At 40.5% G+C, this 46712-nt stretch carries 51 protein-coding genes; 19 read left to right on the plus strand and 32 right to left on the minus strand.

The window, feature by feature from the left end:
• Positions 1–192: 192 nt before the first annotated feature.
• The 3 genes from JWR23_RS01075 (at position 193) to JWR23_RS01085 (ending at position 3755) form a co-directional block, all read left to right on the plus strand.
• Positions 193–612, plus strand: a complete 420-nt coding sequence (locus JWR23_RS01075; RefSeq protein ID WP_299511837.1) for an IPExxxVDY family protein — start codon at positions 193–195, stop codon at positions 610–612.
• Between the two features lie 65 nt (positions 613–677).
• Positions 678–2114, plus strand: a complete 1437-nt coding sequence (pyk, locus tag JWR23_RS01080; RefSeq protein ID WP_299511839.1) for a pyruvate kinase — start codon at positions 678–680, stop codon at positions 2112–2114.
• A gap of 363 nt (positions 2115–2477) precedes the next feature.
• Positions 2478–3755, plus strand: coding sequence for a BamA/TamA family outer membrane protein (locus JWR23_RS01085; RefSeq protein ID WP_299511841.1), 1278 nt, complete (start codon positions 2478–2480; stop codon positions 3753–3755).
• Positions 3756–3838: 83 nt separating this feature from the next.
• On the opposite strand, the gene JWR23_RS01090 is transcribed toward JWR23_RS01085, so the two are convergent.
• The 5 genes from JWR23_RS01090 to JWR23_RS01110 form a co-directional block, all read right to left on the minus strand.
• Complete coding sequence (locus JWR23_RS01090; RefSeq protein WP_299511843.1) at positions 3839–4273, minus strand: hypothetical protein; 435 nt, start codon at positions 4271–4273, stop codon at positions 3839–3841.
• Positions 4274–4381: 108 nt separating this feature from the next.
• Entirely contained in the window at positions 4382–4771 is a 390-nt protein-coding gene (locus tag JWR23_RS01095; protein WP_299511845.1) for a hypothetical protein, read from the minus strand.
• Between the two features lie 132 nt (positions 4772–4903).
• Positions 4904–6901, minus strand: a complete 1998-nt coding sequence (locus tag JWR23_RS01100; RefSeq protein ID WP_299511847.1) for a M56 family metallopeptidase — start codon at positions 6899–6901, stop codon at positions 4904–4906.
• A gap of 4 nt (positions 6902–6905) precedes the next feature.
• A complete protein-coding gene (locus JWR23_RS01105) occupies positions 6906–7277 on the minus strand; it encodes a BlaI/MecI/CopY family transcriptional regulator (protein ID WP_299511849.1) in 372 nt (123 codons plus the stop codon).
• A gap of 158 nt (positions 7278–7435) precedes the next feature.
• Positions 7436–7807 carry a BlaI/MecI/CopY family transcriptional regulator gene (locus JWR23_RS01110; protein WP_299511851.1) on the minus strand — a complete coding sequence of 124 codons (372 nt, stop codon included), beginning with the start codon at positions 7805–7807 and terminating at the stop codon, positions 7436–7438.
• A 151-nt stretch (positions 7808–7958) separates the two neighbouring features.
• Between JWR23_RS01110 and JWR23_RS01115 the strand changes: the two genes are divergently transcribed.
• Positions 7959–9362, plus strand: a complete 1404-nt coding sequence (locus JWR23_RS01115) for an MBL fold metallo-hydrolase RNA specificity domain-containing protein (protein WP_299511853.1) — start codon at positions 7959–7961, stop codon at positions 9360–9362.
• Positions 9363–9689: 327 nt separating this feature from the next.
• Here the strand turns inward: JWR23_RS01115 and JWR23_RS01120 are convergent, their stop codons facing one another.
• From JWR23_RS01120 to JWR23_RS01145, 6 genes are all read right to left on the minus strand, one after another.
• On the minus strand, positions 9690–10811 hold the full coding sequence (locus tag JWR23_RS01120) for a mannonate dehydratase (RefSeq protein WP_299511855.1): 1122 nt from the start codon (positions 10809–10811) through the stop codon (positions 9690–9692).
• A 43-nt stretch (positions 10812–10854) separates the two neighbouring features.
• Entirely contained in the window at positions 10855–11784 is a 930-nt protein-coding gene (locus tag JWR23_RS01125) for an RraA family protein (protein ID WP_299511857.1), read from the minus strand.
• Positions 11774–12706, minus strand: a complete 933-nt coding sequence (locus JWR23_RS01130; RefSeq protein WP_299511859.1) for an RraA family protein — start codon at positions 12704–12706, stop codon at positions 11774–11776. Before JWR23_RS01130 ends, JWR23_RS01125 begins: the two co-directional genes overlap by 11 nt.
• Before the next feature lie 10 nt (positions 12707–12716).
• Entirely contained in the window at positions 12717–13913 is a 1197-nt protein-coding gene (locus JWR23_RS01135; protein ID WP_299511861.1) for a mannonate dehydratase, read from the minus strand.
• A 4-nt stretch (positions 13914–13917) separates the two neighbouring features.
• Complete coding sequence (locus JWR23_RS01140) at positions 13918–15135, minus strand: mannonate dehydratase (protein WP_299511863.1); 1218 nt, start codon at positions 15133–15135, stop codon at positions 13918–13920.
• A gap of 130 nt (positions 15136–15265) precedes the next feature.
• The gene (locus JWR23_RS01145; protein ID WP_299511864.1) at positions 15266–16807 is read right to left on the minus strand and encodes a M20/M25/M40 family metallo-hydrolase; all 1542 of its coding nucleotides are present in this window, start codon (positions 16805–16807) and stop codon (positions 15266–15268) included.
• A 138-nt stretch (positions 16808–16945) separates the two neighbouring features.
• On the opposite strand from JWR23_RS01145, the gene JWR23_RS01150 reads away from it, so the two are divergent.
• A complete protein-coding gene (locus JWR23_RS01150; protein WP_299511866.1) occupies positions 16946–17152 on the plus strand; it encodes a hypothetical protein in 207 nt (68 codons plus the stop codon).
• A 29-nt stretch (positions 17153–17181) separates the two neighbouring features.
• On the opposite strand, the gene JWR23_RS01155 is transcribed toward JWR23_RS01150, so the two are convergent.
• The 3 genes from JWR23_RS01155 to JWR23_RS01165 all read right to left on the minus strand — a co-directional run bounded on the left by JWR23_RS01155 (position 17182) and on the right by JWR23_RS01165 (position 20415).
• Complete coding sequence (locus JWR23_RS01155) at positions 17182–17874, minus strand: response regulator transcription factor (RefSeq protein WP_299511868.1); 693 nt, start codon at positions 17872–17874, stop codon at positions 17182–17184.
• A 60-nt stretch (positions 17875–17934) separates the two neighbouring features.
• The gene (locus JWR23_RS01160; protein ID WP_299511870.1) at positions 17935–19704 is read right to left on the minus strand and encodes a sensor histidine kinase KdpD; all 1770 of its coding nucleotides are present in this window, start codon (positions 19702–19704) and stop codon (positions 17935–17937) included.
• Positions 19705–20052: 348 nt separating this feature from the next.
• The gene (locus JWR23_RS01165) at positions 20053–20415 is read right to left on the minus strand and encodes a DUF3127 domain-containing protein (RefSeq protein ID WP_299511872.1); all 363 of its coding nucleotides are present in this window, start codon (positions 20413–20415) and stop codon (positions 20053–20055) included.
• Positions 20416–20474: 59 nt separating this feature from the next.
• On the opposite strand from JWR23_RS01165, the gene JWR23_RS01170 reads away from it, so the two are divergent.
• The 6 genes from JWR23_RS01170 (at position 20475) to JWR23_RS01195 (ending at position 25898) form a co-directional block, all read left to right on the plus strand.
• Complete coding sequence (locus JWR23_RS01170; RefSeq protein ID WP_299511874.1) at positions 20475–21644, plus strand: class I SAM-dependent RNA methyltransferase; 1170 nt, start codon at positions 20475–20477, stop codon at positions 21642–21644.
• Positions 21645–21726: 82 nt separating this feature from the next.
• Entirely contained in the window at positions 21727–22224 is a 498-nt protein-coding gene (locus JWR23_RS01175) for a hypothetical protein (protein ID WP_299511876.1), read from the plus strand.
• Between the two features lie 439 nt (positions 22225–22663).
• Positions 22664–22933 carry a helix-turn-helix domain-containing protein gene (locus tag JWR23_RS01180; protein ID WP_299511878.1) on the plus strand — a complete coding sequence of 90 codons (270 nt, stop codon included), beginning with the start codon at positions 22664–22666 and terminating at the stop codon, positions 22931–22933.
• A 33-nt stretch (positions 22934–22966) separates the two neighbouring features.
• Positions 22967–23611: an HD domain-containing protein gene (locus JWR23_RS01185; RefSeq protein ID WP_299511880.1), complete on the plus strand. Its 645-nt coding sequence runs from the start codon at positions 22967–22969 to the stop codon at positions 23609–23611.
• A 329-nt stretch (positions 23612–23940) separates the two neighbouring features.
• Positions 23941–25254 carry a carbohydrate porin gene (locus tag JWR23_RS01190; protein WP_299511882.1) on the plus strand — a complete coding sequence of 438 codons (1314 nt, stop codon included), beginning with the start codon at positions 23941–23943 and terminating at the stop codon, positions 25252–25254.
• Positions 25255–25364: 110 nt separating this feature from the next.
• On the plus strand, positions 25365–25898 hold the full coding sequence (locus JWR23_RS01195) for a YceI family protein (RefSeq protein WP_299511884.1): 534 nt from the start codon (positions 25365–25367) through the stop codon (positions 25896–25898).
• A gap of 56 nt (positions 25899–25954) precedes the next feature.
• On the opposite strand, the gene JWR23_RS01200 is transcribed toward JWR23_RS01195, so the two are convergent.
• Complete coding sequence (locus JWR23_RS01200) at positions 25955–26152, minus strand: hypothetical protein (RefSeq protein WP_299511885.1); 198 nt, start codon at positions 26150–26152, stop codon at positions 25955–25957.
• Positions 26153–26568: 416 nt separating this feature from the next.
• Here JWR23_RS01200 and JWR23_RS01205 point away from each other — a divergent pair, with 416 nt between their 5' ends.
• Genes JWR23_RS01205 through JWR23_RS01225 form a run of 5 tightly spaced genes read left to right on the plus strand, consistent with a single transcriptional unit; the run spans position 26569 to position 30333 of the window.
• Positions 26569–27633, plus strand: coding sequence for an ATP-binding protein (locus JWR23_RS01205; RefSeq protein WP_299511887.1), 1065 nt, complete (start codon positions 26569–26571; stop codon positions 27631–27633).
• Positions 27634–27682: 49 nt separating this feature from the next.
• Complete coding sequence (locus JWR23_RS01210; RefSeq protein ID WP_299511889.1) at positions 27683–28333, plus strand: DUF47 domain-containing protein; 651 nt, start codon at positions 27683–27685, stop codon at positions 28331–28333.
• A gap of 14 nt (positions 28334–28347) precedes the next feature.
• The gene (locus JWR23_RS01215; protein WP_299511891.1) at positions 28348–29361 is read left to right on the plus strand and encodes an inorganic phosphate transporter; all 1014 of its coding nucleotides are present in this window, start codon (positions 28348–28350) and stop codon (positions 29359–29361) included.
• A gap of 27 nt (positions 29362–29388) precedes the next feature.
• Positions 29389–30084 carry a DUF4197 domain-containing protein gene (locus JWR23_RS01220; protein WP_299511893.1) on the plus strand — a complete coding sequence of 232 codons (696 nt, stop codon included), beginning with the start codon at positions 29389–29391 and terminating at the stop codon, positions 30082–30084.
• A gap of 60 nt (positions 30085–30144) precedes the next feature.
• The gene (locus tag JWR23_RS01225) at positions 30145–30333 is read left to right on the plus strand and encodes a cold-shock protein (RefSeq protein WP_299497496.1); all 189 of its coding nucleotides are present in this window, start codon (positions 30145–30147) and stop codon (positions 30331–30333) included.
• A 79-nt stretch (positions 30334–30412) separates the two neighbouring features.
• Here JWR23_RS01225 and JWR23_RS01230 read toward each other — a convergent pair whose 3' ends face one another.
• The 17 genes from JWR23_RS01230 to JWR23_RS01310 all read right to left on the minus strand — a co-directional run bounded on the left by JWR23_RS01230 (position 30413) and on the right by JWR23_RS01310 (position 45339).
• Complete coding sequence (locus JWR23_RS01230) at positions 30413–31144, minus strand: ferritin-like domain-containing protein (RefSeq protein WP_299511895.1); 732 nt, start codon at positions 31142–31144, stop codon at positions 30413–30415.
• Positions 31145–31176: 32 nt separating this feature from the next.
• Positions 31177–32526 carry a cell envelope integrity protein CreD gene (gene creD, locus JWR23_RS01235; RefSeq protein ID WP_299511897.1) on the minus strand — a complete coding sequence of 450 codons (1350 nt, stop codon included), beginning with the start codon at positions 32524–32526 and terminating at the stop codon, positions 31177–31179.
• 55 nt (positions 32527–32581) lie between these two features.
• Positions 32582–32884, minus strand: a complete 303-nt coding sequence (locus JWR23_RS01240; protein ID WP_299511899.1) for a transcriptional regulator — start codon at positions 32882–32884, stop codon at positions 32582–32584.
• Complete coding sequence (locus JWR23_RS01245) at positions 32881–33495, minus strand: hypothetical protein (protein WP_299511901.1); 615 nt, start codon at positions 33493–33495, stop codon at positions 32881–32883. The genes JWR23_RS01240 and JWR23_RS01245 overlap by 4 nt, the downstream gene beginning before the upstream one ends.
• A gap of 265 nt (positions 33496–33760) precedes the next feature.
• Entirely contained in the window at positions 33761–35017 is a 1257-nt protein-coding gene (locus JWR23_RS01250; protein ID WP_299511903.1) for an aminotransferase class I/II-fold pyridoxal phosphate-dependent enzyme, read from the minus strand.
• 110 nt (positions 35018–35127) lie between these two features.
• Positions 35128–35865, minus strand: coding sequence for an acyl-CoA desaturase (locus JWR23_RS01255; RefSeq protein ID WP_299511905.1), 738 nt, complete (start codon positions 35863–35865; stop codon positions 35128–35130).
• Positions 35866–35996: 131 nt separating this feature from the next.
• Positions 35997–36401, minus strand: coding sequence for a type II toxin-antitoxin system VapC family toxin (locus tag JWR23_RS01260; protein ID WP_299511907.1), 405 nt, complete (start codon positions 36399–36401; stop codon positions 35997–35999).
• Positions 36380–36595: a hypothetical protein gene (locus tag JWR23_RS01265; RefSeq protein ID WP_299511909.1), complete on the minus strand. Its 216-nt coding sequence runs from the start codon at positions 36593–36595 to the stop codon at positions 36380–36382. Before JWR23_RS01265 ends, JWR23_RS01260 begins: the two co-directional genes overlap by 22 nt.
• Positions 36596–36711: 116 nt before the next feature.
• A complete protein-coding gene (locus JWR23_RS01270) occupies positions 36712–37722 on the minus strand; it encodes an LLM class flavin-dependent oxidoreductase (protein WP_299511910.1) in 1011 nt (336 codons plus the stop codon).
• Positions 37723–37792: 70 nt separating this feature from the next.
• On the minus strand, positions 37793–38254 hold the full coding sequence (locus JWR23_RS01275; protein WP_299511912.1) for a MaoC family dehydratase: 462 nt from the start codon (positions 38252–38254) through the stop codon (positions 37793–37795).
• An 85-nt stretch (positions 38255–38339) separates the two neighbouring features.
• On the minus strand, positions 38340–39083 hold the full coding sequence (locus JWR23_RS01280; RefSeq protein WP_299511914.1) for an SDR family oxidoreductase: 744 nt from the start codon (positions 39081–39083) through the stop codon (positions 38340–38342).
• Positions 39084–39156: 73 nt separating this feature from the next.
• Positions 39157–39729 carry a Crp/Fnr family transcriptional regulator gene (locus tag JWR23_RS01285; protein ID WP_299511916.1) on the minus strand — a complete coding sequence of 191 codons (573 nt, stop codon included), beginning with the start codon at positions 39727–39729 and terminating at the stop codon, positions 39157–39159.
• Between the two features lie 103 nt (positions 39730–39832).
• Complete coding sequence (locus JWR23_RS01290; RefSeq protein ID WP_299511918.1) at positions 39833–42103, minus strand: Tex family protein; 2271 nt, start codon at positions 42101–42103, stop codon at positions 39833–39835.
• Between the two features lie 158 nt (positions 42104–42261).
• Positions 42262–42627, minus strand: a complete 366-nt coding sequence (locus JWR23_RS01295; protein ID WP_299511920.1) for a DUF1801 domain-containing protein — start codon at positions 42625–42627, stop codon at positions 42262–42264.
• A 142-nt stretch (positions 42628–42769) separates the two neighbouring features.
• Complete coding sequence (locus JWR23_RS01300) at positions 42770–44647, minus strand: M1 family metallopeptidase (RefSeq protein WP_299511922.1); 1878 nt, start codon at positions 44645–44647, stop codon at positions 42770–42772.
• A gap of 210 nt (positions 44648–44857) precedes the next feature.
• Entirely contained in the window at positions 44858–45169 is a 312-nt protein-coding gene (locus JWR23_RS01305) for a type II toxin-antitoxin system RelE/ParE family toxin (RefSeq protein ID WP_299511924.1), read from the minus strand.
• Positions 45157–45339, minus strand: coding sequence for a hypothetical protein (locus JWR23_RS01310; RefSeq protein ID WP_299511926.1), 183 nt, complete (start codon positions 45337–45339; stop codon positions 45157–45159). The genes JWR23_RS01305 and JWR23_RS01310 overlap by 13 nt, the downstream gene beginning before the upstream one ends.
• Positions 45340–45663: 324 nt before the next feature.
• Between JWR23_RS01310 and rplM the strand changes: the two genes are divergently transcribed.
• The 3 genes from rplM to JWR23_RS01325 all read left to right on the plus strand — a co-directional run.
• Positions 45664–46101, plus strand: a complete 438-nt coding sequence (rplM, locus tag JWR23_RS01315; RefSeq protein ID WP_299511929.1) for a 50S ribosomal protein L13 — start codon at positions 45664–45666, stop codon at positions 46099–46101.
• Between the two features lie 19 nt (positions 46102–46120).
• The gene (gene rpsI, locus JWR23_RS01320) at positions 46121–46510 is read left to right on the plus strand and encodes a 30S ribosomal protein S9 (protein ID WP_158994387.1); all 390 of its coding nucleotides are present in this window, start codon (positions 46121–46123) and stop codon (positions 46508–46510) included.
• Between the two features lie 21 nt (positions 46511–46531).
• On the plus strand, positions 46532–46712 hold a 181-nt coding region (locus JWR23_RS01325; protein ID WP_299511934.1), incomplete at its 3' end, for a 30S ribosomal protein S2.

Here is a 46712-nt window from a genome sequence, read left to right on the forward strand (position 1 = left end):
TTCTACGATTATAGCTTTTACTCTTGAAGCGATATCAGACATAGTATTATAGTTTAATGATTAATAATTTCAGTGCAAAGAAAAATAAAATCTATCAAATATCAAATCTAAAACTTTTTAGTTTAGAGGCTAACAAAATTTTAGATAAAAAGGTTTCAATTTGTATTTTTACCGGCGCAAATGTAATGATAATTGAACAGGAAATTTTTAAAGTTTGAGATAGATCTTGATTTTGTTCTGATTGCAGTAACAACTTCGCTTAAAGACTACCGTGTTTGTTATCTTATTAACAAATATTTAAATTTTAATTTTGTGCGTGCTGATGATTTAGCCGTTGATATTTATCAGGGTGCTGCGCCTGTGCTTTTCTCTTTGTTCATGTATAATTGGGAGGCCAGTGAGACCGATTTTTATTTTATAGCTAATAAAGGGTCTGACGGGTACCTGATTCCCGAAATGAAAAAGGCAGATTATTTTTTAATGATTAAAAATTATATTGACGATAATGACCTTGATAACCTTGTTTCGGCATTAAATCGTATACCAGAAATTGTTGCGGCTGTAAAGATTGATCCTAAAAAAATAAAATCACGCGAAAATCTGCTATTTTAGCGCAAAATTTAGAAGATGTTATACCCGTTAATGTAAACGTATAACATATATGCAAACTGATAACTATGAATATACCGTATAACCGCACCAAAATTGTTGCCACCATGGGGCCGGCTTCATCCCCCAAAGAAACATTATTAGCCATGATTAAAGCAGGCGTAAATGTTTGCCGATTAAACTTCTCTCATGGAAAACCTGAAGATCATAAAAAAATTGTTGATACCATAAGGGAGATAAACGAACAACATAAAACCAATGTAGCTATACTGGCCGATTTACAGGGACCTAAAATCCGCATTGGCCTGGTAAAAGATGGCGGCATTCACCTGGTTAACGGTACACATATTAATATTACTACCCATGAATGTATTGGCGATGACAATCAGATATATATAACATATGATACTTTTCCGCAGGATGTACAGGCCAATGAAATTATTTTATTGGACGATGGAAAAATACAGATGCGGGTTATTGAAACTAACAAAATTGATAAAGTAGTTTGCGAAGTAATGCACGGCGGTATTTTAACCTCGCGCAAAGGGGTTAATTTGCCTAATACCAAAGTATCTATCCCCAGCTTAACAGAAGAAGACCTTGAAAATCTGAAATATGCTTTAGAGTGGGATGTGGATTGGGTTGGCCTTTCGTTTGTACGTAACGCCGATGATATTATTGAGCTTAAACAAATTATTGCCCGCAGCGGTAAAGCTGCTAAAGTAATAGCTAAGATTGAAAAACCTGAAGCTATTGATAATATTGATGCTATAATAGAGGCTACAGACGGTGTAATGGTTGCGCGTGGCGACCTTGGTGTTGAAATGCCTTTAGAAGAAGTTCCATTACTGCAAAAAATGATTGCCCGTAAATGCCGTGCCGCATCAAAACCGGTTATTGTTGCTACGCAGATGTTAGAATCAATGATAACCACACCGCGCCCAACACGCGCCGAAGTTAATGACGTTGCCAACTCTGTATTGGATGGCGCGGATGCAGTTATGCTTAGCGGCGAAACATCAGTAGGCGAGTTTCCACTGATAGTTATTGAAACTATGGCCAAAATTGTACGTAACGTTGAAGAATTGGGCTACCCATATAATTCAGATAAAGAATCAGTATCAGACGTTAATTCTCCGGGCTATTTAAGTGATGCAGTATGCGAATCGGCAGTTTACCTGGCAGAGCATACGAATGCAGTAGGGATAGTATCCATGACTATTTCGGGTTATACTGCCTTTCAAATTTCAAGCTATAGGCCCAAAGCGCGTACTTTTATCTTTACTTCAAATAAACACCTGTTAAATGCATTGAGCTTACTGTGGGGTGTACGTACCTTTTATTATGATAAAGTAGAAAGTACCGACCAAACCATAAGTGACGTAAATAATTTGCTTAAAGCTGAAAACCTGGTACAAGAAGGCGATGTGGTTATTAATACCGCTGCTATACCAATTGTTAAGCATGGTAAAACTAATATGCTTAAAGTAACGGTTATTGAATAGAGGGTACTACCAATGTTATATACCAAGGGATGAAACAATTATCTGTTTCATCCCTTTTTTTTGTTTAAATTTAATATATTTCTCCAAGGCAAACCTTGAAAAATACCACATCAGGATTACCAAAGAAATAATCCCAGTATATTCTTAATATATCCATGGCATTTAATTATTTATGTATTGTTTTTGACTATTAAATTTACTTAAGGTTTAAAATAACTTAATAAGGTTTAAATAACTCAAGCAAAAACCGCCCCCTTTTTTCATTCAAACTGTGTATTTAGTTGGTTGTATCTTTATTGTTACGATAATTTTTATTTTTATGACACTTTAATTATATTGCAGCCTTTAACCCTAATTAAAAAATTGACTAAACACGTGTGGAAGCATGCCCTTACGGCTTGCATGGTACTTAGTACCGGGATATTATTTGCGCAGGACAAAGAGGATTCGCCTGAAGTATTAAGGCGGCAAACCGATGCAAAAGAAATAATAAGCTCAATATTTAGTGGTAAACACTATATCGATACAACAAAACAAACTCACTCTAATTTCTCTACGCTGCCATCAGCCGGTTATAACCCAAGCGTTGGATTTGCTATTGGGGTAACATCAACGGGTGGTAAAGTATTTGGTAACCCTAAAACAACTACTTTTTCGGTAGTTAACGCAAATGCATACCTGTCTACCAACGGCCTGGCATCTTTTGAAGCCAAGAATAATATATTTACTAACAATGATATATTTAATATACAAGGCGGCGTGCAAGTTGGACGAACCGTTGCACTTGATTATGGTGTAGGTACGGGGCATAAAGTGCAGGGCGATGGTACGTTTTCAATTGCCGATTTGCCGCTTTCTAATAACGCAGATGTTTTCCCTATAAAATATACTTATATAAAATTATCAGAAAGGGTATACCGCAAAATATTTAATCATGTATATGCGGGTGCCGGGGTTATATTTAATATATATAATAATATAGATGATGAACGAAAAACGGGGCCAAATATTAATACACATAATTTTAGGTACAGTATGCTTAATAATTTTCCAACTCTTGGATATGAGGCCAATGGATTGTTATTTAATATAGAATATAATTCAAGGGACCAGGTTAACAGGCAATACAAAGGGATATATGCCGACATAGTTTTAAGAATGAATCAGTCCTGGTTAGGTAGTGATCATGAAGCAATGCAGTTAAAAACCGAGTTAAGAAAATACTGGAGCCTGTCAAAAGTTAATCCGGAGCATATATTGGCATTTTGGTATTGGGGCTGTTACCTGCTTAATGGCTCCATACCTTATTTAGAGCTACCAGGTACAGGCAGCGATGCATCCAATAGAATTGGCAGGGCCTACACTATTGGACGTTTTAAAGGCACCTCTTTTGCATACAGCGAAGCTGAGTATCGTTTCCCTATAACAAAAAATAAATTACTTAGTGGCGTGCTTTTTACTAACATTGAATCGGCAAGCAACAAGCACAGCATAAATTTAATGGAATTTGTTGAGCCCGGGGTAGGTGCGGGCTTGCGCTTACTATTTAATAAATATACCCGCTCCAATCTTTGTATTGATTACGGGGTAGGTAATTATGGCTCAAAAGGAATATTTTTAGGATTGAACGAAGTTTTTTAACCCCTATATAATACTCCGCTTACAACAAAAAAGCGGGTCAATTTTTCATTGATCCGCTTTTTTGTTATTTATGCTGATGTTTTTTAGTAATTGTTTAATCTGCCTTCACTTGCATCGGTAGATGTTATTCCGGCTTCAGGAAGTGCACGGTGCGGTTTAGTTAAAAATGGTGACCCATCTGCAAAAACGCCCATTATAATCAGTACCAATCCCAGGAAAAAATGCGGAGCCCATACTTGCGATGAGAAACTGTATGTCCAGGGTAATGCCAGTAAAAAAGAACCGGTAAGTACATCAAGGCAATTATGCATTTGCATAGGGAACACATCAAGAAAGCCCAGAGGGTTTTTACTAAATATGGCCATAATTAATTGAAACCATCCTATAATAATAGGTAAAAATAGGGCCGCGCCCCCAAATTGAGCAAAATGGAATAACCATGGAGATGCAATTAATAACAGGGCCACCGCGTAATTTATAACGCCGTAAAATGTTTTTGAGATAAAAGGTTTCATCATTTATTAATTATGTGCTTATCAATTGCCAAAATTAATAATTTATACAGAACATATTTTGTTTTAATTAAAAAAGTTAGTGAATGTTTTACAAATAGAAAAATCTTGCCCTCACTGTGCTTTCTTAGTTAAAATTTTTGAAGCCACTAACGAAAAGAGTCCCAATATAACACCAAACATTACACCAAATATAGGTCCGTAAACAAGCATCATACGGCGGGGGTGGGTACCTGTATACATCGCAGCCATATCCGGGTGATGCATGGTATAGCTATCGTAAAAGAAATAATGTACCACGGTTATCCATACGCAATTAACTATACTCACTAAAAATCCGTGTAAAAAATATTTACTGTGGCAGGTTTTAACAATTACATAAGTGCAAAAAACAAATATTACCAGCCAAAAAAAAGGTTCAATTTTTTCGGGTATAAGGGATACAGTACCAAAGGCCATAATTAGCCCGAAAAGCGATAGTTGAAATATTATTTTCCAGTTCATGATTTGGTTATTTTATATAAATGTAAATAATAATTAATATAAGCAAATGATATTCAATGAAATGCAACTAAAAAAACCTTACTAAGCTTGTAGCTTAGTAAGGTTTCCCTGAATTAAAAAGCAATTTTTTTCTTAATGATTGATAGTACGTATAAAAACTATCCCGTTTGATGAGTCTATGCCAGGTTTTATAGTTGCTCCCTTGTTTACTATTAGAATATTTTCAATCTTACTTACATCCATGTTATCAAAAGCCGACCTGTCTTTTTTTACATCATCAACAAAAAATAAAGGGTTATCAAGTCCCCGGCTTTTCATCGCATCTTTTACAGTTGTAAGATCTTTTATATCTATAAAAGCAACTGAGCCGCTGGTCACTCCTTTGGGTGAAGTTACCGTACCTGCAAATTTGCGTGATCCGGTATCAGCTATTGCTCCGTGCATTTGCGGGTTTGATTTTTCTAAAGTAAAGTTTACCGGCACTGTGTAAGCAACTCTTACGGCCTTGCCATTTTGATAGCCTGGTGCCCATTTAGGTGATAAAATCAGTACTCTAACCGCTTCTTCGCCCGAACCAAATCCCGGATCTTTCAATACCTGGATGTTAGAAAGAGAGCCGTCTTCTTCTACAATAAACTGCACAATTACTTTTCCCTGTACGTTTGCCTGGCGCATGGCATAAGGATACCTTATATTATGGGTTAAAAACTCACTGAATTTTTCAGGCCCACCCGGAAACTCGGGCTGTTTTTCGGCAACTGTAAAAACCTTATTTGCATCGGGCGCTGTATTTCGCGAAGTGCTTAACGTGAAATTTATGGGTACCGAGTACATTACTTTTATGGGCTTGCCATTTTGATAAGCCGGTGCCCATTTTGGCGATAGCGCCATTACTCTTTCGGCTTCTTCGCCCGATCCGTAACCCGGGTCTTCAATTGCTTTAATGCCCTTTATCGAGCCATCGGTTTCTACAATAAACTGTACAATTACCTTTCCCTGTATATTTGCCTGGCGCATGGCGGCAGGGTACTTAATGTTACTGCGCAAAAAATCTGCAAGTAAGCCCGGAAATTTTGGGGCGCTTTCTACCGAAGTGTAAGCTTCGTTAGCAGAAAGTTGGGCGGTATCAATCCTTAGTTCCTTGCTTTTATTATACATTTCTACATACGGATCGGTTTTCGGTACTGTGCCGGCCGGTATTTCGGCATGGTCTGTAATGCTTGCAGCAAGTTCATCTGTTGAAGACGAAAAAACATTTTCGGCTTTTTGATCGATGACTTTAACAGCCTTGCTATTATTTATGGTTGCTGATGAAAGTACCATCATCATCATAAATAACGGGGCAGATAAGCCATATTTAGCCAGCGCTATACGATGCGACTTGCTTTTTTGAAGCATTTTAATACGCTGTTTTAACAGGCTATGATTATAAAATGGGTTTACCAATGTATGGGTGGGTACATTAAAAGTTTGACTAAGTAACAGCAAAGCATAATCGGCCTTATCTGTTCCGGCTTTTACTACCTGCCTGTCGGCAATAAATTCATGTATATATTTTATGGCAAAACGGTACAAATAAACTACCGGATTAAACCAGTTAATTATCATTACTGTTTCAATTATCATTACATCAACCGAGTGCCATTGGCCCGCGTGTACCTGCTCATGAGCGGCTATAACATCCGGGCTTTCCAGGTTATTGCCCAGGCTTATTTTTTTAAAAAACGAATAAGCTGCAGATGGAGAAGGTTTTTCTATAGCTTTTTTTAATATTACCAGCTGCCATATTAGCCTTAATGTTAAGAACAAGGTAACGGCTATATATATACCGTTAACTATTTCGCCTAATGTTAATGAGTTTTGAGCCGGTGTAAAGCTGCTGCCATAAATCATGACAGGGTTGTTAAGTATAGGGCTGTTAAAAATAGTGTGTTGAACCTCTTTGGTAATAAACAGGTTCTTTACCCAGTTAGATTGTATAAGCGGAATAAAAAATGAAAGAAGAGAGGCGGCAACTAAATATATCCGGTTAAGCTGGAAAAATGTTTCCCTGCGCAATAACAAAGCGTAAAAGCCAAAAAATAATACCAGGTAAAAATTTACCAGTAATAAATAATGCCACCAGCTCATAGCCTTACTTGTTTTTTAGTTTTTCAATCAGTTTCATGATCTCATCGGCCTCTTTCAAATCAATCTTTTCCTTTTTAACAAAGTACGAGAACATGTGTTGTACAGAATTATCAAAGTAGCCATGCATTAATTTATCGGTAGCAAAACTTTGATACGCCTCTTTACTTATCAACGGAAAATACTCATGACTTTTACCATGCGCCATATAGCTTACAAAACCCTTTGCTTCCAGTATCCTGATAATGGTAGATACGGTATTGTACGCAGGAAGCGGTTCTGGCAGTTCGGCCATCACATCTTTTACAAAGCCTTTTTTTAACTGCCATAATATCTGCATTAATTGTTCTTCGGCACGGGTCAGTTCTTTAATTTCCATTGTGTTGGGGTATTTTATTAGTTGTAAAATATTAAACTCTAATATAAGATATTAAATTCAATTTTTTAAATCAGCTTTTTTTAACGTGAAGCTTATAGGCACCGTATAGGCAACTCTTACCGGTTTGCCTTTTTGTTTTAATTACTGTTATAAAATGCCTATTTGTTTTTTAGTTTTTTAATCAGTTTTAAAATCTCATCAGCTTCCTTCAAATCAATCTTTTCTTTTTTTACAAAGTACGAGAACATGTGTTGTACAGAGTTATCAAAGTAGCCGCTCATTAATTTATCAGTAGCAAAATTTTGATACGTTTCTTTACTTATCAGCGGAAAATACTCATGGCTTTTACCATAAGAAATGTAGCTTACAAAACCCTTTGCCTCAAGTATCCGGATAATGGTTGATACCGTATTATAGGCAGGTAATGGCTCCGACAATTGGGCCATCACATCTTTTACAAAGCCTTTTTTTAATTGCCATAGTATTTGCATTAATTGTTCTTCGGCACGGGTCAGTTCTTTAATTTCCATGGTATTAATAATTTGAGATCAGGTGAGGGGTAACATAATTCTAAACGAATATATTAGTTAGAAACTAAACATGCAACTAATATTTTAGTTTTATTTTAATTAAACTTTTTTTTATCACTTTCGTTGTTCTTGTTTCAACCTGAATTATATAATGGATATAACTTTTCATGGAGCTGCCCGCAACGTTACCGGCAGCAAACATTTACTACGTTTACAGGATGGTACCGGCATTTTATTGGATTGCGGTATGTTTCAGGGCCTGGGCGAGAATACCGGTAATATGAATGGACATTTTGGCTTTAACCCCCAAAAGCTTAATTATATGATACTATCGCATGCCCATATTGATCATTGCGGCTTGATACCGCGCTTAGTTGCCGAAGGATTTAACGGGCCAATATTTTGTACATCGGCCACTATGGATCTAACCCGGATACTTTTGCTGGATTCGGCCAGGATACAAATGAACGATGTAGAATATAGTAATAAGCATCGTGCAAAAAACGGTTTGCCATTATTAGAGCCTTTGTATAATGAGGATCAGGCTATGGAAGCACTGCGTTTATTTAAGATTGTTGAATATCATGAGGAGTACGCTATAACACCAAATGTAAAATTTCATTTTAGCGATGCGGGCCACCTATTGGGCAGCTGCGCGGTGCACCTGGTTGTACAGGAAAACGGCAAGGAAACCCGTATAACTTTTAGTGGTGATGTGGGCCAATATGGCGACCTGCTTTTAAAAAACCCGCAACGCTTCCCGCAGGTTGATTACATTTTGCTGGAATCGACCTATGGCGATTCGCTGCATAAGGAGCTTGAACCTATTGAGGATGCTTTGCTGGAGGTAATTAAACAAACATGCCTCATTAAAAAAGGCAAGGTTATTATTCCGGCGTTTAGTGTTGGCCGCACACAGGAATTGTTATATGCGCTAAATTCGCTGGAGTTAAAAGGTGTATTGCCCGAATTACCGTATTATGTTGACAGCCCTTTATCAGACAAAGCTACGCAGATATTAAAAGATCACCCCGAAGTTTATAACCGGGATGTGAAAGCAGTTTTAGCAATTGATGCTGATCCGTTCGCTTTTAAAGGGTTGCGGTTTATACAATCAACAGAAGAGTCTATCGCTTTAAATGATGACCCACGCCCTTGCGTAATCATTTCATCATCAGGCATGGCAGAGGCGGGTAGGGTAAAACATCATATTAAAAACAATATTAATAATGAAAAAACCACTATTTTAATTGTTGGTTATTGCGAACCAAATTCGCTTGGCGGGCGTTTGTTGCACGGCGATGATGAAGTATGGATATTTGGCGAAAAGTACGAGGTTAAGGCCGAGGTGCGGTCCATTAAATCAATGAGCGCCCATGGCGATTATGAGGACCTGCTGCATTTTTTAAACTGCCAGGACCCTAAAAAAGTTAAAAAGATATTCCTGGTTCACGGCGAGTATGAGGTGCAGCAGCATTTTGCCAACACGTTGAACCAGCATGGCTTCGCTAATGTGGAGATACCTTTTCAACATCAGAAGATAGTATTGGAGTAATTTTTGTCACTTCGGGCAACAGGTATAATGGTGGTATTAATTGTTGGTGATCTTGTTTCAAAAACTTGTTTCACCACTGCTAAAATTGACAATTTGTAATCGTTTGATTATCAACTATCAATACTAATACTATACTTAAAAAAACTGACGAATAAGTTGTTACATTTTGTTACATCACTTTTACACAATCGACTTATAAACAGTGTTTTAAGTATAAATCTTGTTTCACTTGTTACATTTTGTTTCACCACAAGTGAAACAAGCTTAAACAAAAAAGGCCAATTGAAAACGCTTTCAATTGGTCTTTTTTGTTATGTGCTAAACGGTTTATACTTCTGCGTTTACCCGGTTAAGCAGCGCTTTCATATAGCCAATGGTATAAGCGGTGCCCACGTTTGGCCCGCCTGCCATTTTGGGGATATGATCTGGAATAATAACGCCGTCAAAATCCACACGCTTTAAGGCTTGCATAATGGTATACATATCGGTATAACCATCGTCAACAAACGACTCTACAAAATGCGGCAACGGCGCGTAAATATTACGGAAATGTATTTTGTACAACCTTTTTTTCTTTCCGAAATAATCTATCATCCCTACCGAATCTTTACCCAGCTTATCGCCGCCTTCCATCCATGAGCCAACGCAAAGGCATAAGCCTACGCTTGGGCTGTTATTAGCCAGGTCCAAAGCGTGTTTATATCCTTCAAAGCTGGTAAACAAACGCGGCACACCCGCTAACTCAGGTATCGGCGGATCGTCAGGGTGGATACCGATATGCACATTGTTTTCCTCGGCCGTTCTAACAACTGCCTGAATAAAATATTTAAAGTTGGCCCAGATTTCGTCGCGTGTATATTGCCTGCTATGGCTTAACGGGGCGTGGTACCTGTTGGCATCCCATCTGCCATGATTTGGCGCATCTACATTAAAATCTCTTGCGTCGGCACCACCACGGGCAAGGCCGCGTACATCCGAATCCCATATACCATTACCCATGTGCGCATAAGTGGTATATCCAATACCGGCTTTGCCCAAACTACGCAAGTGGGCCTTGTATTCCTCTATCTTTTCGTCACGACCGGGCAGGTTAAGTACCAGCTTGTCCTGGTTATGTACGTCGTTGTTTCCAAAGCCATACACGTTTATTCCATGATCTGCAAAAAGTCTTTTACGGCTCCCATAATATTCGCCGCTTGATTTTTTTGCATTGGTCCATAACACAGCCTGGTTAATGCCCATCTGGTTGTAAAAAGCAAAGGTATCATCATCTGGCTCGGGTGTGATCTGTCCGGCGATCTTGATCTGTGAGGGTTTTGCTGAATTTTCTAATTTTTCAGTCTCTTTCGCTATTAGCGGGGCAGCCTCTGCCATACCACCGCCGCCCACAGACAGTGCAGCTGCCAGCGCTGCTGTTTTTTTAATAAAGTCTCTGCGATTATCACTCATCTTCTTATGGTTTATTAGTTAATTGGTTTAATAGTGAATTTGGTTACCACGTCCTTTTCTCCAGTATCTTATCTATTGTAGCGCGGCTCATTTTTATTTTACCCGGATGCTCATCAACCCATTTATAAAAAGCCTGCCTTACTTCGGGCGTCCATTCGCTGTCTATTTGCCCGGTTTTAAATTTGCCGGCTTTTACCATTTCAAACCCAAAATCGTCTTTAAGCGAAACAAACTCGGCAGTAGCAACTACTTGCTCGGCCAATTGAGCAGGTACAAAAAGCACGCCTTCTCTTTTAGCAATTACCAAATCGCCGGGTAATACCATTGCGCCACCTATGCGAATAGGCGTATTTAAACCCATCAACACCTCATTCTCTAAAAACGACGGATGAAAATCGCGCACAAAGGCGTTAAATCCTTTAATTTCTGACAACCCTTCCACATCCCTCGCCGAAGCATCAAACACAACCCCATTGCCCGATTTACTGAAGATAGAGTTACCAAGCGTGCTTCCCATTAAAGTACCTGCGGCAATCTTTCCAAAGCCATCGGCTACATATACATCGCCCTTAACTAAAACGTCAATGGGCCATGAATTGGTATTGCCCGCGCGGCCCTGTTTTGCACCCCTGGCCTTTATATTCTTTTCCACGTCGGGGCGGCTTGGCATAAACATAGCGGTAACGGCGCGGCCGGTCACTGCTTCATCATTAACGGTTTTCCAGCCACCTTCAAATTGGTTAACATAGCCTAAGTTTTTAAGCGCGGTCCAGGCATCATCAAGGCCTATGTTTTTGGCCCGTGTTAACAGATCATCAGAAATTTTTGGCCGGCCATCGGCAAAGCGTTCGCCTTTCCATTCTGAGGTTAAGAATGTTAATTCTTCTTTAGAGATGGTTTGTGCCGATGCCATTCGCCCCAGGCAAAAGCTAAAAGCAAGCAATACCCCGATAATATTTTTATTAATAGCCATGTGCTTTCAAATATTCGTCTAACTCTTTTTTAGGCATTGGTAATTTGCCCGGATAGTGGTTTAGCCAGTTCAAAAAATCTTTTTTTATTTCATCGCTCCATGCGCCATGTATCTGACCCGATAAATATTTGCCCTCCAGCAGCCTGGTCCGTTCAAACTGGTCATGAACGCCCTGAAATTCTGAGTCAAGCACCAAATCAGCAACCAAATGTGCTGGGATAAATACAGTTCCATACTGGTTTGCCAGTACTACATCGCCGGGCAAAACGGTGACGCGGCCAATGCGTATTGGCTGATTAATGCTGGTTAATTGTACCTGGCTGATAGCTGACGGATCTGTACCCTTTACCCAGGCATTAAAGCCTTTAATTTCGGACACCTCTGCTACATCCCTTATCGCTCCGTTAAATATTACACCACGTTTGGCCCTGCCCCATACAGAACTGCTCAGGCTTGATCCCATCAGGGTGCCATCAGCTATTTTTCCGTAAGCATCTGCAACATACACGTCGCCATTAGTTAATATATCAATGGGCCATAAGTTTTGACCGCCATGCTGAGAACGGCCCTCAGCCTTTCCTGTAGTAGTTACTACTGCATTAAGATCCGGCCGGGCAGGCATGTATTGTGCCGTTACCACCCGCCCAGTCATAACACTATCCGGGTGGAGTATTTTCCAGTCGCTTTCATATTGACTCAGATATCCTTTGGCTTTTAATTTTTCCCATGCTTCATCAACAGTTACTTTTTTTAACCGTTCAAGCAATTGATCTGATACACGCGGGCGCCCGTCGGCAGAGCGTTCGCCCTTCCATTCGGGAGTAAGATCCTTTATCTGTTCGGGTGATGAACCCAAACGTTGTTGTGCATTGGCAAACAGCCCACCTAATACCAATGCTGTAATTAATATTATTCTTCTCATAAATTTAGGTTTATCCTTTGTATCCTTGTTCAATTGTAAGGCATGCCTGCAACATTGCGCGGGCATAAGCCTGGTTATAAATATAACCTATAAAATCGCCGCCGCGTTCCTTGTCGATTATATTGCCCGGCGGATGCTCGGCAAATATGCCGTATTTATACTTTGCACGCACCAGTTCCTGCATTACGGCAAACATATTGACCTGACCCGCATCGGGGTAGGTTTCTGTATATTTAATTCTCGGTGTTTCTACCACCACGTTACGAAAGTGCATGTGGTTGATGCGGTTGCGTGCAGCCATATAGTGCAAAACGTCGATGGCATTTTCGCCTATTTCAGTGGATACTCCGCAATCAAAGGTCATGCCGTTTGCCGGACTGTCAACTATCGCCAATAATTTTTTCCAGCCGGCAAAACTTCCCATCGGCTGCGCCGAACCACGGCTAAGCGGCGGCGGCGGATCGTTAGGGTGAAGCGCCATTTTTACACCTGATTGTTCGGCTACAGGAATAATGGCTTTTAAAAAATAAGTGATATTTGCCCAAAACTGCTCTTCGGATGTAGCGGGCTCGGCGGCAGTAGCTTTTAATTCGCTTGCCGCGAATGCCATTTCATCGGCTTTGCGGTCACGCGGCTCATTCCAGTTATTATCTGCCGGATTTGGCATTTTGCGGTTATAATCAAAACTTAAATAGCGAGCGTTGCCACGGCCTACGCTGTTATAATAACCCTCACGTAAACGGTGCGAATAAAAATTATATTCAATAACCGGGATACCCACCTTACCTGTTATTCGTATAGCGTCCTGTACCTTCTTTATATCCTCATCACGCCCTTCCATATTATGGAGTATACTGGGCGGCAAAACTATTCTATGGTTAATGATGGAAAGCCCTTCTGACTTAAAACGATCGACAATGCCTTGTATCTTTTCTACTGTCCATGGCAAAGCAGGCGCATCCATGTGCACATAATCGGCCCCGAATTGTTTGATGGCCTTTACTTTGGATGACATGTCGTTATAGCCTACGTTCATGGTCATTTTAGGCGTATCAACACCTTCAACTACGGGCCATGCAACTTTTTTTGAAGCCGTGGCACGGTTATCGGTTGTAACAGGTGATGCTGACGCACCAACTGCACCTGACGATAATGCTGCTGCCAGCGAAGTACCCTTTTTTAAAAATCCTCTACGATTATCTTTCATAAAGTTAGGCTTTCCAACCCGCCTGAAGTGCTAAGCAAGTCTGCATCATAGCACGGGCATATGATTGGTTATACAGGTAAGATACAAAGCCATTGCTTTGATGTGTTTTGTCAAATTCATTATCACGCGGATGCTCTGCCCAAATACCATATTTGTATTTACCTTTTACCAGTTCATACATCACGGCCATCATGTCTACGTTCCCGTTATCTATCATCACTTCCACATATTTTATTCTTGGTGTATCTACAATAACATTTCGGTAATGTACATGGTTGATGCGGTTACGCGATAGCATGTATTTGGCTACTTCTACAGCATTTTCACCTATTTCAGTCGAAACGCCACAGTCAAACGTCATGCCGTTTGAAGGGCTTTCTACTAAATCAAAAAGATGTTTCCAGTCTTTAAAGGTCGACATGATCTGCTCCGAACCACGGCTCATTGGCGGCGGCGGATCATTAGGATGCAAAGCCATGCGTACACCAGCCTTTTCGGCTACCGGAATAACCGCTTTTAAAAAGTATTCAATATTTTCCCAGGCTTTGGCGGCGGTTTGCGCAGGCTCCTTTTCTGTGGGGCCTAACTCAACCATTGCAAGATTCTCCTCATCCGGCTGCCGGCGGGCAGTTTTATAGTTCCATTTATTATCTGCCTGGTTAGGCTGCCCTTTCCGGTAATAATCATAACCCAGGTATTGTACACCGCCGCGGCCAACCACATCATAATAACCCTCTACCGCGCGGTGCGAGTAAAAATTATATTCAACCACTGGGAGGCCAACCTTGCCTGCCGCAATTAAAGAATCCTGTACTAATTTGATCTCTGCATCTTTGCCGTCAGTGCCATGAATAATAGCACCCGAGAAATTGATCATCATATTAATAACGGTAAGGCCCTCTGCCTTAAAGCGGTCTATTATTGTTTTTAACCCTTCTTCTGTCCATGGCATGCGCGGTCCGCCCATGTGCACATAGTCGCAGCCGAATTGTTTTATCCATTTCATGTTTGATACGGTGGCATTTGCGCCCACACTCATGGTCATTTTTGGGGTATCCGGCCCTTCTACCAGGCTAGACCATAGCGGATTTTTTTTTGCTGCCGCTGATTCTGATTGGTTATCAATTTTGGGGGTAGCTACAGACGCGCCTACAACACCTAATGACAATGCAGCTGCCAGTGAAGTGCCTTTTTTGAGAAAGTCTCTGCGATTATCTTTCATAATAATTAGTATAAATTGGTTGAGTTAAATATACAAAGAAGCACCATCCACTGGTTAAGGTCAGCAGATTGTTACAAACTCAACAAAGCAGGCTTTCAAAAAGAAAGCCCCGCATATACAGGGCTTCTTTTTAATTTATTGGAACTACAGGCAACTCTTTGCGTGGTATCATATCATCACGCTGAGAAGTATTGTAAACAAACGATGCAGCGATAACGGCGGCCTGTTTAAGGTCGTTTTCACTCAATTTATCATAAGTGTCCTGGTTACTGTGATGGGTACGGGTGCCATAGTCCATATTATCCTGTATAAACTGAAAACCCGGTATGCCAACCGCGTCAAACGAAAGGTGATCTGTGCCACCTGTATTGCTGATGGTTACGGTATTTGCACCCAGGTCCTTAAAAGGAGCCAGCCATTCTTTAAATATTGGGCCTACGGCCTGGTTACCTTGTAAATAAACACCGCGTATTTTACCGGTACCATTGTCTAAATTATAATAGGCAGAAACTTTTGCCGCCTCGGGTTTTAATATCATTGTTTTGGGGTCGCCAAAGTGGTTAAGCACATAGAAGCGCGAACCCCATAACCCTTGCTCTTCCGAACTCCATAAAACTATGCGAATGGTACGGCGCGGTTTAAAGCCAACACGTTTTAAAATACGCATAACTTCCAGCATAACCGCGCTGCCCGCGGCATTATCAGTAGCGCCGGTAGCACCGTGCCATGAATCAAGGTGACCGCCAATTATTACCAGTTGGTCCTTTAGCTTAGGATCCGTTCCCGGTATTTCGCCTACAACATCGTAGCCTTGCAGATCTTTATCAAAAAATTCCGTTTTAATATCGGCTTCCAGCTGCACTTTAATTCCAGCTTTGGTTAAACGTAAAATATGCTGAAAATCTTCGCCGCTGGTTTCCAGCTCAGGAGCTACGGCTTTTGCAGTATCTGCATATGATGCGCCGTTGGTAGTAAATACGGTTCCATCGGTACCCCGGCCCTGGCTCAATACCAGCGCAACACCTTCGTCGATATAAAATTTACTTAATGCTACGCGGAATGCAAGTATTGCCGCGAATGGAGAAGCTCCGGCCCTGCGGGGGCCACCAGCAACAGTGGGGGCTGCTTTAGCCATTTCATCCAGCTGTGCGTCGGTAAAACGTGTGCCATCAGGTATATAGGTTCTTTCAACTCCAGGCTTGGTATCAGCCATTACAATTTTACCTTTCAGAGTGCCTTTATATTTAGCCAGGTCACCAATGCTATCCACTTTAATAATAACCACATCGCCTTTAATCAGGCCGGGCGTTCCGGGTGTCCATGCTTTTGGTATAGCTATTATGGCATGGTAATAAGGTGCGGTTATAGCGGCATAGTTTTTTTGCACTTCCCAGCCTTTTCCAAATTTGCCCCAGGGCTCGCGTTTGGCATTTTCTATACCCCAGGTTTTAAGGGTGTTTACGGCCCAATCCTGTGCGCGTTTTAAGCCCGGCGAACCTGCTAAGCGTGGCCCGGAAACATCGGTCAGATAAAAAGCAGTTTCCATCACCCTGGATTTGTTCATACCTTGATCCCTGATGTTATTGAGCATTGCCTCGTCTGTAGTTTGGGCAAATGCCGAACCAATTGTACCCGCAGAAAGCAGGAAAGCATAAAGTAGTTTTCGTTTCATGATAATTAATGAGTCAGTTAAAACAAACTTATTTAATAATTGGTTCAAAACAAACAGGTGGTTTAAAAAAGTTTGCGTTGAAAGATTTACGAAGTTTCTGAAACTTCGTAAATCTGGACAGAGTAATTATATTTGAATATGAGTTCATACAGGTTAGATAAAACTGCTTTTAAAGCGCAAACTGTTGATGGGGCTGTTGCCAGCCAGGCAGCTTACTATAGAAGCCTAATATGGCAGGAGCGTTTGCACATAGCTAACTATCTAAACAGTGTTGCCTACAATTATCCGGAAAATGAACCGCCAAGAATGGACAAAACTGTTTTTAGCATGCGGGCGCGAAAATAATGGGGAATATTTTTAACGAAGATTTTAGATTAATTTACCAGTAACTTATATCCCCGACCGTGTACGTTAATGATCTCTACCGATGGGTCATCCTTCAAGTACTTGCGTATTTTGCTTAAAAACACATCCATACTGCGGCCATTAAAATAATTGTCATCATGCCATATGTGCAGCAAGGCCTCTTCACGGGTAAGCACTTCGTTCTTTTTAATACAAAGCAGGCGCAGCAACTCGGCCTCTTTGGTTGATAATTTTTGCTGTGTACCGTTTATAGAAATTATTTGCGTGGTATAATCAAATGTGTAATTGCCAACAGTAAATTGAGTTGGTTGCTGCTCTTCTTTCTTTTCGGCGTTTTCGGTTCTTTTAAGCAGGGCGTTAATGCGCAGCAATAATTCTTCTATGCGGAAAGGTTTGGTAATATAATCGTCGCCGCCCAGGGTATAGGCTTGGGTTTTATCTTCTATCATGCCCTTGGCAGTGGCAAAAATTATGGGTATATGGCTATTTATTTTACGGACATCCTTACCTAAAGTAAAGCCATCTTTTTTAGGCATCATTACATCCAGTATTAACAAGTCATAATTACCTTTTGTAAAGGCATGTAAGCCCTCTTCGCCATCAGTACATAAAACAACTTCAAACTTTCCCTTTAATTGCAGGTAATCCTGGAGCAGCATACCCAGGTTAGGATCATCCTCAACCAGTAATATTTTTTTCATAAGAGACAGGTTTAACGTATTATAGTTAATGATAGTATTGATGTTGTAACCGGTATTGTATTAAGCACCCTGAAATTTCAACTCAAATTCTGATCCCTTATCTTTTTCAGACCGCACATTTATAGTGCCATTCAGCCTTTTTACTATGGTATTAACGTAGCTTAATCCCAATCCAAAACCTTTAACGTTATGTATGTTGCCGGTAGGGATGCGATAAAATTGTTCGAATATTTTTGCTTGCTGATCGCGACTCATACCTATGCCTTTGTCGGCTACTTTAATAACCACTTGTCCGTTCTTGTTTTGGCTGCTGATAGTTATTTGCGGCGCATCTTCGCTATACTTTATGGCGTTATCAATTAAATTGTATAATACGTTAGAGAAGTGCAGCTCATCGGCGTTAATAATTGCGTTTTCGGCCTGCAGGTCCAGACTCACATCTGCATTACATTTTTGCAGTTTAAGTTCCATGCTGTCTATCACCACGCTTATCATCTCATTTACATCAAGCGGTTTTTTGTCAAGTTTAAAGTCATTTTTGTCAATGCGGGCAATATTTAATACCCTTTCAATATGGCTGCCCAGGCGTTCATTTTCTTCATAAATAATATTAGCCAGCCTTGAAATTCGATTTTTATCTGCAGCAATTTCATTATCCCTCAGGGCTTCGCTTGCTATCATGATAGTTGATACCGGGGTTTTAAACTCATGCGTCATGTTATTAATGAAATCGGTTTTCATTTCGGATATTTTTTTCTGCCTGATAATGGAGAAAAGCGTATATCCAAAACAAAACACCAATATAAATAACAAGCCGCCGGTGGTCGCCATGGTGGTTGTCATCTTGCTTAATATTAAAGAGTTTTTTTTGGGGAATGATAGTTTTATCATACCAGGGTCGTTTATAACCTCTTCTTTAAATATTTGTGTATGGTAGGTATCGGCAGGTATAAAAACCGGCTTTGCACCGGTTTTATCCATTGCGGTTGAAAATATTACCGAATCATTTTTAGTTGTTGATACCTCATAGCTAAAAGGCAAATCAATGCCCTGGTTATGTAGCTCCATGCGTAATAGGGTATCTACCCAATAAGGGTTATTGATGCGCTTCTTTAAAGGCTCGCCAGATCGTTGGTATTCCTCGTACACATTTTGTATTACGTTTGGTTTATTTGCCTGTAAATTTTGCAATGAATCTGTTGCCAGCATTTTCTTTACACGATCAAGCTGATTTTGCTTTTGGATACGTTCCTGCTCCTGCAGCCATAATGGATTTATTACTTTTTGAGTTATTAGCTGTTCGCCAAATTGCGGATCGGTATAAGTAAGATGCAATATGGTATACTTTTCTAATTTTTGATTCGCTTTTGTTGTGCGTGGAGCAGGATTCTTTAAAATAGGCGTTAAACGGCCATGCATTATTCCAAACTCATCAGTATACCCTTCAATGCGTACCTGCAGGTCGCTTTCTAACTCATCCAATCTTTGTCGCATTAACATGTGTTTTAAACTGTCGCGCAAAAGGTTGAGCTTACGTTGGCGATGGGCCTGTTTTCGTATAGAATCCTTATTTATAAAGGCTTTAGTGGTATGTGTATTTCTTTTATCTGATATTTCAATGATTTGGTTCTCTGTTTCAGTCTTAGGCAGGGTAGTGTGCGGCTGTGCTTTATTCATTAAGAAATTATACGCGTCCTGCCTGCTCAATTTAGCCACTACATTACTTAGCGCTTCATTAACAGAACGGTCAAAAAGCTTCGACTGTATATTATAAGATTGGATTAAAAAGTACAATTGCATAGCAACTACACCTATTAGTGCAAAACTCATTAACCCTATAATTATGCCAATGCTTCTTTTTTTCAACGTATAAATTGTTTTACGATAAGTATTATTCTATCGCCAAAAACAAAAATATTTTAAATAAGCCTATTATACCGGCTTTTAACAATTTTTAACATATATGATATATGCGGCAGCTGCAGGTGTACTGTACCACGAACACATTGATACACCCTGGTACAATATTTATTAAGGTATTTAAAATACAGTAGTATAGATTTTTGTAATGCTGTCAGGCTAATAACTAAACTAAAAAATTCAACCTAAACAGTAAAACCCCGCCAAAGCGGGGTTTTACTGTTAGTACAGACTTGTAACAGGTCTTTTTATAAGTTATTAAAACGGCAAATCGTCATCCTCCGGTGCCGAGCTGATGTCGGCAGGGGCGGCGTATTCAGGAGCCGGGCTGCTGCCCGCGCCGCTTAATACGTTTATCTTCCATAATTGCATAGAGTTAAAATAACTCTTTTTGCCTGTCTTATCAGTCCAGGGGCGACCTCTTAAGTTAAAGAAAACTTCAACATCGTCACCAACTTTTACATTGTCTAATAAATTGCAACGATCTTGAATAGCTTCAAATTTCAAGTATTCCGGGTATTGCGGATTCTCTACATATTCTACTATTACTTCTCTTTTTTTCAGTGATTCTGTAACCTGTGCGGTTGGGAACACTTCATGTATTTTACCCTTAATTTCCATAGTTCAAAATTAAAAATGTAAAGTTAATAGATAAAGAAGTGTAAATTCGCACAATAATCATGCAAGTTTTCCACACTGAAAGTAAAATAATCATAACCTGTAACAAAAGGCTGTCGCCTTATTTGCAGCAGGAAGTTGAAGAATTGGGGTTTACCCCAACACGCGTATTCCAAACCGGCGTCGAGCTGTTGGGCACCGTTACCGATACCATAGCTTTAAATTTAAACCTGCGCTGTGCAAGCCAGGTACTTTATTTAATAAAAGGCTTCACCGCTGCCGATCCGCAGGAATTATATGACGGACTGGTACAAATAGAATGGGAGAACCTTATTGATTTTACCGGCTATTTTTCGGTAACCTCAAATGTTAATAACGAGCATATTTTAACGCCGCTGTTTGCAAACGTAAAGGTTAAAGACGCTATTGTTGACCGTATTAAATCAATAAAAGGCATCCGCCCAAATTCGGGCGCCGATGGTAATAAAACCGTTGTGCACCTGTACTGGCAGGATGACCAGGCCGAAATATTTTTAGATACATCCGGCGAAACATTGGCTAAACACAGCTACCGTAAAATTCCGGGCAAAGCGCCTATGTTGGAGGCTTTGGCAACATCAACCATTATGGCTACCCATTGGGACAGGAACAGTACCTTTATTAACCCAATGTGCGGTTCGGGCACGCTGGCCATTGAGGCAGCTTTGTTAGCTACAGATAAACATCCGGGCCTTTTCCGCATGAATTATGGGTTTATGCATATTATGGGGTATGATGAACAAGTGTTTTTTGTTGAACGCAGGGGGCTTAAAGATAAATCGAAAAAAGATATCGGCTTTAAAATAATTGCTACGGATATATCGCAGGACGCGGTAGACATCTCCCAAAAAAATGCAAAAACTGCCGGTGTAGACCATTTAATAGAATTTAGTGTTTGTGATTTTGAAGAAACCGATGTGCCCGAAGAACCCGGTATTGTAATGTTTAACCCCGAGTATGGCGAACGCCTGGGCGTACACAGCAAGCTGGAAGCAACCTATAAGCGCATAGGCGATTTTATGAAGAAAAAATGCGGTGGATATAAGGGATATATTTTTACAGGAAACCCTGATCTTGCTAAAAAAATAGGCCTGCGCGCTACACGAAAAATTGAATTTTACAATGGGAAGCTTGATTGCCGTTTATTAGAATATGAGCTATATGAAGGCAGCAAGCGCGAACCAAAAGAATAGTTTTTGGTTGATAGGGTTAGATTAGGTTGATAAGTTAACATCAACCCATCACTCAATCAACTATTCACTTAATTAACATTCAATGAAAAAAATATTATTTGCAGCAATAGCATTATTCTTGTGCGGTAAATGCATGGCGCAAGAGCAATTGGCCTTTCCGTTTCAGGGAGGTAAAGAGGTAATGACCCGGTTTTTTAAGGATAGCCTGGTAGTATCGCCGGCAATTGTGCAAAGAAAAGCTGCCGGGTTAGCTATTTTTAAATTTACTGCCGATGAGAAAGGCTCCATCAGGAAAATTATTATTTATTATGCTGATGACCTGCTGTTAACACAGCCGATTATTGAGGCGCTAAAAAAATCAAACAATAAATGGATAATTCCTGATCACGAAAAATTTCATGATTTTATATTGCCCTTTACTATTGGTTTTAATCCGCCGGCTGTTGGTAATACTGCTTTACAAAAAGCCATATATAATTTTTATACGCACCGTAAACCGGTACTCACTTACAACCAGGTGCCGCTTGATATGGCGACTTTATTGCCTACGGTAGTAATAAATTACGACCTGGTTCCATAATAGCCTTACCCCAACCGTCTTGGCAACAGTTTGCCTGTAACGTACCCTGCCCGGATAGTAACGGTTATTACGTTAAAAAAGGCGATGTAGGTGTTTCACAATTTAGTGAAACACATGAAACACCCTTTTAGGTTAACCTATTGATATATAGTTATTTAACAAAATGAGTGAAACACTTTGAAACAGTACAAAAGCTTTAGGTAAAATAGTATAAATATCTTATAATAAGCATTTTATGCTGTTTTGTCGATTTTTGCAAAAATAGGGTGAAACACCTGATGTGAAACACTTTTTTTCTCAAACAATATGCGGAAGCCCGGGCCGTATACTGCCTGTTAATGGGCTATTACCCTTTGGAGAGGGTGAGGTGAAGCCAATTAAATTTAATAAAATCCGACTGCTCAGAAGTTTCGTAGGTAGATAACAACACTACTAAAGCATGAGCAACAAACTAAGTTTTAAGCTAAAAGCCATAGCGGCTGGTATCCGTAAAAAGAGGGAATTTAAGAACTATACGCAAGAACATATGGCGTATAAGCTAAATATTTCGCAAAATGCCTATAGCAAAATTGAGCTTGGTTATACAAAAATAACACTCGAAAGGCTTTTTCAAATTGCCGGGGCGCTGGATATAAATGTGAGCGAGCTGCTTGATCCTGATCAGGATGATTTAAGTGAGCCCGGCCTTTTACATAACGGTACCGATTGACAGAATTCTATATTTGCAGGATAATTTGTAAATATGGAGCACAATACAATCATTCATCAAACAAAAACTTTTGTACAGGATACCCTAAGGAATGCCGAAGGCGGGCATGACTGGTGGCATATATACCGGGTTTGGAACAACGCCAAACTAATAGCCCAAACCGAATCTGCAGATTTGCTAACTGTAGAACTTGCGGCCCTGCTGCATGATATTGCCGACAGCAAATTCCATAACGGCGATGAAGAAATTGGCCCCTTTACCGCCGGTAGTTATTTACAAAGCATAGGCATTGATAAAGAAACTATCCTGCATGTGCAGAATATTATCAGGTACATGTCTTTTAAATCAAGCTTTGATAAACATGCGTTTTACTCAAACGAATTAGCTATAGTACAGGATGCCGACAGGCTGGATGCCATAGGCGCTATTGGCATTGCACGTGCTTTTAATTACGGTGGTTTTAAAGGCAGGGAGATATATAACCCCGAAATTGCCCCCGACCTTAATATGAGCAAAGAGGCTTATAAAAATTCAACCGCGCCTACCATTAACCATTTTTACGAAAAGCTGTTATTGCTAAAGGATAAAATGAATACCGATACCGGCAAACAACTTGCCCAACAACGGCATAATTTCATGGAAAGTTATTTAGAGCAATTTTATACAGAATGTAATTAACAGGGAAATCGCTTTTAAAAATTGACTTACCAAACAGGTCGTCATTTACCCATAATGGCGATTTTTGGGCTAAAGCCGGTGCCAATTCTTTTACGGGACCGTCACATAAATGTGACGGCAATGATAGCAAAATAGTTTTTTCATTGCCGTTTGGCTTCAGCCAACGGGCTAAGATTATAATTATAGGTGGGCTTTAGCCAAAACCGGTACTTATATTTGGGAGCTATGCGTGCCTGCAATTTTAAAAGCGATTGCCCTGGTGTAATTAATAATATTTAGGCATGTCTAAAAATATTGTTAGCTTTGTCTAATATTATACTCTCGTGATCATGAAAAAACACATACCCCTGTTTATATTTTTAATAAGTACTGTAAATTTTGCCTTTTCGCAAGATACTATAAAGCAGGACCGTTTTAGCTTCCACTTTCAGCAAACTATAATTACGCAGCATAAACCTGCGTTTAGCGCAAAATATAGCGGCGATAATAGCTTACTTACGGGTACCGAAACACAAAGCTCTATAACTTCAACTCTTTTTGGCGCGGCGCGGTTATGGAAGGGTGCCGAAGTGTTTTTTAACCCCGAAATATCAGGCGGGGCAGGTTTAAGCAAAACATTAGGAGTGGCTGGCTTCCCTAATGGAGAAACCTTTAGGGTAGGTAGCGCGTCGCCTGCCATTTATATTGCGCGGCTATATTTTAAACAGCGCTTTGAATGGGGCAAGGATATGGATACGGTTGAAGCTGATGTCAATAAATTAGGCGGGTTAAAAAGCAAGCGATATTTTTCAATAGTGGCAGGTAAATTTGGCATGGCCGATTTTTTTGACGGAAATGAGTTTAGTCATGATCCACGCTCGCAATTTATGAACTGGGCCCTGATGGATAATGCCGCCTGGGATTATCCGGCAAATACCCGGGGATATGCTTTAGGTATTAATGCAGAGTTAGGTCAGCCCGATTGGACGCTTCGGTTTGCCTTCACCATGTCTACCACAGAAGCAAACGGTTCTGTCTGGGATCAAAAAATAGGCAAAGCCAATACCCAAACGCTTGAGTTTGAAAAGCGCTATACCATCAACGGACTAAAAGGAACCGTGCGCCTGTTAGGGTTTAGAAATAATGGTAAAATGGGTAATTATAACCAGGCTTTAGCATTGAGTCCGGGTGCACCAAATGTAGATACTACGCAAGCCTACGGCCGCCACAAATATGGTTTTGGCATTAATGCCGATCAATATTTAAGTAAAGACTTTGGCATATTTGCCAAAGCAAGTTATAATGATGGCCGTACCCAAACCTGGTATTTTACAGAGATAGACCGCTCTATAAGTTTTGGCGCACAACTTAGCGGCAATGTGTTATGGAACCGTAAAGACGACCAATTGGGCCTGGCATTTATTGGCAACGGCCTTTCGGCACCTCACCGCAATTATTTGGCAGCCGGTGGTTACGGGTTTTTAATTGGCGATGGCAAACTAAACTACAGCACCGAAATGATAGCTGAGCTATATTATAAGCTAAATGCCTATCAGAATAAATTTTTTTTAACACCCGATTACCAGTTTATTATTAACCCTGCTTATAATAAAGACCGCGGCCCGGTTAATGTGTTTTCTATAAGGGCGCATGTGGAGTTTTAGATTATCCGGAAACTTGCGAAGTTTTAGAAACTTCTAAGTTTGGTCTTTCAGCTAATGTAAAAAATCCAACACACAATACGATAACAGTATAAACATCGTTAATTCGCAGTATGAAACATATTGTTACCCTAATTATCCCCCTGCTAATTTTAGTAACTGCTGCATCCGCCCAAAAGACGGCCATAAACAAAGCCACAATTAAATTTCAATTAAAAAACCTGGGTATCAATACCGGCGGTACCATTAATGGTTTGCAGGCCACTATACAGTTTGCACCTGATAAATTAGATAGCAGCACCATTGAGGCCTTGCTTGACGTAAGCTCTATTAATACCGAAAACGACCTGCGCGATAAACACCTGCGCAGCGATGAATTTTTTGATGTAGAGAAATTCCCCAAGATCACCATGAAGTCCATGTCCTTTAAACATAAAAGCGGCGATAATTATACCGGGCAGTTCAGCCTTACTATTAAAGATAAAACCAAAGTATTTGAAGTGCCGTTTATTTATACCGCTACAGATAATACCGCCACGTTTAAAGGCGGCATTAAACTAAACCGCCTTGATTTTGGTATAGGCAGTAAGAGTTTAGTTATGAGTAATGATGTGTCTGTAAGTATAGAGGTGGATGCGGCTAAGTAATAGTTTTCTTTCTACATGTTTGTGGGTAAGTAATCAAATCTTCAAGTAGCTTCGCATTATCGCTTGGTGATGCTCTTGGCCGCTAAGGCCCATTCCATTACTTTTTGCTTGATCAAAAAGTAACAAAAACTGAGCGCAGCGACCTCATGAATACCTATAAAACAAACAATAGATGAATAAATCAAGTCAGCAAAGAGGCTTCTTTGCCGCACAAGGCCTTTGCGCTGCAAATCAGGAAAAACCTCGGGCTGCATAATTTTGTTCCATATCTCGCAAGGGCCATTGCCCGGGCAAAAAGACGCTATGCCCCTCCCTATGCGCATTGGCCACCAGTTTTTCCTGCTTTCGCCCGAAGCTTATTTGCTGACGCTTTGTTCAACAGGACCTGCATTTTTCATATTAATGAACAATCAAAAGAAGCGTTGGGCTGTCAGGGCGCGCGGCCGGGAGTCTGGCCTGTGTAGTGGCAGCGATCGTCCTGACTTGATCTTTTGGTTACTTTTGTATCAAGACAAAAGTAACAGCCTTAGCGGCAATTGAGCGCTACGACGCTGACAGATAACACGCACAGTGTCGCTACGCTAACCATAACAATTAATTAACCTAAATCTAACTCAATCAACTTATTCAACTCAATCAATCATCCACTAATTTTATAACTTTACCCATTATGAAATTACGTGTATTGGTTTTTATAAACGCGCTGGCCGTAGCTATTACGCTGTCTGTGGTAAACTATTATTTCAGGCATAGCTTTTATGATATGGCTATCACCTTTATGGCTACCATCATTACCAGTTTTGTTGTTTTTTATTATTTGATAGAGAAATATGTTTACTCAAAAATAAAGCTCATCTACAAACTTATTCATAGCCTGAAACTGGGCCGCGATCTGCGCGATGCCCTGGGCGAACACATGAGTTCCGATCCTATAAACGATGTAGAACACGAAGTAAAAGAATGGGCCCGCGAAAAGAAAACCGAAATTGAGGGGCTGCGCACACAGGAACGGTTCAGGCGCGATTTTTTGTCGAACATATCGCACGAGTTTAAGACACCGTTATTTGCCATACAAGGATATATTGAGGCGCTTCAAGATGATGATTTTGATGACCGCGATATGGCCCGCCAGTTTTTAGAAAAAGCATCACGTAATGTTGACCGCTTGAGCTACCTGATAAAAGACCTCGATGAGATCTCTAAATTAGAGTCGGGCGAGTTGCCTATTAACTACACCAAGTTTAAAATTAACGATCTGATAAAAGAGGTTTTGGAGTCGTCTGAAATGAAGGCGAACCAGCATAACATTAAATTAATATTCAAACAAAAATATGATGAGCCTATACAGGTAAGTGCCGATAGGGAAAAGATTACCCAGGTACTGGTTAACTTAATTGACAACTCATTTAAGTACGGAAAAGAAAATGGAAATACGTGGATAACGTTGTTTGATTTGCACGAACAGGTGTTAATTGAGGTTACCGATGATGGTATGGGAATTGAAGAGAAGTATCTTCCACGGCTGTTTGAGCGGTTTTTCAGGACAGATACCAGCCGGTCGCGGCAGATAGGAGGGTCGGGCCTGGGGCTTGCCATTGTTAAGCATATTGTTGAGGCGCACCAGCAAACTATTAATGTGCGTAGTACAGAAGGGTTGGGGTCTACCTTCGGCTTTACTTTGCAAAAGGTAAAGCCGGGTTTACAATTCCCTAACATACCTATTCTTAAAAATTAACATTAACTTAACATTGTAAAATTACCTTTGCCGCAAATACCAATAAAATATGTCATTAAATAGCATCTTTCAATATTTCGTTCCTAAGGATAAAAAGATATTTTTTCCTTTGTTTGAACAGGCGTCAAATAACGTTGTAGTAATGGCAACCGTACTTGTTGAAGCTGTTAACTCAAGTAATCCGGCAACCCGCGAAGAGCTGTTTAAACAAATTGATAAGCTGGAAAACAAAGGAGATGAAATTACACATCAGGTTTATCTGGAGCTGGGTAAAAACTTTATTACCCCGTTTGACCGCGAAGATATACATGCCCTGGCAAGTGCTATTGATGATGTTGCCGATTATATACAAGGCGCGGCAAACCGCATGAACCTGTACAGGATAGATGATTATAATGAGCATATACGCAAACTATCAGAACTGGTATTGCAGTGCAGTATTGACCTTGAAAAAGCGGTGCGCGAATTAAAGGATCTGAAAAATGTACGTGCTATTGCCGATTCTTGTATCCGTATAAACAGCGTAGAGAACCAGGCCGATTATGTGTTTGACCGTGCCGTTGCTGATTTATTTTTGTATGAAACTGACGCTATCCGTTTAATCAAATACAAGGAAATATTGTCAGCATTAGAAACCGCCACTGATATGTGCGAAGATGCCGCTGACGTTATGGAATCCATTTTAGTTAAAAACGCCTAACCAACCTATAATAAATGGTTACATCCCTATTAGTTGTTGTAGTTGCGCTGGCGCTTATTTTTGATTATACCAATGGCTTTCATGATGCCGCAAACTCTATTGCCACCATTGTTTCTACCAAAGTATTAACCCCTTTCCAGGCGGTGTTGTGGGCAGCCACGTTTAACTTTATAGCCTATTTTGTAGTTAAGGACCATAAAGTAGCTAACTATGTAGCTAAAATTGTTGTGGAGCATTATGTAACCATGCATGTAATACTGGCCGGTTTAATTGCAGCTATTACCTGGAACTTAACTACCTGGTGGTTTGGTATTCCATCAAGTTCATCGCATACCCTGATAGGTGGTTTTGCAGGCGCGGGGATGACCAATGCCATGTACATGGGCGCCGGTGCCCTGCACGCGGTAAATATGCATTACATACTGCCAATTTTACTATATATTGTACTGGCTCCGTTTATTGGCCTGTTTGTAGGCTATCTTATTACCATAATTATATTGCACATCTGCAAAAATTCAAGGCCCGCCGCCGCCGAACGCTGGTTTAAGGCTTTGCAGTTAATATCATCAGGCTTATTGAGCTTTGCGCATGGAACCAATGATGCGCAAAAGGTAATGGGTATTTTATACCTGGCATTAATATCATCAAATATTATTGGCACCGGGGCCGCAATGCCCGAGTGGATACCGCTGGCATGCTATTCGGCCATCGCGTTAGGCACCATGTCTGGCGGATGGAAGATCGTTAAAACCATGGGTACCAAAATAACCAAAATAACCCCGTTAGAAGGTGTAAGCGCCGAAACTGCCGCAGCCATAACCTTAGGCTTTACCGAACATTTTGGCATCCCGGTATCTACTACGCATACTATTACCGGTTCAATTATTGGTGTGGGCTTAACCAAACGGGTGTCAGCCGTACGCTGGGGAGTAACTATTAACCTGGTTTGGGCCTGGATAATTACCATCCCTATATCTGCCTTAATCGCGGGCCTGGTATTTGTATTGCTGCGCGCATTAGGGTATTAATCCATTTTAATTTTTTAGTTTTATAGCATGAAAAGATTCTTGCTGGTACTCCCGTTATTGCTCTTTGTTGTAGTTAGTGCATCGGCACAACTTATCCCCACATCACTTGAAATTGGCACAGCCTTAAAACAGGCACTTGAACAAGGCACCGCAAAAAGCGCCGACCAGCTTTCGGCAGTAAATGGCTTTTTTGGCAATGCCGCAGTAAAGATACTTTTACCACCCGAAGCACAAAAGGCAGAAAAAACCTTGCGCGGCATGGGTATGGGTAAAGTATGTGATGATGCTATCCTGTCGTTAAACCGTGCTGCCGAAGATGCCGCTATACAGGCAAAACCTATTTTTATCAATGCGATAAAACAAATGACACTGACTGATGTAACCAATATTTTATTAGGTAGCGCTGATGCGGCAACCCAATATTTTAAACGCACCACAACGGCAGAGTTGATTGCCAAATTTCGCCCGGTTATAGAGGTTAGCTTGAATAAGGCTAATGCTACCAAGTATTACGCAGCAGTTGCCACTACCTATAATAAGGTACCATTTGTACATAAAATAAACCCGGATATTGTGGACTATGCAACCCAAAAAGCTATAGATGGTTTATTTATTGAAATAGCTGTGCAGGAACTTAGCATCAGGCAGAATATTGGTGCATCGCGGTCTACACAGTTATTGCAAAAGGTGTTCTCTTTTGCTGATAAGAATAAAAAGTTTTGATAAAATATATTTATCAAGTTGTAATTTAATTATCTTGCATTAATTTAAAAATCAATTATAATGCAAACAGGAACAGTAAAATTTTTTAATGAAACAAAAGGCTTTGGATTTATCAAATCTGATAGCGGTGAAGAGATCTTTGTACATGTGTCAGGATTAAGCGATCAAATTCGCGAAAATGACCAGGTTACATTTGATGTTCAAGACGGCAAAAAAGGCCTTAACGCGGTAAATGTAAGAGTAGCTTAATACTATATTTATTGATGGGAAAGCATCCTCACGTTAATGTGAGGATGCTTTTTGTTTTTGGCGGATTTCATCAGCATCATTATATCCACAATGCTGCCCCGGTATCTGTTATACACTTAAGTGTTTTAATATATTTATACTCCATTTTTTTAGTGTAGGCTGTAAAAGTTACCCCACCTGCTTTAAATAATTTTTTATGCGCAAACCATACCAGCAAGGAGGTAGCGTAAAAGAAATATTTATAAACTATGATACGCCAGCTTTTAGAGAATTGGCTTTTGCCCTCAAATATTATAGCCAGCCGCTCTGTCTGGAAAGTGATATGATACGCTTCGTCTATTAATATATCGGTACATATTTCTTTAAGCAATTGGCACCGGGTAGCATTTTTAAGCGCCTGGTAAAATATCTGCGCGGTGCTTTCTACAATAATAACGGCCAGAGTCCAAATTTCTATGCTGGTATTAAAGTATCTTACTTTTCTAAATAGCGTATCGCCCCAGTTTTTCTTTATCCGGGGTTTGCCTATCAGGTCAAGATAGCTGCCTAAATTATTGCCATGTTTTTGTTCTTCTTTAATAAATAGTTTAACAGCGCCCACGTATGCCTGATCGCCAATTTTAAAAGCATATTTGGTTGATGCCGCTATTAAATGTTTTCCTTCGGATGTTTCGCCCAGCTGCCAGGCCTGTAACGAGTGTAAAATCGCGGCTATCTCATTATCGGTTATGTTTGGCGAAAGGGTCCAGTTTACTCTTTTTTCGGTTGCATTGGCCCTGAAATGGTTTATCCAATATTGGCTTGTATACATGGCGTAAAAGTTTTAAAGATTAATGATTTTGATTAGAGTTTGTCCCAGTTAATTTTTCGTGAGAAATACATCAAAGTTGAAACGATAATGAATAAGGCAATACTGCCAATCAATAGGGCCAGGTCTTCCAATTGGATGATCACAAAAATGAAGACATAAAATATAGTCAGTATCATTGCGAATAGTATAGCTGCCATTTTGTTTTTCAGCAGTGATGCGATAAAAATCGAAATAAGCGTTATAGTTGCCACCGATGCGATAAGATATGCCAGGTTATACCCGATCTGCTCAGAAAACGAGAGTAGCAATGTGTAATAAATGATCATAGCCGCACCTATCAATATATAATTAAACAGATGTATCTTTTGCTTACTTATAAGCTCTGTAAGGAACAGCGAAATGAATGTAAGCAGGATGATCAATATACCATACTTGCTGGTACGCATAGTTTTTTGGTACTGATCTACCGGGACCTTCAACTTTACGCCGAATATGGCATTGCCGTTATGTGTCATTTTATTAATCGTGCTATCGTCAGCTGTCCATTGCTGCTCAAAAGGCCGGTTGTAGTACAGCATGCGCCATTTTGCTGTAAATCCTTTTTCGTCCACCTTCCGATAATCCGGGAGATAGCGGCCCGAAAAACTTGGTGTTTTCCAATTACCGCTAACTTCCACATCGGTGGTTTTCCCGGTGTGCAAAAAGCTCAGCTCCTTACTGCCTTTTAGGTCAAGCAGAAAATCAAAAGTCACTGGTTGGTCTTTTGTTGATGTAAGATTTATATCAGCCTGCAACCCGTTATTAAATAATCCCTTTTCATTAAATACCGGTTCGGCTTGTAATGATTGCCCTGCCGATTTAATAATAGGATTAGTTTTCAAGCCCTTCAGATCAGATATACTGAAGGTTAGTTTTGCTTTATCCAGCATTAATTGGTCAGCCGTTATTGCCAGCTTATTCAGTCCGGTCCTAAAATCGCCCCAAACTTTAACCTGCGTATTGTATACTACAGTTTCGTACATGCCGCGGTGTAATGTTTCTGAGTTTACAAGGGCTTTTATATGAAGGTTCTCTGGCAATACATAAAAATTTTCAATAACCTCTTTTATAATTACTTTATTACTGGCATCTCTATCTTTAAGCTGGCGTTTGTACGGTATCACCAATACCGGCCCTTGTATTAACTGGCTTGCCGACCACTTATCCGATACATCTTTTTCCATCTCGTCGTGTCTTTTTGCTCTTTCGGTTATCAGGCTCTCGATCATAAAAGACGGGATAAGCAGCAATATTATCAGTATACCTATAAACATTAATTTTACGGTCACCGACTCCTTGAGCCAGCCCATAAATCCTTGCGGTTTTTGTTGTTCGTTTTCCATTGTTGATTTTAAAAAGTACTTTGTATTTCAAAGTAATAGAGTAAAAAAATATAGTTTAGTTTTTATTGCTTTTTATTATTTGCTCCAGTGCATCTAAATGAGCAGCGAAAGCTTTCTTTCCTTTTTCGGTTGCTTCATAATTGGTATTGGGTTTACGGCCCAAAAATGATTTATTTACCAATATGTATTCTTCTTTTTCCAATCCCTTTAAATGCGATGCCAGGTTACCATCGGTAATATCCAAAAGCTCTTTAAGCGAATTAAAATCATACCGCTGGTTAGCCACCAGCACACTCATAATTTGCAGGCGCAGGCGGTTCTCAAAAGCTTTATCTAATTTTTCAAAATTTATCTTCACCGGTCGTATTTTAAGTACATCACGCTACCATACACAATATGCAAAACGCCAAATCCAAGGGCCCAAAATAGTAAACCATAACCGGGTAAGCAAGCAGCAATTAAGCCTAATATAATTTGGCATATTCCTAAAAACTTTACATCACTAAAAGTAAAATTACCCGCTGCTAATAACGCAAGACCGTAAAATATAAGCGATGCGGGAGCCACAATGCCAAAATAACCACGATACAGAAATATAATAATCAATAAGCCGCCTGTTAACAATGGGGCGGCCATATTAAATAATAACTCCCTGCTGGTTTTACCCCAAATGGATTGTCCTTTTCTTTTTGCTTTTTGATAAGTTAACAGCACGCAGGTTGCTATCGAGGCTATTAATACCACCGCGGCTATAGCAATTAAATAGGGTAACACTTTGAGCAGGTGTAAAAAAGTAACCTGGTCATAATTTAACGGTTCACGTATAAGGCAAAATGCCGCCGCCGCGCCAATTAGTGCATAAATTCCTGCCAGTATGCCGGATAAACCGCTAAGCGATATAAATTTTGATGACCGCTCCATCAAACTGCGGATGGACGCAAGGTCATCCTGAATTTCTTTTTCCTTCATATAAAAGTACTTTGTAATTCAAAGTAATGGATAAAAATTTAATTATGCAAATTTTATTATGGAAAATTTAAATTAAAGTCGTTAAGCGGCTCTGTCGGGCATTTCTCTATATATTTTCCCATCCAACTCACAACCGCCTTTAGCATGTTGAGGATGTTTGGACATAAACGTGCCCTGCGTGATGGAGTGTCATTATAGGCGAAGCGTGGCAATCGCGAACTTTGCGGCGTGCGATTGCCACGCTTCGCTCGCAATGACAAGTCGGTTATTTAAGCTTAGCCAGTGCTTTCTTTATCCTCGGGATAGCCTGTTCAATATCATCCAAAGTACTGGCTCCTACAGATGCCCTGAACCAATTTACGCTATCATCTGTACCAAAGGCAGAGAAAGGGACAAAAGCTATTCCGGCTTCTTTTATCAGGTAAAAATTAATATCCGCAGAATTATTTAGTATGGTTCCTTCCGGGGTAGTTTTGCCGGTATAGTCAATTTTTATGGTAAGGTAAATGGCTCCCATTGGTGCGATAGAGTCAACCCGGAAACCATCAGTTTTTAATTGCTGGAAACCTTTATGTAAGGCGTTAAGGCTATCTTGTATCCTTGATTTTAAACAATCGAGATAGGTATTTACCTTATCATCCTCAACAATATATTCAGCCATAGCTACCTGCTCTGCCTTTGGCGACCATGCGCCCATGTGGCCCACAATAGCCTTCATGTTGTTGATAATAGCTGCAGGGCCAAAACCCCAGCCTACACGCACACCCGTTGCTGCAAAGCATTTAGATGCACCATCAACAAATATTACGTAGTCTTTCAACTCGGGGCGCAGCGTAACAGGGTCAAAATGCTGGTTATCGCCAAAAGTTAATTGCGAATAAATCTGGTCGTATAAAACGTAAAGTGGTTTTTCGCCAGCTTGTCGGGTTTTATTTTCGGCAATTACCATATCGCAAATATCTTCCAGGTCCTTTTTATGAAACATGGTGCCGGTAGGGTTCAAAGGCGAACAAAGGGCCAGTAACGCGGCACCTTTAATATGCGGGCGCAAGTCATCTGCCGTAGGCATAAAATTATTTTCGGCAGTGGTTTGTACTATTATGCCCTGGGCCTTTAGCAAGTCGCAATAATGGTTATTGTTCCATGACGGTGCCGGGAAGACAACTTTATCGCCCTCATCAACAACCGCTAAATAGGCCGAATATATCAACGGCCTTGACCCGCCAGAAATTAATATCTGGTTAGGCTTATAATCTAACCCCAAACGATTTTTTAAAAAGGCCGAAACACTTTCGCGCAAGCTTAACACGCCATCAGCGGGCGGGTAGTTGGTTTGGTTATCCGCATAAGCGTTAACAATACCCTGCTTTAATTCGTCAGGTATGGGATAGATATTCGAGTCGTAATCGCCGATGGTTAAGTTGGCAATATTTTGGCCCTGGCGCTTTAATTCATTGATCTCGCCGGCTATCCTGATAATTTCAGAGCCGCTCAGGTTTTCGGCTAATGCAGATACTTTCATTTATTTGAGGTAAAATTGAGGTTAAAGATAAAAGGCGAAAGGTAAAAGGTTTTATATAATCCCAAACAACCTTTTACCTTTAACCTTTTACCTCGTAACCTATAATAAACTTATCCCACAAGGGGTTTTCTTAACTTAATTATCCTAACCCAGTGCATTAATTTCATCACAGGGTAAACCGGATCAAACTCATACCACTTTGCAGCAAAATTGGAGTTATTTGGGCGCTTATGATGGTTATTCTGAAACAACTCGCCAAGCATTAAAAAATCTAACGGAATGGAGTTTTTTGATTTATCGCCGTTATCAAAATTGGAGTAGCCATATTTATGACCGCACCAGTTTACAATAGCGCCATGTATAGGGCCCATCATAAAGTGAATTGGCAATAATAAAAACATCCACCAATGCGTAGCAAAAGCAATGTAGAATACTACATAGCCAATACCAAACAGAATGCGCGATATAAAGGTGGATCCCCAATAATCCAGCAAGCGCCACTCGGGGTAGTTGCCTTTAAACTGTGCTTCGGGCTCTTTTAAACGTTTCTCATAAAGCTTATAACTTAACGCGGTGCGCCACATCATCTGGAAAACATCCCTGAAAAAATAAGGCGAATGCGGATCCTTTTCGGTATCGCTGTAAGCATGATGCTCGCGGTGCATAATTGCATACGCACGCGGATTTAAATATGATGAACCCTGGCAAATAAACGTTAGCATGTGGAACACACGCTCATTAATTTTATGGGTACTAAACATTTTGTGTGAAGCGTACCGGTGAAGAAAAAATGTTTGAAAAAATAAAGAAAGGAACCAGTGTGCCAGGAAGAATATTAAGATGATCACGAATTGATATTGATTTATATGTATTGTAATTAACGGCAAAGATACAATTTAAGTTTTTACCGCTGATAAAGTAATTGTTAAATAAAAATCAGGGCTGTTATAAATCAACAGATCAGCTAATAACTGTATCATTATGACTTTACTTCTTGCAGACTATGCGGATCAATAAATTTCAAGCCTTTTATATTTCTAAAGTCGGATGCATTGCGTGAAACTAAAACCAATTCATATACAATGGCTGTAGCAGCGATTATTGCATCAGGTAATTTGGTTTTGTAATTTTTACGTATGTCAATACTTATATCTACAATATTGCTTGTTAAATCAAATATCGTAGCATCACTCATGAAATTGGTAAGAAGTTTATAATGTTTATCTGGGGCATTAAAACCAAGAACCTCAATTTTGGTAATTACTGAGATATTAGGGACATTATCAATAATACCATTCATAAAATCCATACCCTTAACAGGAAGTTTTTCACCCAGATAATCAATTACCGCATTTGTATCAATTAAATACTGCGGGTGTTCCATTCGTTACGGCTTTGAGCTATGTAATTCTGAAGTTCGTCTGCAATATCAGAAGGTAATTTACCGGCATATTTTTCAGAAAGCTTTTGTTTTGGTTGTACGCTTTTCTTTAAAACTTTGATAATGTGCAAATCTTCCAGGTCTTCTAAAAGCTTGTAGGCTTTGCTGTCATTTATTTGTACGAGTACTGTTTCCATTTTTTTATTAATTATTCATACATCTGTGAATATTAACAGAACGGTATTATTCAAATATACAATTAAACTATAAATGATTTTATAATGATGTCATTAATTCATCTTATTTAATACACTTATAATTCAAACATATCTGCCAATAATTTATAAGATTGCAGCCTGTCATTAAAATCTTCGGCAATAGTTACTGCTATAATTTCATTAACGCCATAGCTTTCGGCTAATTGGCTCAGGCGTGCTTTTACCATATCCGGCGTGCCGGCAACTACGCGCTGGCGGTTGTAACGTATGCGGTCCTGCTCGTGCAGGGTGTATTCGGTATCTTTTACATCTTCATAGCCAAATGGCGACAGGCCCAGGCCCTTTTCAAACTGGATAAAGCGGTAATCCATTATGGCTTTATGCTGCATTATCTTTTCCTCATCTTCCGAGCAGAAAACAAATATGGCCATGTTAGCTTCGGGCTGTGCCAGGTCCTGCGACGGTTGAAAGCGATCTTTATACAACTGTACCGCCTGCGGCCCGCCAACAGGATTTATAAAATGCGCGAAGGAAAAACCCATACCAAAATGCGCGGCAAACAAACCGCTTTGCCCGCTCGAGCTTAGCAGCCACATAGCAGGAACAGTTTTTACCTGCGGGATGGCGCGAATTTTTTGCTGGATAGTACCCGGATCTGCAGTATCATGAAAATAGTTTCGCAGATCGGCCAGTTGTTCCATGAAATCCTGCTCGGCAAAATGGTTTGATGGATTAAGTATAGAAGCCGTAATACGATCGGTACCCGGCGCGCGGCCCATGCCCAGGTCTACCCGGCCAGGGGCCAATGCTTCCAGCATCCTGAAATTTTCTGCAACCTTTAAGGTACTGTGGTTAGGCATCATTACCCCGCCCGAGCCAACACGTATATTTTTTGTTTGCGATGCCAGGTAGGCTATCAATACCTCGGGGGTCGACCCGGCCAAACTGCCGGTGTTATGATGTTCTGATACCCAAAAACGGGTATAACCCAATTGGTCTGTATATTTTGCTAACGCGATGGTTTCCTGTACGGCCTGCTCGGCAGTAACACCTTTCCTGATAGGGGATTGGTCCAATACGCTTAGGCGGATTTGATTTGTGTTCATGAATATATTAAAACACAAAAGTACAGAAGCGGTTGTAGAGGGATTGTAAAGATTTTCGTCTTCGCCCCAATTAGTTATTAAAATGATATAAAAATACCACCGCCCCGGTGTAAGCAGGTTTTTTCTCACCCTCAATTTCCATCTTCACGCCTATAGTAGCTTTGGTAATGCCTCTTAAATTCACTATCGCATCAAGCTTGCATATTAACCTTACACGGGTATTTACCACTACAGGTTGGGCAAATTTTATATTTTCAATACTGTAATTGATCAGCATTTTAAGGTTCTGTACCTCTACGATCTGGTGCCAGAAATGCGGCAGCAACGATACTGTTAAATAACCATGCGCTATGGTAGCATTAAACGGACCTTCGGTTTTGGCCCTCTCAGGGTCGGTATGTATCCATTGATGATCTAATGTAGCGTCGGCAAACTGGTTTATTTGCTTCTGGGTGATAGTGTGCCAGGGCGAGATACCGATCTCTTTATCTAAGTGAGATTCAAATTCGTCGTAGTTTTTAATGATTATCATGGATCAGAAATGTGGGTTCAATAAACGGTGCTGTAAAAATAGCAAACCTTAGCACATTTAAAAATCCATGATAACTTTTAAATTATTACACCAATACAGATCCGCCATCAACCACTACTATTTGCCCGGTGCTATATTGCTGCCCGATAAGATATAAATAGGTTTGTGCAATATCCTCCGCTTCGCCTATGCGTTTTACAGGCAGGTTATTGCCTGCACTTGTGTATAAATTCTCGCGTTCTTCCTCGCTCATGGCCGACCATAAATTGGTTCGCACAACACCCGGCGACACTAGGTTTACTCTCACAGGGGCCAGCTCAATTGCCATAGCACGTGTAAAGCCTTCCATCGCAGCACAAATACTTGCACCTAACGACCAGCCGCTGCCCGGCCTAAGGGCGGCAATGCCACCGGTTAAAGTAATGGAGCCGCCTGTATTAATATAAGGCGACGCATATTTAACCGCCATAAAAGCACCCCAATAGCGCAGGTTAAAAAACCGTTGTGCATCTGCCACGGGAACATCCGCAATGGTTACCAGCTGTAATGACTCGCCGGCTGTATATACCAAATGGTCAAACTTGCCCAGTTGGATAAAAAAATCTTTTATTTGTTGTTCGTCGGTCAGGTCAACCGCAAAGCCTTTGTTACCCGCGGGTAATTCTACCAAAGCATTATCAATACGTTGCTGATTGCTTGATACGATGACGACCGTTGCACCCTCTTGGGCCGCTGCTTTAGCTGTTGCCAAACCTATGCCCGAGCTGCCGCCCAGTATTACTACTTTTTTTCCTGTTAAAGATCCGTTTGTTTTTGTTAGCTGTTCCATTATTAATTGTTTAATGGCACAAATTTCTGCAACGCAAAAGCGGCAGCACTTAACAAATGGTAAAAAGCGACCGCTAACGAAAGTTTTTTCGGATACGGCTAAGCGACTGTGGTGTGATGCCCAAATACGAAGCAATATCACTTAAAGGCACACGCAATGCAATTTCGGGCTGGCGCATCATGAAATTTTTATATCGGGTAGTCGAGTCCTGACCGAGGTAGCTGTTTTTCAGATCTATTTTATCCAGTAATGCTTGCTGGGTTATTTGGTCTATTAATCCCTTTAAATAAGGTAGCCGCTCATAAAGTTTAGTCAATGCCGGGCGGCTAAAAACCATTACATCCACATCACAAGCGGCGCTAATACCTTCGTGGGCTACAACATTATTGTTAAAACTGTTTAATATGGTGCAAAATTGGTTCTCCTTTAAAAAGAAATAAGTGATCTCGTTGCCACGTTCATTCAACATCATAATACGCAAAACACCTTTAACAATAAAGTACATTTCGCGACAAACAGTATCTGCCCTAAAAAGATAATCGCCTTCTTTATAGTTTCGGTTTTCCGTTGCTGCCAATATCAAAGCTTCATCTTCCCCGGGGATATCGCGGAATAGTTTGAGGAAGGAGATAAGTGCGTTGGACATGTTGCAAATTACAAAGACTTACGAAGTTTAATTCGATATTGTTTGTTTTTTTAAGACTCATTGAGGGCTTCGCCGTTTAAAGACTTCGTAAATCTGGAGCATCTTATTTAAACATATTTTTCAAAGCAGCCAACTTAACGGCCATATCCGTCTCCACTTCCGACTCTTTCTTTTTTGGCGGAGGATTATAAGCCGGCTTGGCAGGCTGATTGACTTTAGTAACCGGCGGACGACTCTCTTTTTTAGGCTCGTCGGTTTTCATGGATAACGATATCCGCTTGCGGTTTACATCTACTTCGGTAACGGTTACTTCCACCTGTTGGTGTACTTTTAGTACCTCGTTGGGGTCTTTAATAAAGCGGTTGGTGATCTGGCTCAGATGTACCAGGCCATCCTGGTGCACGCCTATATCAACAAAAGCGCCGAAATTGGTAATGTTGGTTACTATACCCGGCAGCTTCATGCCTGCTTTCAGGTCTGTAATACTGTTTACACCATCGGTAAAACTAAAAGCTTCAAACTTTTCGCGCGGGTCGCGACCGGGTTTGGCCAGCTCGGCCATAATATCATTCAGGGTTGGTAAGCCAACGGTTTCGGTAATATATTTTTGCAGTGGGATGCTTTGGCGCAGTTGAGCATCTTTCATCAGATCACTTACCGAGCAGCCTTTATCTTTAGCTATTTGTGCTACCAGCGGATATCTTTCCGGATGCACGGCACTTGCATCAAGCGGATTTTCTGCATTGTGAATGCGTAAAAATCCTGCGGCTTGTTCAAAGGCTTTATCGCCTAAACGCGGTACTTTTTTTAGCTGATCGCGGCGTTTAAAAGCGCCGTTTTCATCGCGGTACTCTACAATTTTTTGCGCAAGCTGCGGGCCAAGGCCCGATACATACGAAAGTATTTGTTTTGACGCGGTATTCAACTCTACCCCAACCGCGTTAACACAGCTGATAACCGTATCATCCAAAGATGCCTGCAACTTATTCTGATCTACATCATGCTGGTATTGCCCAACACCGATGGATTTTGGATCGATCTTTACCAATTCTGCTAATGGGTCCATCAACCTGCGGCCAATAGATACTGCACCCCTTACGGTCACGTCTTTATCCGGAAATTCTTCACGTGCCACGTCAGAGGCGGAATAGATGGACGCGCCGCTTTCATTCACCATAACAATTTCTGCGCCCGGTAAATTCAGCTTGCGTATAAATAGCTCCGTCTCGCGGCCTGCAGTGCCGTTGCCAATAGCAATGGCTTGTATGTTGTGTTTATCAAATAAATGCGCAACAGTCTTCTCTGCCTCTTTGGCCTGCCCGGCACCTGTATGCGGAAATACAGCCGTATATTCTAATAGCTTTCCCTGCTCATCCAAACAAACCACTTTGCAACCTGTACGGAAACCGGGGTCGACAGCCATGGTGCGCTTTTGCCCCAGCGGGGCAGCCAATAATAGCTGGCGGGCGTTCTCTGCAAATACCCGGATGGCTTCTTCATCGGCTTTCTTTTTGGTAATTAAACGTACCTCTGTTTCCATCGACGGACGCAGTAACCGTTTGTAGCCATCGGTAATAGCTTGTCTAACCTGGTCGGCAGCTGCATTATGCCCAGTTATAAATGCTTTTTCCAGTTGATCTATTGCCTCTTCCTCAGGTGGTAAAACATCTAAATAAAGCATCTCTTCCTTCTCGCCGCGGCGCATGGCCAGTATCCTATGTGATGGCGCCGATTTAACGGGTTCTTCCCATTCAAAATAATCTTTATACTTAATGCCCTCAGTTTCTTTACCCGTAATTACACGGCTTTTAAAACTACCTTTCTCCATAAACAGCTCACGTACTTTGGTACGTACGGCTGTATCTTCGCTTATATGTTCGGCAATAATATCTCGTGCACCTGCCAATGCTTCCTCAATGCTGGCAACACCTTTTTCTTCGGATATGTATTTTTCGGCCTCGGCCCCTACATCAAATTTATTTTGGGCGAATAGCAGGTCGGCCAGGGGCTGTAAACCTTTTTCGCGGGCGGTAGTAGCACGTGTTTTACGTTTTGGGCGATAGGGCAGGTAAATATCTTCCAGCAGCACCATCGTTTCGGCGGCGTTAATCTGTTTTTCCAGTTCGGGCGTTAGTTTGCCCATTTCGGTTAATGAGTTTAAAATGGCTTCACGACGTTTATCCAGCTCACGTAATTGTTGTATGCGGTCGCGTATGCCGGCCACCTGTACCTCATCCAAACTTCCTGTTAACTCTTTACGGTAACGGGATATGAACGGAACGGTAGCGCCTTCGTCTAACAAACTAATGGTGGCAGTGACCTGTTTTTCGGCTATTGAAAATTCGGCAGCTAATTTTTTATGGTGAGTTGTCATTTATCTATCCTTATTGGGATAGCGAAATTCGGGTTATGGGTGGATATGTCAAAGGGGTGTTGGTAAATAAACTGAGATTTTTCACTTGTTAATTATTTCAAAAATGTTCAAGAAGACTACGCCGTTATAGGGCTGGAGGGTTTTAGGATTGTCGGCGTTTACTTTTTTACCTTCTCCAAATTTCTTTTTACCCTGAATTTAACTATCCGGGTTACCAGGTCCAAAGGCATTGGTTTGTTTAGCGGGAATTGTAAGGTGCCTTTTCCTGTTTCATAAACCTTGGTTTCTTCTTTAAAAGCTTCAATGCCCATTGGTGCGGGGTAAAAGCCAATATGGTTTTTATAGCCGCCAAAATGCACTAAATTGCCGTTGAGTATAAATGTAGGTATACCGTATTTTATGGCCTCCTGTGCTTCCGGGGCGGCCTCATGTATGGTGGTCCGCATTGTTTGTAATACCTCCTGTACATCTTCGGGATAAGCGGCAATGTATTCGTCTATGTTTTTTGCTGATTCGCCTTTCATGAGCTTTACTTAACCGGTTCAATACAAAGTTAATATCTTGATTTTAAATTAATGGTGTGCAAAAAAGACATTGATAAGGGTGAGATACGACAAAAAAAGCCCTTCCTGGTTGGAAGGGCTTTAAATAATTTATGTTTAATGGTTACTTAGCCGGCCATTTATTGTTACTTACATCGGCATCCATAAATATGCCACCGTCTAAAACAATAGATTTTGCTGTTTTATTGGCTTTGATGGTTATAGTTATATGCTTGTTATTCTTTTCCCAAACGGCAGCTGTAGCATGGGTGCTTTGGGTGGTGCCATCAGTATAGGTTACAATCACATCAAACGGAACCGCGAAGCCGCCTATATTATTTATAGATAGTTTATAACCACCGGCAACCGCTTTGGCATTGTCTAAGCCCAGGTCAATATAACCATTGGTGAAGAACCAATTATTAAAGAACCAATTCAGGTTTCTGCCTGAGCCTGCATTCATCGAATTAAAATAATCCCATGGAATAGGGTGCTTGCCATGCCAGTTATCCATATAAGTGTGCAGCGCTTTTTTAAATAAAGCATCGCCTAACATATCTTTTAATGCCAGATAGCTTAATGATGGCTTGCCATAAGCATTGTTGCCATAACCTGAACGTAGTTCGCTGGTCGGAGTAATGATAGGCAGATCTTCCGTAGTTGCAGGATCATTGATATAACGCTCAACACGGAATTTTTTATAAAAATTATCCGCCTTTTTCTTGCCATTTTCGGCAGTGCCTATTAAAAGCTCAAAGGTAGTTGCCCAACCCTCGTCCATAAAGGCATAACGGGTTTCGTTTATCCCCATATAGAAAGGGAAATAAGTATGTGCTATCTCATGATCCTGCACCAGCTGAGCAAAGCCAAGATCTTTTTCATGGCTATCATTCACCATCATGGGGTACTCCATGTCAGCAAATCCCTGAAAAACGGTCATTTTGGGGAACGGATAAGGTACACCTGGCCAGTTATGCGAGAACCACCCCAGCGCATTACGGCTAAATTGTACCGAATGATGAAAATCTTCTGATTTATCCGGGTAAGCCGCCTGTACACTTGCTGTGCGATGTGTCGCGTCATCAACCAAAACACTTGCGCCATCCCAGTTATAATGGTCGCTTACGCCTACAGTCATGTCTGATATATTGGTGGCGGTCCATGTCCAGGTGTTCATGGCATTTTGCGTGGTAATGTTTTTTGCGGTCAGATCAGCAGGTGTTGCAATATGTATGGTGCTGTCGCTGGTCATGGATGTTTGCAGGCGCTTGGCAAACTCAGGCTGTAAAACCTGGTTAGGATTTTGTAAGGTACCGGTGCTCCATACAATGTAGTTTTTAGGCACGGTTACATTAAGCGTGTAATTGTTAAAATCATTATAAAACTCCTGCGCGTCCAGGAAAGCTAACATATCCCAGCCGTTATAATCGTCGTACACAGCAACCCGCGGATAAAAATAGGCCAGGAAGAAAGTGGTCGAGTCGATCATCCCCTCGCGGTTGCTTTCTTTTGATAGCTCAAAGTGCCAGCTAACATTCATCTTAACCGAATCATGCGGCATTAAAGGCTTAGGCAGGCTGATTGGCTGGTTAGTGCCTGCTGCCCTAACATTATCCCAAACTTTTTTAATGCCATTAACCAGGAAGGTATCTATTTGTATGCCTGGTGTTAAGTAATCGGCACTTGCACCACTAAAGCGAGCCGCAGCGGGGCGGTGAATATTTAATATCAGTTTTATATTAAGGCTCTTTAGCGTATCGGGGCTATTATTAAAATAGGTTATTTGCTCAACACCTTTAACCAAACGGTTGGGCGGTGTCATACTAATAGAGATATTATAATTGCCTGTATTTTGCCAGTAGTTTTTACCCGGTTTCCCATCAAGCGCGCGGGTTTCTTTTTTAAAGGCTTTTTGTATATCGCGTGGCATATACAGGCTTTGGGCATTTGCCTGCAACAAAAACAGGCATAATAAAGCGGAAATTGAGATTGATTTGAACATGTAATAGCGATTTAATAATGATTCAGTTAATGGGTGTAAATGTAGTAAAAGCGAGCTATTACTGCTTTGATTTTATGGAAGGGGAAATGTTACTATTTTGGATAAGTTATTTAGTAAATTTGCTTAAAAGAAATTTGATTATGACCACAGCAGCAATAAGAGAAAGGCTAAATATTTGAAGCTTGGAAATAGTATGAGGACAAGCGGTGTTTATTCTTTATTTCTAAAAGCAGTATTGTTAGAAATTAATCGGGCGTGATGATGGATGGTAAGAATATTAATTTGTTTTTCAGATGCTATCTCATAAATTATCCTGTAATTTCTGAAAATAAGTTCTCTTAGTTTTTCATTGTTCAATTCAGGAACGATCCTGCCTGATAAGGGCTGTTTCGGCAGGTTGTTAATGGCATCTTCAATTTTCTTTTTTTCTAAAAAAGAATACTTTATAGAGTCTCGCTTAATATAATCTACTATTTCTTTAAGGTCAGACCTCGCCGTTTTTGATAGAACTATTTTAACCACTCGTCCATTTCTTTTTTAACATCTTCCCAATCTAATCCCTCGCCATCCTCAATTTCTTTTTGAGCCGTTTCAATCTTTTGTAAAAGCAATACCCGCTCTACCAAATCATCAACAGAAAATGTATCAGGCATGTGTTCAACAAGTGCTGCAACTTTATCTTTTGTAAGCATCGCTAACTCCTTTAATTATAAAAGTAAATATACAAATTTTTTAATCATGCTTACCGCGTTCAAATTTAGTTTAGTTGCTGATTATTTTGGACAGCTAAATCGAAAAAATTATTTAGTAAATTTGGTTAAAGATTTTTTAGCTGTTAGTATAAATAGATTTGTCAACTTTTTAAAAGTTGACAAATCTCACTCCTTAACTTCCAACCTTTCAACTTTTCAACAAAATAACCCAATAATCCACTTGCAAATAAAACAAATAACCGTATCTTTGCAGTCCCGAAAAAGCGGGGTATAATAAGATTTTAATAATTTAAATTAAAGCAAGTGAATACGTTAAGTTACAAAACTGTCTCAGCCAACAAAAAAACCGTTAACAAACAGTGGGTTGTTGTTGACGCAAACGGCGAGATTTTGGGGCGCTTGTCTACAAAGATCGCAATGATCATCCGTGGAAAAAACAAGCCAGATTTTACCCCAAACGTAGACTGTGGTGATAATGTAATAGTTATCAACGCAGACAAGGTAAAGTTGACCGGAAACAAATTCAGCGATAAGCAATATGTTTCTTACACAGGTTATCCTGGTGGTCAGCGTTTCATTTCTCCTAAGGAGTTAATGGCAAAACATCCAACACGCGTAATTGAAAAAGCCGTGCGTGGTATGTTACCTAAAAGTCGTTTGGGCAAAGCATTGTTTGGCAATTTGCATGTATATGCAGGCGCCGAGCATCCTCATGCAGCACAAAACCCAACAACCATTTAATTTTTAAAGGAGAAAAGAAATGCCAACAACAACTAACACTTCGGGCAGAAGAAAAACAGCAGTTGCACGCATCTACCTAACAGATGGAAGCGGAGCAATTATCGTAAACGGTAAAGATTACAAACAGTATTTCCCTACATTGCCTTTACAATACATCGTAACACAGTCAACAGAAGTTTCTGGTTCAACTGGTTTGTTTGATGTTAAAGTAAACGTTGCAGGTGGTGGCGTAAAAGGACAGGCTGAGGCCGTTCGTTTAGCTATCGCAAAAGCCATTGTTGAACTCGATCCTGAAAAGAAACCTTCACTACGAGCTAAAGGTATAATGACACGTGATGACCGTATGGTTGAGCGTAAAAAACCAGGTCGCAAAAAAGCACGTAAGAAATTCCAATTCAGTAAACGCTAATCAACAAAGGAGGACAACAAAATGGCAAGAACAACATACGACGAATTACTGGACGCTGGTGTACACTTTGGTCACCTTACCCGTAAATGGGATCCGAAAATGTCACAATACATTTTCATGGAGCGTAACGGTATTCACATTATCGATTTAAATAAAACCTTAACTAAGGTTGAAGAAGCTGCTGCAGCTATAAAACAAATTG

It is taken from the genome of Mucilaginibacter sp. (assembly GCF_028288205.1).
In the GTDB taxonomy this organism is placed as follows: Bacteria; Bacteroidota; Bacteroidia; order Sphingobacteriales; family Sphingobacteriaceae; genus Mucilaginibacter.

Excerpts from the sequence above, each read along its gene's own strand:
- pyk (WP_299511839.1), top strand. The coding sequence starts at position 678 with ATGAATATACCGTATAACCGCACCAAAATTGTTGCCACCATGGGGCCG.
- JWR23_RS01090 (WP_299511843.1), bottom strand. The coding sequence starts at position 4,273 with ATGATGAAACCTTTTATCTCAAAAACATTTTACGGCGTTATAAATTAC.
- JWR23_RS01095 (WP_299511845.1), bottom strand. The coding sequence starts at position 4,771 with ATGAACTGGAAAATAATATTTCAACTATCGCTTTTCGGGCTAATTATG.
- JWR23_RS01100 (WP_299511847.1), bottom strand. The coding sequence starts at position 6,901 with ATGAGCTGGTGGCATTATTTATTACTGGTAAATTTTTACCTGGTATTA.
- JWR23_RS01105 (WP_299511849.1), bottom strand. The coding sequence starts at position 7,277 with ATGGAAATTAAAGAACTGACCCGTGCCGAAGAACAATTAATGCAGATA.
- JWR23_RS01110 (WP_299511851.1), bottom strand. The coding sequence starts at position 7,807 with ATGGAAATTAAAGAACTGACCCGTGCCGAAGAACAATTAATGCAAATA.
- JWR23_RS01115 (WP_299511853.1), top strand. The coding sequence starts at position 7,959 with ATGGATATAACTTTTCATGGAGCTGCCCGCAACGTTACCGGCAGCAAA.
- JWR23_RS01120 (WP_299511855.1), bottom strand. The coding sequence starts at position 10,811 with ATGAGTGATAATCGCAGAGACTTTATTAAAAAAACAGCAGCGCTGGCA.
- JWR23_RS01125 (WP_299511857.1), bottom strand. The coding sequence starts at position 11,784 with ATGGCTATTAATAAAAATATTATCGGGGTATTGCTTGCTTTTAGCTTT.
- JWR23_RS01130 (WP_299511859.1), bottom strand. The coding sequence starts at position 12,706 with ATGAGAAGAATAATATTAATTACAGCATTGGTATTAGGTGGGCTGTTT.
- JWR23_RS01135 (WP_299511861.1), bottom strand. The coding sequence starts at position 13,913 with ATGAAAGATAATCGTAGAGGATTTTTAAAAAAGGGTACTTCGCTGGCA.
- JWR23_RS01140 (WP_299511863.1), bottom strand. The coding sequence starts at position 15,135 with ATGAAAGATAATCGCAGAGACTTTCTCAAAAAAGGCACTTCACTGGCA.
- JWR23_RS01145 (WP_299511864.1), bottom strand. The coding sequence starts at position 16,807 with ATGAAACGAAAACTACTTTATGCTTTCCTGCTTTCTGCGGGTACAATT.
- JWR23_RS01150 (WP_299511866.1), top strand. The coding sequence starts at position 16,946 with ATGAGTTCATACAGGTTAGATAAAACTGCTTTTAAAGCGCAAACTGTT.
- JWR23_RS01155 (WP_299511868.1), bottom strand. The coding sequence starts at position 17,874 with ATGAAAAAAATATTACTGGTTGAGGATGATCCTAACCTGGGTATGCTG.
- JWR23_RS01160 (WP_299511870.1), bottom strand. The coding sequence starts at position 19,704 with ATGAGTTTTGCACTAATAGGTGTAGTTGCTATGCAATTGTACTTTTTA.
- JWR23_RS01165 (WP_299511872.1), bottom strand. The coding sequence starts at position 20,415 with ATGGAAATTAAGGGTAAAATACATGAAGTGTTCCCAACCGCACAGGTT.
- JWR23_RS01170 (WP_299511874.1), top strand. The coding sequence starts at position 20,475 with ATGCAAGTTTTCCACACTGAAAGTAAAATAATCATAACCTGTAACAAA.
- JWR23_RS01175 (WP_299511876.1), top strand. The coding sequence starts at position 21,727 with ATGAAAAAAATATTATTTGCAGCAATAGCATTATTCTTGTGCGGTAAA.
- JWR23_RS01180 (WP_299511878.1), top strand. The coding sequence starts at position 22,664 with ATGAGCAACAAACTAAGTTTTAAGCTAAAAGCCATAGCGGCTGGTATC.
- JWR23_RS01185 (WP_299511880.1), top strand. The coding sequence starts at position 22,967 with ATGGAGCACAATACAATCATTCATCAAACAAAAACTTTTGTACAGGAT.
- JWR23_RS01190 (WP_299511882.1), top strand. The coding sequence starts at position 23,941 with ATGAAAAAACACATACCCCTGTTTATATTTTTAATAAGTACTGTAAAT.
- JWR23_RS01195 (WP_299511884.1), top strand. The coding sequence starts at position 25,365 with ATGAAACATATTGTTACCCTAATTATCCCCCTGCTAATTTTAGTAACT.
- JWR23_RS01200 (WP_299511885.1), bottom strand. The coding sequence starts at position 26,152 with ATGCAGCCCGAGGTTTTTCCTGATTTGCAGCGCAAAGGCCTTGTGCGG.
- JWR23_RS01205 (WP_299511887.1), top strand. The coding sequence starts at position 26,569 with ATGAAATTACGTGTATTGGTTTTTATAAACGCGCTGGCCGTAGCTATT.
- JWR23_RS01210 (WP_299511889.1), top strand. The coding sequence starts at position 27,683 with ATGTCATTAAATAGCATCTTTCAATATTTCGTTCCTAAGGATAAAAAG.
- JWR23_RS01215 (WP_299511891.1), top strand. The coding sequence starts at position 28,348 with ATGGTTACATCCCTATTAGTTGTTGTAGTTGCGCTGGCGCTTATTTTT.
- JWR23_RS01220 (WP_299511893.1), top strand. The coding sequence starts at position 29,389 with ATGAAAAGATTCTTGCTGGTACTCCCGTTATTGCTCTTTGTTGTAGTT.
- JWR23_RS01225 (WP_299497496.1), top strand. The coding sequence starts at position 30,145 with ATGCAAACAGGAACAGTAAAATTTTTTAATGAAACAAAAGGCTTTGGA.
- JWR23_RS01230 (WP_299511895.1), bottom strand. The coding sequence starts at position 31,144 with ATGTATACAAGCCAATATTGGATAAACCATTTCAGGGCCAATGCAACC.
- creD (WP_299511897.1), bottom strand. The coding sequence starts at position 32,526 with ATGGAAAACGAACAACAAAAACCGCAAGGATTTATGGGCTGGCTCAAG.
- JWR23_RS01245 (WP_299511901.1), bottom strand. The coding sequence starts at position 33,495 with ATGAAGGAAAAAGAAATTCAGGATGACCTTGCGTCCATCCGCAGTTTG.
- JWR23_RS01250 (WP_299511903.1), bottom strand. The coding sequence starts at position 35,017 with ATGAAAGTATCTGCATTAGCCGAAAACCTGAGCGGCTCTGAAATTATC.
- JWR23_RS01260 (WP_299511907.1), bottom strand. The coding sequence starts at position 36,401 with ATGGAACACCCGCAGTATTTAATTGATACAAATGCGGTAATTGATTAT.
- JWR23_RS01265 (WP_299511909.1), bottom strand. The coding sequence starts at position 36,595 with ATGGAAACAGTACTCGTACAAATAAATGACAGCAAAGCCTACAAGCTT.
- JWR23_RS01270 (WP_299511910.1), bottom strand. The coding sequence starts at position 37,722 with ATGAACACAAATCAAATCCGCCTAAGCGTATTGGACCAATCCCCTATC.
- JWR23_RS01275 (WP_299511912.1), bottom strand. The coding sequence starts at position 38,254 with ATGATAATCATTAAAAACTACGACGAATTTGAATCTCACTTAGATAAA.
- JWR23_RS01280 (WP_299511914.1), bottom strand. The coding sequence starts at position 39,083 with ATGGAACAGCTAACAAAAACAAACGGATCTTTAACAGGAAAAAAAGTA.
- JWR23_RS01285 (WP_299511916.1), bottom strand. The coding sequence starts at position 39,729 with ATGTCCAACGCACTTATCTCCTTCCTCAAACTATTCCGCGATATCCCC.
- JWR23_RS01290 (WP_299511918.1), bottom strand. The coding sequence starts at position 42,103 with ATGACAACTCACCATAAAAAATTAGCTGCCGAATTTTCAATAGCCGAA.
- JWR23_RS01295 (WP_299511920.1), bottom strand. The coding sequence starts at position 42,627 with ATGAAAGGCGAATCAGCAAAAAACATAGACGAATACATTGCCGCTTAT.
- JWR23_RS01300 (WP_299511922.1), bottom strand. The coding sequence starts at position 44,647 with ATGTTCAAATCAATCTCAATTTCCGCTTTATTATGCCTGTTTTTGTTG.
- JWR23_RS01310 (WP_299511926.1), bottom strand. The coding sequence starts at position 45,339 with ATGCTTACAAAAGATAAAGTTGCAGCACTTGTTGAACACATGCCTGAT.
- rpsI (WP_158994387.1), top strand. The coding sequence starts at position 46,121 with ATGCCAACAACAACTAACACTTCGGGCAGAAGAAAAACAGCAGTTGCA.